This is a genomic window from Candidatus Planktophila sulfonica (genome assembly GCF_002288065.1).
Taxonomy (GTDB): Bacteria; Actinomycetota; Actinomycetes; order Nanopelagicales; family Nanopelagicaceae; genus Planktophila; species Planktophila sulfonica.
Map to the genome: position 1 here is coordinate 57672 of NZ_CP016773.1, position 56546 is coordinate 114217.

Below are 56546 nucleotides of genomic sequence, written 5' to 3' on the forward strand. Positions count from 1 at the left end.
CTTCTGTATCTATCACTGCTCCTGCTACAGCATCTGTTGGTGACAAGGTCACATACACACTTACACTCACAGACAAGAACGGTAAGCCAGTAGCTGACTCAACATACGAAGGTGCAGCTGCGAACCAGTCTGCAGCTCTCGGTCAGTTCGGTGGAATCCTTTGGAACACAACAACAGTTCCTACATACACATCAGCAGTTAAGCCATTCAACGCTGGTGAAACAGTAACTACAGTTTCTGGTGTTGCTACTGTTGACGTTTACGTTCCAGCAGTATCAGGAACAATCACAAACACCTGGGTACTTGCAGGTAAGTCTGGTGCGGCTGTTGGAGCAATTGCAGATGCAATCGCTGGAACAACAATCACAACAACCACTGTTGTAACTAACCCAGGCGTAGATGCAGCTACAGATGCAGCTAACGAAGCGACAGATGCAGCTAACGCAGCTACAGATGCAGCTCTTGCAGCAGCAGATGCAGCAGATGCAGCAACAGCTGCAGCTCAGGATGCATCAGATGCAGTTGCAGCACTTTCAGCAACTGTTGCTAAGTTGGTCGCAAGCCTCAAGGCTCAGATCACATCATTGACTAACCTAGTCATCAAGATCCAGAAGAAGGTCAAGGCTTAATTAGCCCCCTTTGACTGAAAAGATCACAAGCCGTAGCCCGGCTCTCTTCGCGGAGAGTCGGGCTACGGCCTTTCTATGGATATGAATTTCATTAGTTAGGATTAGGGCATGTTGAAGAGCCAATACGAAAGCACGATGGCAAAACTCCTTTTTACTGGAGTGCCATTCACGTCTATGTTCTTGATAACTGGCTCTGTCACAGATCCTGTGAATGTAACGAAATTCTTTGCTCTGGGCGGTGTTGGATTTTCCGCTCTTTCCTTATTCCTAATTCGCGGATTTAAGAGTGGGTTTTCGGTAAGTCGCCCAGTTGTGATTCTGGCTGGTTTGTTCGTTTCATTATCTTTCATATCAATTCTTACGAGTGATTCACCACTTCCCCAAAATTTATACGGAGTATTTGGAAGAAACACCGGTTTTCTTACTTACCTTTTCCTTTCAGGCTTACTTCTCGGCGCGCTAACCTTGCAAAAAACAGAAAGTTTCAAAAAGTTGTATTTAGGGCTCTTCTTTACCGGCGTGATTAATGTTTTGTACTGTGGATGGGCCGCTTTCTTTGGTGATTTTATTGGTTGGGATAACCCATATGGAAACATTCTTGGCCTATTCGGTAACCCAAACTTTATTGGGGCATTCTTAGGGATTTGGATTTCAGCAACTATTGGATACTTGCTGGGAGCGGGTTTGCCGTTGTGGCAGCGAATTTCCGTAGTGGCGCTTTTGATATTGAGTCTTTATGCGGTCTACGAAACTCATGCAGTTCAAGGGGTCGTAGTTACCGCAGCCGGTACGGCAACCGTCGGATTCTTTTTCATCAGAAGCAAGACAAAAGGATGGCTGCCAGTCAGTCTTTACTCTGGCGCGGTCCTCAGCTTTGGATTTGTCGCACTTGCTGGCGCACTTCAAAAAGGGCCACTCGCGGAGATTGTTTACAAGACTTCGGTTTCTCTTCGTGGAGCGTATTGGAATGCAGGATTGCAATCAGCACTCAGCCACCCCTTTACTGGTGTTGGTATGGACGGATACGGCGATTGGTACCGTAGATCTCGCTCAGTGAATGCTGCGACTGTTTTGCCAGGTCCAAGTACGGTCACAAACTCGGCACACAATGTTGTTTTAGATATTTTTTCATACGGCGGATTCCCGCTAGTAATGAGCTACTTGGGGTTGCTTCTCCTCGGTGCGCTAGCGATTCTTCGTGGAATAAAGCGCACTCGAAATTATGATCCAATTTTCGTTGGATTGTCCGTTGCATGGATTGGTTATCAACTCCAATCTCTGATCAGCATCAATCAAATCGGCTTAGCAGTGTGGGGCTGGGTACTAACAGGCGCCCTCGTTGCTTACGAAGCAAGTCAAAGACGCGCTTCTTCTTCAACAAATAGTGAAGAAGGCTTTAAGCAGAGCGGACGAGCAGTTAAGACCAAGCAGGGTGAGGTAATTTCGAGCCCACTTATTGCAGGCCTAGGTTTGGTAGTTGGCTTAATTCTTGCTGCTCCGCCAATCAGCGCTGATATGGCATGGTTTAAAGCAACTAATTCAGGGAATTTGGTAGAAGTTGAAAAGGTGTTAAAGCCGTCTTATCTTCATCCTCCAAGTTCCGAGAGGCTCGTCAACGTTGTGGCCATTCTAGAAAACAGCAAATTATTTGATAAAGCCCGTGAATATGCTCTTAAAGCTACTGAATACAACCCTGAGAATTTTGACTCATGGAATGCGCTGTACTCAGTAAAGAATTCAACCCCTGTTGAAAAAGAGCTTGCACTCAAGAATATGAAGCGCTTGGATCCCAATAACCCTGAAATAAACAAAAGATAAATGAAAGTTGCAGTAATTGGGCAGGGCTATGTGGGTCTCACGATTTCCGCATTTGCCGGTAAATATTTCGAAGTCATCGGCTTCGACAATAATCAGAGAATCGTCGACCAACTCAATTTGGGAATTTCGCACATTGAGGGAGTAGACAGCGATTTATTAAGTAAATGGATTAAGGCTGGCCGATATCGCGCGACCACCAAGGGCTCTGACATTGAAGATGCAGCGATAGTAGTGATTGCAGTTCCAACACCGCTGACTAAAGACCGTCAACCCGATTTAGCTTTTATCGATGCTGCATGTAAGTCAATTGGCGAAAATGTCAAAAAACCAGTCCTTGTAATTAATGAATCCACGTCATTCCCTGGCACACTTCGCAATTACATTAAGCCTGCAATTCAGAAGTATTCCAAGAGTCCAGTTGAGCATTTATATGCCATTTCTCCAGAGCGAGTAGACCCAGGTCGTGGCGATTACAATCAAAAGAACACTCCACGTCTTTATGCAGGATTAACGCCTGAAGCATCCGAGAAGACCCGAAGCTTCTATTCAAAGTTCTGTGATGAGTTAGTTGAAGTCTCTTCACCAGAGGTAGCAGAAGCTGCAAAGCTCTTTGAAAATACATTCCGCCAGGTAAACATTGCACTAGTTAATGAATTTGCCCAAATTGCGCACTCTTTAGGGATAAGTGTCTATGAGACTTTGGAAGCAGCAAACACGAAGCCATACGGCTTTATGAAGTTCACCCCAAGTGCTGGTGTTGGTGGGCACTGTATTCCCGTGGATCCAACTTACTTAGCAGCAGTAGCTGAGAAGCACGGCGCACCGGCAACATTTATTCGTCGAGCTAATGAAGTCAACCTTGAAATGTCTAAGTATGTAGTAGACCGCGTTCAGGCCGATAACGGTGGATCTCTCCAAGGCAAGAGTGTTCTTGTTGTTGGTGTTGCCTATAAGCCAAACGTCGCTGATGTCCGAGAAACAGCCGCAGAACTTGTCATTGAGCACTTGCGTGAACGGGGTGCCGTAGTTTCTTGGCATGATGATGTTGTCGGAAGTTGGAATGGCGAGAAATCATCGCCGTTATCGGGGGCTGATATTGCTGTGGTGATTACGAAGCATGAGGAAGTTCAAGTCAGAGATATTTTGGCAAGTGCACCGTACGTCTTCGATACGACTGGAAAAGTTGTAGGAGCGCATGGCCTCTAGCCCTATTCAAGGATTCTGGCCTAGCGTAATCTGAAACCATGAGGCGAATGGTTGCTCGAGCATTAATCACTTGCCTGGCTGGAGTTTTAACTGCTTTTCCTGCACAAGCTGCCGTGAAGGCAGGAGCGGTCTGCTCTAAAGCTGGCACAACCGCAACTTTGGGTGGGTATAAATACACATGTGCAAAGACCGGCAAGAAACTCATTTGGAAAAAGGGTTCAAAAGTCACGGTACCGAAACCTTCACCTAGCCCAAGTCCTGTTAACTTGCCATCAAGTACTCCGTCTCCAATTCTCTCTCCGGCACCAACAGTTTCAATAAGTGCTCTTCCGAGCCCGATTGCAAGCGTAAGCATTGCTCCTCCCTTTGCAGATCCAACCCCTACACAACTGATACCCAAACTTATTTTGGTAGCATCTACTTTTAATAGCTACACATTCACGATCAGTAACTACAGCTCACAATTCTCTTGGAGAGTCTCCACAACTGCTGGCTATCATTCGATTTCAAATTTAGGGAAAGTGGTCATTTCGGGTCTAAAACCTGGAGAGATATCTGCAGCGACAGTTATTGCATCAAGGCCACAGTACAAAGATGGGTCAGCGACTATTTATGGTGAGGCAACACTCCTAAGTGAAGGTTTCTTACCCAAGTTAAAACTTGAAAACGAACAGTCCAATGAATTCTATGTAAGAGTTGAAAACTATGACGCAAGCTTTATCTGGACACCCGAGGTAACCAGAGGCTTCGTCACGCAGCCAATGCCAGGGCTCTTCCGCGTCTATGGGTTCTCATGGTCAGAAGGATCCATATTCTTAAAAGTTACCTCAACCAAGCTAGGTTTTAAGCCAGGTTTTAGTACATTCATAAAAACACCACCCGCACCATCACCAAGCCCATCACCAAGCCCATCACCAAGCCCATCACCGGCATATTTCGTCTCTATAATCGCGGTTGATAAAGCTGCAATCACAACAGGACAATCTGTAACCGTAAATTTCAGTCTTACAACAACTAGTATCTCTAGGTTTGATCAACCGCTCACAGTGCTTTTTGGCATTGAATATGATGAGTATTTTCCTGGCACTCCAGCGAGATTAGTCTCTGGCAATATCTCAAGTGGAAGCTATACGGCTACCGTCAGCCTTCCAAAGCTTGCCCCCGGTGGTATCTATCCAGTCTATATTTTTAGCCAAGGCTTTATAAGCGTCAAGGGACCATCGGTGAACTTCACACCAAGCCCAACACCAAGCCCAACACCAAGCCCAACACCAAGCCCAACACCAAGCCCAACACCAAGCCCAACACCAAGCCCAACACCAAGCCCAACACCAAGCCCAACACCAAGCCCAACACCAACAGTTTCGACACCGCCAGTTGCTCCGATAACTGTCGTTGACTATGCAAAACCAGTCATACGAGAGAACTCAGGCTATTTCACTCCATACTCAGACGGCGTGATCAATCCACAAAATCCAAGCATAGTTAAATACATAACCTGGCCAGGTTTCCAAATAACCGCATCAGCTCAATCGGATGATGGACTTTCCGCTATGTACCTTCGTATGTTTTATCCAGATTCCACATCGAATTTGGTCCCCATAACTGTTGATATGAGCTCAACTTTGCCTTGTGGTCCTTGGCCTGCCTCGGAATCCTCAAAAAAAGGTTGTGGAAATTTCTTCAACTACGGTCAAGCCACTCGAACAATTAGCATTGACGCAGGAGTCCTAAAGGCGCTCCCTAATGGTAAATATAGGTTTCAAGCTCAAGTTAGAGGATGGGTTTCGAATAAGTATTCAGAATGGACAGACATCGCAGTCCTTACAATTCAAAATAACTAATGATTTTATCCGTTTTTCCTTAGAAATCCCTAGAGATTGAACACTTGATTATTGATTCAAGATTATGCACAGGCGCCCAACCAATAGCATTCCTAATCTTTGAAATATCAGGCACGCGGCGTTGCATATCCTCAAAGCCTTCAGGGTAGGCGTCTGCATAGGGAACGTACTTAATCTCCGACTTAGATTCGGTGAGATTGATTATCTTCTCTGCTAGCTGCTTGATGGTCGTTTCACCTGTACCACCGACGTTGAAGTAATCGCCAATGGTGGCTTCTGTGTCGACTAGGGTCAAAACAGCTCTTACTGCGTCCTCAACGTGGCAGAAGACGCGAGACTGACTACCGTCGTCATAGATGACAATGTCTTCATTTTTGAGGGCGGCTTGAATAAAACGGGGAACAACCATGCCGTATTGACCGGTTTGCCGTGGGCCGACGGTATTAAAGAAGCGAACTGTGGTGACTCTGAGGCCATGGGTCTTGTGAAGTGTATGTGCCACAGCTTCCTCAAGCGCTTTTGCGTCAGAGTATGTCCAGCGAATCTTCTGCGGCGCGCCAACGACACGATCTGATTCCTCGTGAAGTGGTTGGTTGGGATTCTTGCCGTAGATCTCTGAGGTAGATGCGATGAGAAGGCGCTTGTTATGTTTTGTGGCTGCGTTGAGAACTACTTCAGAACCAGAGAAGTTGCGGTCAATGGATTCAATGGTGTGTTCCATGATGTTCTTAACGCCTAGGGCTGCGGCCATGTGAAAGACAAGGTCTGATTCAGCGACTAGTTTGTCGACGAGTTCTTTATCGCGGATGTCGCCCTCGTGAACGATGATCTTGCCTTCCAGGTGAGCGATGTTCTTCTTTGAGCCAGTCGATAGGTTGTCGAGGATTGTGACACTATCGCCACGGGCGATGAGGGCATCTGCAAGGTGTGAACCGATGAAACCGGCACCACCGGTGATGAAAGCGCGCATGGGTGTGAGTCTATCTTTTATGGCTGATTGTTAAGTGGTGGCTCGGGTTACATGCAGGTGGTTCTCAGGAAAGTAGGAGAGAGTTTGGCTATGAAAAGCACTGGGGCCACGTATAAGAAGTACTCATCGGCTGGGGTTGATTGGGCTTCGTGGTTCTTAGGGATTGGGTTGGGGCTGACGTTGGCTCTGCAGGTGACGACGATGAGAAAGAGCGGTATCTCATCGGTCTATGCGGTGGTGGCATCTGTATCGCGTTTGGCGGCCCTTACAGGGACTTTCTTTGCGGTGGTGGGCATCTTCCTGATTGCGCGTATTCCGTGGGTTGAACGCGGGGTTGGGCACGATCGATTGGTGACCTGGCATCGAAAGCTGGGGCCGTGGAGTTTGTATCTCATTGGGGCGCATGTGCTCTTTATCGTGGTGTCATCGGCTGGGCAGGATGGCGTGATGCTGGCTGTTGAGATGTGGCGGATGGTTAATTCGATGGCGTGGATGTGGCCAGCACTGGCTGGATTTATTTTAATGGTGATGGCGGGAGTGACTTCATATAAGAAGGCGCGAGCAAAGATGAGTTATGAGACATGGTGGATTATCCATATCTATACCTACATCGCTATCGCAGTTTCATTTATGCACCAAGTGCTTAATGGTCAGATGTTTGTAGGGCATCCACTTAATCGTTTGTACTGGACTTCACTTTATGTGTTGATGGCTGTCTGTGTTATCTACTACCGATTTGGTATTCCTTTGTGGCGCTCGCTGCAACTTAATTTAGTTGTGGACAAAGTTGTTGTTGAGGGACCAGGGGTTATCTCGGTAATTATGAAGGGTCGCAACCTGCATAAGTTGGCGGCTGAAGGCGGACAGTTCTTTGGGTGGCGCTTCTTAACTCGCGGTCACTTCTTGATGTCACATCCTTATTCTCTGTCGGCTGCGCCGACTGAGAATTTCTTGCGTGTGACTGTAAAGGATTTAGGTGATCACTCTCGCTCACTTGCATTCTTGAAGCGTGGAACACGAGTATTTGTAGAAGGGCCTTATGGTGCCTTTACTGCAGGGCGTGCAACCAGACCGCATGTGGTGATGGTTGGTGGCGGTGTTGGCATTACGCCCATTCGTGCGCTGATGGATGAGTTTAAGAATGGCGTGCAATTAGAAGTTATCTATCGAGTATCGCGCAAAGAAGATTTGGTGCTAAAGGAAGAACTTGATTACCTACAGGCTAATTCGGGGGGCACGATTCGGGTTCATTACTTGGTGGGCTCTCGTAAGAATCATCCGATGGATGCGAAGGCGCTTGAAGAACTGGTTCCACGTATTGCTGACTCAGATATCTACATCTGTGGCCCTGGGCCGCTTGTAGAGACCGTAAAAAAGGCTGCTGAGGACCTCGGAGTGCCTAAGAACCGCTTCCATGATGAAGCTTTTGCTTTTCACTCCGAGTAAAAGTCGGTTGGTATTCGTAGACTGACCAGAGAGCTGGCTCAGTTACTTCTCAGGTTAGGAAGAGATAGTTTCGGTATGAAACGTGGACTATTAATAGCAGGTGGCACTGTCGGTGGGCTTGGTGCTGTCTTGGCCATAACACCGCCGCAATTGGGATCTACAGATAGCGTTGCATCACTTTCGGGTTCGATGGGTACGACAACTACTGTCGCTACTACACAAGCACCTGTTGCGAATTCGCCAACACCTGTTGCGACCAAGGTTGTGGCAAGTGCCAAGCCAAGTGCAGCAGCAACTCAAGCTTCGGCTACGCCGACTGCTACGAAATCTGCAGTGGCAACGCCAGCGCCAACCAAGTCTGCAGCTGCTGTAAGCAGTGGTGGATATTCAGGAACTGTGACAGGTGCTTCATTTAGTGCGCGTAATTATGGAACACTTTCTGCAACAGTGACTTTTAGCAATGGCAAGATTACAAATGTTTCAGCATCACAGTCTCCTGTTTCCTGGGCGCAGCGTGCGCTATCTGCAGTGGTTCCATTTGTGAATGCTGGATCAATTACCGTGGAACAGATTAAGCAGTACTCTGCTGCGCAGCTTCCATGTTCTACACAAAACAGTTGTCGTTCACAGGCATCATTTACTGCTGAAGCTTTCTGGTCATCTGTGAAGTCAGCAATTACAAAGGCCGGTGTGTGAGCGTAAAACGACTCGTTGAAACCTGGGGAACGGTTGTTGTTATTGAGGCAACCTCGTCAGGGTTAGATGATGTTGCTGTAAGTGCTGCAGTTGATGCAGTCGAAGAATTCTTTTATCAAGTAGATCGAGATTTTTCGACATATAAATCAGATTCGCAGGTTTCGCTAATTCGCCGAAGTGAGTTATCGATTGACGATGCAAGTGAATATGTGCAGCAAGTCTGGGCGCTATGCGAAATTTCTCGAGAGTTAACTCTGGGTGCCTTTGATCCCTGGAAAGCCGAAGGCGGTTTTGATCCGTCGGGGCTTGTTAAAGGGTGGGCAGCTGAAGTCGGCGCGCAGATGCTGGTTGAGGCAGGGGTTGAAAAGGTATTGATTAATGCCTCTGGGGACATAGTTCTGCGGGGTGGGAAGCCTGAAGGTGGGCCGTGGAATATAGGTATTGCTAGCCCTGATGATGTTGAGAAATTTGTGAAGTTCTTTGATGTTGTTGATGGATCAGTTGCTACTAGTGGAGATTATGAAAAGGGTGCACACATCGTTGATCCGCATACGGGGTTGATTGCTATTGGTGCGCGCTCAGCAAGCGTTATTGGCCCTGATGGGGCAATCTGTGATGCGCTGGCAACAGCGTTGATGGTTGATGGAGTGGACGCGCAGAAGTGGATTGGCCGACCAGAGTTAAGCGATTACTCTTTTTGGACAATCAATCGCCACGATGGAACAGCGTGGTCGTACGGACCTAATAAAGGATATTAAGCGCTTGCTGAGTTGAGCTTCATTATTTCATACTCAGAAAGGTGAACAACCTCGATGATTTCAATCAGTTGCTCGACTGTGCGAGCAGATGCGATTGGCGTGCTGACTTGTGGGTTAGAACGAAGCCAAGCAAGTGCAATTGCTGAAACTGATGAGTTGTGTGCTTTGGCAATTTCATCAAGGGCCGCAACTACTGCCCAACCTTTATCGGTTTGATATTCCTTGACGCCATCTGCGCGGACTGAATCCACGGTTACGCCGGGGCGGTACTTACCTGAAAGGAATCCGCGGGCGAGTGAGTAGAAAGGAAGAGCGCTGAGGTTGTTGGTTGCTAGAACGTCTTGTTGCTCTGATTCAAATGGATTGCGCTCCATGAGGTTGTAATGATCTTGAAGAGCGATGTATTGAGGCAAGCCTTGCTCTTTAGAAATATTGAGAGCTTCTTGAAGACGTGCACCTGTGTGTTGAGATGCTGCGATGTGGCGAACTTTTCCTTCGCTAATTAGCTGTGCGTATGCGCCCAAGGTTTCTGCCATAGGCACTTCGGCATCGTCGTGATGTGAATAGTAGATATCGATGTAATCGGTTTGTAGGCGGCGAAGTGAGTCATTGCAGGCGGCGATGATGTTCTCGGGGCGAAGGCCTGGGCGGGTGGAAAGCTTGGCGACCTTTGTGGCAATGACGAATTTGCTGCGATCTTGTGACTTAAGCCAGGTGCCGATGATGGTCTCGGATTCGCCGCCCTTGTTGCCGGGTTTCCATTCGCTATAGACATCAGCGGTATCGATGAAATTGCCACCGTGGGATGCATAGGCGTTTAAGACATCGTGAGACTGCTTTTCGTCTGCGGTCCAGCCAAATACGTTTCCGCCGAGGCAGAGTGGGTGAACAACGAGGTCAGTTTCTGGAATTGTCAGCATTGAGCCATGATACTTGCGTGGTGGCGACGACTGGTGGGTTTACAAGTGAAGGTTTGGCTCTCGAGGCCAAGGCTTTGCAGTTGTCATCGTTGACGCAGGCGGAGGCACTTGAAATCGGTGCGATTGCACAGGCGATTGGTTTAGAGCGAAAGCTCCCGATTGCTGTTGAAGTACGAATGAAAGATTGGATCGTCTTTCACGCATCACTGCCGGGATCGTCACCAGAAAATGATTGGTGGATTGGTCGCAAGGCGCGCGTTGTGAATTTAACGGGGCGTTCAACAATTCATGAGCGAGTGATTGCTGAAGAACAAGGAATTGATTGGCATGCAGAAAAAGGTTTAGAGGAAGAGTTGTATGCAATTCATGGTGGTGGACTTGCACTCAACGTTGTTGGTTTAGGGTTGACCGGTATTTTAATTGTTAGCGGGTTGCCACAAGTGGAAGATCACTTGTTGGGTGTTGAAGTAATTACCGAATATTTGGCACGTAAAGGAGAACAGCAGTGAGCATCTGGGTCTGTGGTGAGGTGCTTATTGATTTAATTCCTGGCGCTGATGGTGTGCGCGTTCCACATGTGGGTGGAGGGCCAGCAAATACCGCAAAGGCGCTTGCGCGCTTGGGCCATGATGTGCAATTTATTGATGGCATTTCTAGTGATCAGTACGGTGAGATGTCTCGTAAAGAGTTGCTTGATGACGAAGTGAAGTTAGATCTAGCTTTGAAGAGTGATAAGCCAACATGTTTAGCGATTGTGTCACTTGCTGAAAATGGTGGGGCATCGTATGAATTTGAAATTGATGGAACAGCGACCTTTGATTTCTCACTTGACTGGTTGCCAGACTCATCACGTTATAAGCCAAATGTGCTTCATATAGGCACATTGGTCACTGTTATTCAGCCAGGTGCTGATGTTCTCTATGACTGGGCTATTCGGGTGGCTGAGTTTGCACCCATTGTCTTTGATCCCAACATTCGCCCTGCTGTAATGGGAGACCGCGAGAAGTATCAGATGGCAGTTGAAAAGTGGGCTGCTATCTCATCTGTCATCAAGGTCAGCGATGACGATATGGCTTGGTTATATCCAGATCAGAAGTACCAAGACGTTGCACAGCGCTGGATTAGCGATGGTGCTGCTCTTGTGGTGATTACTCGTGGTGCTGACGGCCTTCTTGGAATTACTGCTGATGGTTCTGTTGAAGTGCCGGGTGTGAAGATTGAAGTCGCAGATACCGTTGGTGCAGGAGACACGGTGGGTGCAATCATTGTTGAAGCGATGATTGAAAAGGGAATCCTTAATCTCAACGATGAAATTTTGAAGGCAACTCTGCACCGCGCAGCAGTGGCTGCAGGGATTACATGTTCACGTAAGGGTGCACAGCCTCCTCACAAACATGAGTTGAAGGGTATTTAATGCAATTTATTGATGATGCTGAATTCCAGGTCGCTATAGATCTCGATGGCGGAGGAAAGATCACATCGATTAAATGGCGTGAGATGGAATTTACTGTTCCGTTTCGCGGAAACATTCTTTCCAATGGTTGGTATCCAATGGCTCCGTGGGCGGGGCGTATTCGCGATGGCTTGATTACATCTGGTGCTGGTGTTGAACATCAGCTTCCTACAAATATCGATCCACCGAATGCGATTCATGGTTTCGGAATTACGTCATCATGGCAAGAGATTGGTCCGGGGCGTTCTTTATTGCATCTGCCAAAGCCATATATGGGTGCAACTGTTGAACAGACGATTGAAGTTCTCGATGATGCAATTCGTTGGTCACTTGAATACGACGATAACGGTTGCGATATTCCTGTCTGGCTCGGAATGCATCCATGGTTTGCGCGTGATCTCGAACGAGGTGGAGCTGCTGAAATCGAATTTAGCGCTGCCAAGATGTTAAAGAGGGGTTCTGATGGCCTGCCTACAGGTGAACTCATTTCACCAACGCCAGAGCCTTGGGATGATGCCTTTACTGAAGTTCGCGGAACTCCATCAGTTATTTGGGAAGATGTAGCGCGTATCGATATCGAATCTGATGCGCCATGGTGGGTTGTTTATAACGAAGATCCAGATGGGGTTTGTATCGAGCCTCAGACCGCGCCACCGGACGCGGCTAATTTGGGTATTAGTGGTGAGAACTACATCGAAGCCCTATTCGTTTTCTCTCAAGGGTAAATAGAATCGGCTCTTATGAGCACACAGATAAATCGCCAGCACCTGAAAGAACTTCGCGCAAAGGAAGAACAGCGCTTTCTTGATACCCACAAAAAGTCAGCTGCAGCCTTTGAAGATTCGAAGAAGGTCATGCATGAAGGTGTGCCGATGTCATGGATGGCTAAATGGCCAGGTTCGCACCCAGTCTTTGTGAAAGAGGCGAAGGGTGCGCGCTTTACCGATGTTGATGGCCATACCTATGTTGATTTCTGTTTGGGCGATACCGGTTCGATGACAGGTCACTCACCGGATGCGACTGTTGCTGCAATCCGTGAGCAGGTGGGCAAAGGCATTACTGCGATGTTGCCTACAGAAGACGCTGCGATTGTCTCTGGGCTATTGAAGGAACGATTTGGTCTTCCGCTGTGGCAATTTACAGTGTCAGCCACAGATGCCAACCGCCACGTTATCCGTTACTCACGCATGATTACAGGGCGCAGCAAGATTGTTGTGATTGATCGGTGTTATCACGGCTCTGTCGATGAAACCTTCGCAACTATTGATGATGCAGGATTTACAGTTAAGCGCGAAGGAAATATCGGCGCGCCGGTTGATCTCGCTGAGACAACTCGCGTTGTTGAATTTAATGATTTAGCTGCCATGGAGAAGGCGCTTGCACACGGTGATGTTGCGGCAATCTTGATGGAACCTGCAATGACCAACATTGGAATTGTTCTTCCACAAGATGGTTATTTGGTGGGTGTGCAGGAACTTGCGAAGAAGTACGGCACATATTTGATTATCGATGAGACTCACACAATCTCTGTGGGTCCTGGTGGAATGACAAAGGCACTTGGTTTGAAGCCTGATTTCCTTACTATCGGTAAAGCACTTGCTGCCGGTATTCCAACAGGAACATTTGGAATGACTCAAGAGATTGCGGATGCAATCAAGAAGATGGTTGAACTTGAAATCATCGACCTTGGTGGCATCGGTGGAACTCTTGCTGGAAACGCGTTGTCACTTGCTGCGATGAAGGCGACGTTGACCGAGGTTCTTACTGAAGCAAACTTCGAGCGGATGATTGCACTTGGTAATCTTTGGTGCGATGGCATTGATGCTGCGATTAAGGAATTTGATCTTGATTGGCACTGCAACCGTTTAGGTGCACGTGGTGAGTACATCTTTAAGGGCAAGCAGCCAGTAACAGGTAAAGAAGCAGCTGATTCAGGTGACTTCGAACTCGAGCAGTACATTCACTTACGTCTGCTTAATGATGGCTACTTGATTACGCCATTCCACAACATGGCTCTGATGTGCCCAGATACAACTGAGGCAGATGTTGATGGCCACACTGCAGCATTTAGAACTATGTGCGCAGAGCTTGTAAACGGTTAATTAAAACCAAGCGTTCTATATAAACCTTTGCCAGCTTCGTTATCGTCGTCTACGTACAGCATTGCTTGCTTAATGCCCTTTTCCTTGAGGTATATCAGACCCTCTGTGCAGACCGCTTTGCCGATTCCCATGCCTGATTCACCTGGGTCGACGCCGATGACATAGAGCTCACCGATGGGATCTTGGTTTACGAAGTCTTGGTGGATCTTGGTCCAGCAGAATCCTGCGATCTTGCCGTTGTGAACACAGAGGAAGAATCCTTTTGGATCAAACCAAGGTTCTTGCATTCTGTTTTCAAGATCCGCCATCGCCCAATTACCTTGGTCGGGGTGGGCGGCGAAGATGAGATTGTTGAGATCGAGCCAGGCTTGGTCGTGAATTTCTGGGTCAAAGGTAATGAATTGATAGTTGTGTGGAATATGTGCGATGGGTTCTTCGAGTGATCGATGGAGCTTAAGGATGTGGCGCATGGTTAAACGAGTTCAGGGATAGAAGTTTCCTTGCCACCGTTTTGTACGGTGAAGCGGTATCCGACGTTGCGGACAGTGCCGATGATTGATTCAAATTCAGGGCCGAGCTTTGAGCGAAGGCGACGGATATGAACGTCGACTGTGCGAGTTCCACCGAAGTAGTCATAGCCCCAAATTTCTTGAAGAAGCTGTGCGCGAGTAAAGACGCGACCTGGGTGTTGTGCGAGGTACTTCAGCAATTCAAATTCTTTGAAAGTGAGATCGAGTGAGGTGCCCTTGATCTTGGCTGTGTAAGTATTTTCATCGATGACGACATCGCCTTGGCGGATTTCAGATGAAGTTGGGTCAAGGGACTCAAGTTGGGCGGCATGTGCGCCAACTGCGATGCGGATACGTGCATCTACTTCTGCAGGTCCTGCTGTATCGAGGATGACATCGTTAACGCCCCAGTCTGCTGTGAATGCAGAGAGGCCACCTTCAGTGGTGATTGCAATGATGGGTGCACCGACTCCGGTTGTTGAAAGAAGTCGTGTGAGTGATTTTGCTGTTGGGAAATCGCGACGAGCATCGACGAAGACAACATCCATTAAAGGTGTATCAACGAGAACTGATGCTTCAAGTGGCATCACTTTGCAAGTGTGTTGCAACAGCGCGAGTGCAGGCAGAACTTCTGCGCTCGCTCCTTGCGAATTTGTCAGTAGCAACACCTTGGCCATTGTGTGAGAATACTCTTGTGAAAACGTATCTACCACTCGCGATTGTGCTGGTCCTTGCATCGGCATATGGCTTCTGGTGGAAGCGTAAAGAGGGCGCGATTCGCTCGAATAAAGCTATTCCGGGCCATCGCTTGAGCGCTGATGTCTTGGGCGAGGCTCTGGGATCAAGGGCCACCATGGTGCAGTTCTCATCAGCTTTCTGTACTCCGTGCAGAGCAACCCATTCCTTGTTGTCTCAGATGGTCATTCCTATGAACGATGTGAAGCATGTGCAGATCGATGCCGAGTCACATCTTGCGTTGGTCCGTGAATTAGATATTCGTTCAACCCCAACGACTTTGTTCATCAACAAGGACGGCATTGAAGTAGGACGTGCCGCGGGTACACCTAAGCGTGAGCAAGTTCTAGCTGCGCTGGCTGCTATCAAGTAATTACTGCGAATTGTTCGCAACTCGCTTATGTCGGGGCGGTTCTCTACCCTTCAACCATGTCTGAAGTCCTTGATAACAAAGATGTGCAGAAGATCTATATCGATGCACGAGGTCCACGTTTCTCAGCAAGCATCACAACAGTTGTTCTTGCGATTGCACTAGTAACGCAGAATAAGTGGGTTCTTGTCGCACAAGGTCTTGTCTTCTTGATTGGCGCAACACGTGGTCCGCAGTTCACTCCATACGGGTTGATTTTTAAGAACGTCATTCGTCCGCGCCTTAACAAGGTTGCACCAACTGAAGATGTACGCCCACCAAAGTTTGCGCAAGCTGTTGGTTTTGGTTTTGCATTGGTTGGTTCTATCGGAGCATTTGCTGGCGTGGATGCGGTCTTCACTGTGGCCGTTGGGTTTGCGCTAGCCGCCGCGTTTCTTAACGCTGCATTTAATTACTGTCTTGGTTGTGAGATGTACCTACTGCTCGTTCGCTTTACTAAGAAATAGGAGAAATAAATGTCACGTGAAACTTCACTTGTTACCGCTGATTGGGTAGCTCAGAATCTCAATGATCCAAAGGTGGTTATCGTTGAAGTTGACGAAGATACGACTTTGTACGCACAGGGCCATATCGAGAATGCGATTACTTTCCACTGGCGCGAAGATCTTCAAGATGGCTTGATCCGCGACCTTATTTCTAAGGATAAGTTCGAAGCACTTCTTTCAAAGAGTGGTATCTCAAATGACACCACAGTTGTTCTCTACGGAGGCAATAACAACTGGTTTGCAACATACGCGTTCTGGTACTTCAAGGTCTATGGCCACGCAGATGTTCGCCTTCTTGATGGCGGACGTAAGCGCTGGGAGCTCGATGCTCGCCCATTCGTAACTGAGGTTCCTGTTCGCACAGCAACTACATATGTTGCTAAGGAGCGCGACAGCTCAATCCGCGCATACCGCGATGAAGTTATTGCAGCTATTGGGGCTAAGAACATCGTTGATGTGCGCTCCCCTGCTGAATTTTCAGGAGAGCTTGCTGCCCCTGCTCACCTTCCACAAGAAGGCGGACAGATCAAGGGACATATTCCAACAGCGAAGAACATTCCTTGGTCAAAGGCTGCAAATGAAGATGGAACATTCAAGTCAGATGCAGAACTGAAGGAGATTTACCAGGGAGCTGGCGTAGATCTTTCAGTAGACACAATCGCGTACTGCCGAATCGGTGAGCGCTCTGCTTTCTCATGGTTCGTTCTTCACGAACTTCTTGGCGTTAACAATGTAAAGAACTACGACGGATCATGGACTGAATACGGTTCACTCGTTGGTGTTCCTGTTGCAGTTGGGGCGTAATTGGTAATGCGTACATGCGGTGCAACACCGGGTGGTCCTTCCCTTGATGGAATCGATCTAACGAAGCAGACTGTCATACAGGGAGTTATTCTCAAAGAGGGTGAGAATGATTCAGTACCTAACGGTGCACCTGTCACTAACGGCCACGTTCGTTTACTTGATGCATCAGGTGAATTCACCGCAGAGGTCCCGACCAATCTTGAAGGTCAGTTCCGTTTCTTCGCAGCTCCTGGGGCTTGGACTCTTGTCGTTCAAGCACCGGGTGCTCGCGTAGAGCAGAAGCTGATTGCGGCGCAGGGAACTCCTACTGATCTCGTTATCCATATTTAGAAAGTAGACTTATCGCATGGCTGAAAAACACGAACTCCACGAAAAAGGCTTACGCCTTACTCCGCAGCGCGAACTCGTTTTGTCTGCTGTTCGTGCGTTGGGACATGCAACACCTGAAGAAGTTGCCGAGAAGGTGCGCCAGACACATCCTGGTATCAACCTCTCAACTGTCTATCGCAATCTTGAAACACTTGAAAACGTTGGCCTTGTTCAGCACACACACTTAGGACATGGTGGAGCGACCTATCACGCAGCTGAAGAGCTCACTCACTTGCACCTTGTCTGCGGTACTTGCGGATCAGTAGGAGACGCGCCAATTGATGTTGCAGCGAACTTTGTACAGAACCTTTCTGACGATTACGGCTTTAAGACCGATGTCACACACTTTGCCATCTATGGCACTTGTGCTGCCTGCGTTAAATAGCAGTTATCCCATTGCGCTCGTAGACTTACGAGCATGACAGCCGTATTTGTTGAAGAGGGCCCCGATAAGGGCGCTATCTGGCATTTCGGTGAACCCAATAAAGAACAACGCGCATTAGCTGAAGGCAAAGCGTGGGCGGATTTATCTCATCTTTCGGTAATTGCAATATCAGGTGAAGATCGACTGAAGTGGTTACATGATTTAACAACACAGTACTTAGTTGATTTCGGTGCCGGTACCTGGACATCAGCAATGGTCTTGGACCCACAGGGACATGTCGAGTATCAATTCAATGTTGTCGATGATGGAACTGATTCTTATCTTGTAATGGACCAACACTTTGTTGAAGGTTTATCTGCTTATTTGAACAAGATGCGATTTATGTTGCGTGTTGAAGTTCGCGATGCCACTGAAGATTTTGCGGTGATGCGAGCTCCTGGTGTTGCTAATGAAATCGGTGGGCCATTTGCTTTGGTACCGCGTGCAGAACTTGAAGAGATGAAATCGGCATTTGATTCAACTGCAATGCAGGTCGGAACATGGGCACTGGACGCAGAACGAGTAGCTGCAGGACGCCCACGACATGGGATTGATACTGACTTTAAGACAATTCCTAATGAGCTCGGTGTTCTTAATGGCGCTGTCCATATGAATAAGGGTTGCTATCGTGGACAAGAGACTGTGGCGAAGATCTATAACTTAGGAAAACCACCTCGTCGTTTAGTGATGCTGCATCTTGATGGCCATGCGGTTGTGATGCCACCATCAGGCACTCCTGTGATGAATGGTGAAGTACAGGTTGGTTTCTTGGGCACTGTGGCTCGTCATCATGAATTAGGTCCGATTGCTCTTGCGATTGTTAAGCGAAATACGCCCGTTGATGCGCAGCTCACCGTTGAAGGTGTGGCTGCAGCACAGCAGATCATCGTGGAGGCGTAAGTGAAATTTCTTGGCCAACTCTTTGTCGTCTCACTGGCATGCCTTGCAATCATGTGGGCTGTTCGTAAGTTCTAGCCGTTACTCTTAGCCCATGGAGCTCTTCACAACGGTGGTGCTGGCGTTAGTCGCACTAGTTGTGGGTGTTGGGTTCGTTATTTATGGGATCCGCGGTACTCGCGAATCTCAGGCACGCGATGGACGTACGTATAAGAGAGGCAGGCTCTAATGGCCTTCACAATTCCCGAAGGGTTACATCCTGATCTCAATCCGCTTGCGTGGATGATTGGTACCTGGCGCGGTAAGGGTCGTGGTGAATATCCAACGATTGAAACCTTTGAATATGCGCACGAAGTGGTCTTTAACCACGATGGTCGCCCATTTATGAATTACTACTCACGTTCCTGGATCATCGATGCAGATGGCGAAATCATTCGTCCGGCAGCATCTGAAGCTGGTTTCTGGCGCGTGAAAGAGAATAAAGTTTTAGAAGTTGTTATTTCACATAACACTGGCATTACTGAAGGATGGGTCGGACAGTTTGATGGTCCAAAGATTCAGTTGGTGATGGATCAAGGTTATTCAGCGCCGTCAGCAAAGATTGTTACTGCGGGCGTGCGTTTATACGGGCTTGTTGAAGGTGAACTCTTCTTTGCTTATGACATGGCTGCTGAAGGGCAAGAACTTCAGGCACATATCTGGTCAACCCTCGAGCGTCAGAGCGAGTAAATGAACGACTCAGTATTAGCTGAATACGTACGCGATGGCGTTGTTGAATCTGTTCACCGCGGTTATTTAGTTGCGTTGAATTCAGATGGTTCAGTGAATTTGGCACTGGGCGATATCGAACATTTATTCTTTCCACGTTCCACAGTGAAATCTATTCAGGGCGCAGCAATGGTGCGCGCTGGTTTGAAGTTAGAGCCACGATTGTTGGCACTGGGTTGTTCCAGCCATTCAGGTTCAGAAGAACATTTATCTGCTGTTCGCGAGATTTTGGCAATGGCGTCACTGGATGAAAGCGCTCTGCAGTGCATGCTTGATAAGCCACTGGGCGAACCGGAACGACGTGCGTGGGGCGATAAGCCAGCTACTCGCATCTCAATGAACTGCAGCGGAAAGCATGCAGCGATGTTGCTTACCTGCGTTACTAATGGTTGGCCGATTGAAAATTACTTAGACCCAGCACATCCTCTGCAGGTTGCGATTAAGGCTGAGTTAGAAGCACTTGCAGGAGAGACAGTCACGCTGACTTCAACCGATGGTTGTGGTGCCCCGCTATTTTTGATTTCAGTAATTGGTTTGGCTCGTGCGATACGTGCAATCACAATTTCAGTTGATCCGATTCATCAATCCGTCTTGGAAGCATCCCGAAAGTTTCCTGAAATGGTTGCAGGTAAAGGTCGCCTAACAACGCAGATGATTGAGGCGGTCCCTGGTTTGTATATGAAGGATGGCGCAGAAGCAGTTGAGATTGCATCGATGCCTGATGGACGCACGCTGGTATTTAAGGTTGCAGATGGTTCGCTACGACCATTCCGCGTATTGGTACATGCTGGTTTGAAGCGTCTGGGTATTGATAGCCCATACGAAGCTGAAAACGTGCTTGGTGGTGACCGAATCATCGGCACCATTCGCGCTACTTTTTAAACGCGCGTACGCTTGTAGGTATGACTTCCCGCCGTATCGCCACCTTGATGGTGCATACCTCACCGCTTGATCAAGCGGGTACTGGCGATGCTGGTGGAATGAATATCTACGTCTGTGAAGCTGCGCAGAACATGGCGGCGATGGGTGTGCAGGTAGATATCTTTACGCGTCGAACAAATAACGAAGTTGCTGATGTTGTTGAAGTGGCACCAGGCGTGCGCGTTATTCAACTCAATGTTGGGCCAGTATCTGGCGTAACAAAAGAATTATTGCCGAAGTTGATTCCCGACTTACCTGCAGCATTCAAAGAAGCGTTGCTTGCTACTCGTTACGACATCATTCATTCGCATTATTGGATTAGCGGCAAGGTCGCGATGCCAGTTGCGAAAGAGCTCAATATTCCTTTGGTGCACACGATGCACACGATGGCGCGAGTAAAGAATTTAAATTTGGCTGAAGGGGAAGTTCCTGAGCCAATGATTCGCGTGCAAGGTGAAACCCAGGTGGTTGCTGCAGCTGATGCGCTGGTTGCCAATACAGATGCTGAAGCTGCCAGCTTGGTATCTCTCTACGAAGCATGCCCAGATAATGTTTTAGTTGTAAGCCCTGGTGTGAACCTGAAGGTATTTACACCGGGTGCGGGTCGTATGGCTGCTCGTGAGGTTGTGGGCCTTGATAAAGATTCACACATCATCACCTTTGTGGGCCGTATTCAGCCACATAAGGGCCCCGAGGTATTGATTAGATCGATTGCTGAACTTGTTTCGCACTCACCGCATCTGCGTACCAAGTTGATTACCAACATCATTGGTGGCGCATCAGGTGCGAACCAATCAGAAGTTGAACGATTGAAAGAGTTAACAACCTGGCTTGGTATTGATGATGTTGTTCGCTTCGCACCACCTGTTCCTCGTGAAGAACTTCCTCAGTGGTATCGCGCATCAGATTTGGTCTGCGTGCCAAGTTATTCAGAAAGCTTTGGTCTTGTAGCTCTTGAAGCACAGGCATGTGGCACACCTGTTGTAGCTACTGCCGTGGGTGGGCTTCGTACAGCAGTTGCTGACGGTATTTCAGGCGTACTTGTTGATGGACATGATCCACGTGCGTGGTCATCTGTTTTGGCTCGTTTGCTGCAAGAACCACAGCGCCGGGTGCTGCTTTCCATGGGTGCAATCGAACATGCATCGCACTTTGGTTGGGATGCAACATCGCGCGGAACTCTAGACATTTATGACCGTGTTTTAACTGCACGTGCAGAACAAGCGAAGAACATCGGCTAAATGGCACTTGATGCCCGCGAGGTGATTGAGGATTTCCTTCAATCCCATGATTTAGATTTCGACCGCTCAGATGCAAATACCTTCATGGTGACGTTGCCTGGTGAGAATAAGTTGCAGACTCATTGCGCGCTGATTGTCGGCGATCACTCTTTGAGTATTAACGCTTTTGTGATTCGCAAACCAGATACCCATGAAGACGCAGTGCATAAGTGGTGCATGGCAAAGAATGCTGCGATGTATGGGGTTGCCTTTGCGATTAATGAATTAGGCGATATCTACTTGGTGGGGCGCTTGCCACTGGATGCCGTGAATGCGAAAGAGATTGACCGCTTGATTGGTTCGGTTCTGCAGTATTCGGATTCATCATTTAATCCGCTTTTGGAATTGGGATTTGCAGATGCAATTCGCCGTGAATGGGCTTGGCGAGTAAGTCGTGGTGAATCTCTGGCGAATCTTGAGGCATTCAAGCACCTCGTGTAATTCTGTTTGCTGATGTGAGAGAATTCGCCTTATGTCGAACTTCAAACTAATCCTCCTGCGCCATGGCGAATCCGAATGGAATGCCCTCAATCTCTTTACTGGTTGGGTCGATGTCAGACTCTCTGAAAAAGGCATCGCTGAAGCTGCACGCGGTGGAAAGTTATTGGCAGAGCGCGGGTTGCTGCCCGATGTAGTTCACACATCTTTGTTGCGCCGTGCGATCCACACATCGCAGTTGGCTCTTGATTCATGCGATCGCCACTGGATCCCAGTGAAGCGTTCATGGCGTCTTAACGAGCGTCACTACGGCGCTCTTCAGGGCAAGGACAAGGCGCAGACCTTGGCTGAATACGGCGAAGAGCAATTTATGTTGTGGCGTCGCTCGTATGACACCCCACCACCGCTGATTGAAAAGGGTTCTGAGTTCTCGCAAGATGCCGATCCACGTTACGCAGATCTAGGTGCAGATCTGCCACTGACTGAGTGCCTGAAAGATGTTGTGGTTCGCATGGTTCCGTACTGGACCGAATCAATCATTCCTGACCTCAAGAGCGGCAAGACAGTGCTTGTGACTGCTCACGGCAACTCATTGCGTGCATTGGTAAAGCACCTTGAGGGTATCTCTGATGAAGATATTGCAGGTTTGAATATTCCTACAGGAATTCCACTGCTCTATGAATTAGATGCAGATTTCAAGCCGGTAAAAGCTGGCGGCGAATACTTAGATCCTGCAGCTGCTGCTGAAGCAATTACAGCTGTTGCGAATCAGGGTAAGAAGTAAAAGTTACTTTGTAACGTTTGCATAATCATCGCGCTTGTCGCGGATGATTGCATTGACGGTGACTACGCCAGCGCGAGCAAAGGCAAGCTGCAGTTGAACATTGCGTCCAGCTTGTGCGCCAACTCCTGCAAAGACAGCCTTTGATGTTGCTTGTTCGCCTTCAAAGCGAAGTGGCTGGTTCTTCACAAGGTTCTGCTCGCCAGAAATTGTTGCTGAAGTTCCGCCTGCTGAAATTCCAAGGAGCGCATCGTTCTCGTCCATGTAGTTAACGATTGTTCCGACAACTACTGCTGAACCATCTTCAGTTGCGACGAGCAAGAGGTTTGTAATGGAGAGGTCGTTTCCATCTGTCTTCACCATTGCTTCAGCACCATCTGTTACCTGCTTGATCAAACGTGTTGAAGCGTTTGGACCAGCACCTGAACATGCTGTCAATGAGAGAGCAAGTGCAGATGTAATGAGTGCAATTGAGAAGTTCTTAATATGTGGACGACGCATGGGGCAAATTATCGCATGTCAAATAAGCGTTATTTGACGCTGGTTTAGGGCAGATAACTGGGGTTTTCGATGTCAGTGATGGCTGGTAGAATTGGACGTCTAACGAAGGGCAATACATGACATTCAAGGTCGGCGAAACCGTTGTTTATCCCCATCACGGAGCAGCTCTTATCGAGGCAATCGAAACTCGAGTAATTAAGGGCGAAGAGAAGACCTACCTAGTTCTCAAGGTTGCTCAGGGCGACCTCACTGTGCGCGTACCTGCAGATAATGTAGATCTCGTCGGTGTCCGCGATGTCGTCGATTCAGCTGGCCTCGATCGTGTATTTAACGTACTTCGTCAGCCATATACCGAAGAGCCAACAAACTGGTCACGTCGCTATAAGGCAAACCTCGAAAAGCTTGCATCCGGAGATGTCATTAAGGTCGCAGAAGTTGTGCGCGATCTCTACCGTCGCGATCTCGATCGTGGACTCTCTGCCGGTGAAAAGCGCATGCTCGCCAAGGCGAAGCAGATTCTCGTCTCTGAGCTCGCACTTGCCGAGCGCACAGATGAAGAGAAGGCTGCAACTCTCCTTGACGAGGTTCTCGCTTCGTAATTTAGTAACACTGTCATCATGATCGCCGCAATCGTCGCTGCTGCAGGTAGTGGCGAACGCTTCGGTGCGCCAATTCCTAAAGCGCTCATTCAACTTGGCGATCGCACACTCCTTGAACATGCAGTCTCTTCACTTTCGGCTGTGGTTGATCAGATTGTTGTTACGGCTCCTGCTGGTTTCGAAGATCAAATTCGCTCACTCGTTGGTGATGCAGTCACTGTTGTTACTGGTGGTGCTACTCGCTCTGATTCAGTGCGCGCAGGTCTTGCGGCAATTAGCGATGCAGAGTTTGTTTTGGTTCACGATGCAGCGCGTGCGCTGGCAACGCGCGAATTAGCTGCTTCAGTTGTTGCAGCTTTGAAGTCTGGGGATGTAGCTGTGGTTCCAGCACTTCCTGTTGTCGATACTCTGCAGAACGTTGGCGCAGATGGTTATGTTGTTAACGCAGTTGATAGAGCACCGCTTCGTCGAATTCAAACACCACAAGGTTTTTCATATTCAGTGCTGAACGCAATTCATCAGGGTGCGCAAGATGCGACAGATGATTCAACTCTGGCGCTCAATGCGGGCCACAAGGTGCGCGTTATTGCTGGTGAAGAACGAGCCCTGAAAATTACAACTCCTTCAGACTTAGCAACAGCTCTTACATTCTTAGGAGATGCCACAACATTTAGTACTGGTGTTGGCGTTGATGCACATGCATTTGGCGAAGGACGCGAGCTCTGGCTTGCAGGTCTTCATTGGCCTGATGAAGTTGGCGTTGATGGTCACTCTGATGGCGATGTGGCTGCTCATGCAATCTGCGATGCGCTCTTTGCAGCAACTGGCCTTGGCGATTTAGGTAGCAACTTCGGAACATCGCGTCCTGAATATGCGGGCGCATCTGGCGTTACTTTGCTGAAAGAGACCTTGTCGATTATTTCTAAGGGTCGATATTCGATCTCGCATGTATCTGTGCAGATCATCGGCAACCGTCCGCGCATCGGTGCTCGTCGAGCCGAAGCTATCGCGACGCTTTCGCAGGCACTGGGTGGGGCAGAGGTTGCCATCCTTGCAACAACTACCGATGGAATGGGCCTTACCGGTGAAGGCAAGGGCATTGCAGCGATTGCATCTGCGCTAGTTATTAAGAACGCTTAAGTAAAGATAGAATTGCCTAATGAGTTCGCTATCTTTATATGACACGCTAACGCGAACCACCTCTGAATTTGTTCCCCTGAAAAAGGGCGAAGTTGGTATCTATCTCTGCGGTGCAACTGTTCAAGCGCCTCCCCATATCGGCCATGTGCGCTCTGGCGTTAACTTCGACATCTTGCGTCGCTGGTTAACAAAGTCTGGTTACAACGTCACATTTATCCGTAACGTCACAGATATCGATGACAAGATTTTGCATAAGGCAGTGCATGAAGAGATGCCTTGGTGGGCAGTTGCAATGAAGTACGAGCGTGCATTTACCGATGCATATGCAGCCCTTAACGTTTTGCCGCCAACATATGAACCACGCGCTACAGGACACGTCACTCAGATGATCGAACTCATGCAGTTGCTCATTGAAAAGGGCGCTGCATACGCACCTGGTAATGGCGATGTCTATCTCGAAGTCCGCAAGCTTTCGTCTTACCTAACTCTTTCTCGTCAGAAGCTTGATGATCTACAACCAGCAGCTGATGCTGATGAGACTTATAAGAAAGATCCACGCGACTTTGCTTTATGGAAAGCTGCAAAACCCGGAGATCCGTCATGGCCAACTCCGTGGGGACCAGGTCGTCCTGGATGGCACCTCGAATGTTCTGCGATGGCACATCAGTATTTAGGTGAAGCATTTGATATCCACGGTGGTGGACTCGATTTGATCTTCCCTCACCACGAGAACGAGATTGCACAATCTGAAGCAGCTGGCTTTGCCTTTGCTAAGCGCTGGTTACATAACGCGTGGGTGACCGCGTCCGGTGAAAAGATGTCGAAGTCATTGGGTAACTCGCTTCAGGTTCATGAATTGCTGAAGAGCGTTCGCGGAATCGAACTTCGTTGGTATTTGGGCTCTGCTCACTACCGTTCGATGCTCGAGTTCTCACATGAAGCACTTGCAGAATCTGCAACAGCGTTTCGTCGCATCGAAGGTTTCTTAACTCGTTCAGTTGAAATTCTTGGTACTCAGCCAACACCGGTTATTAGCCAGGCATTTACCGATGCGATGAATGATGATTTAGCCGTGCCAACAGCACTTGCTTCAATATCTGAAGCGCTGCGCACAGGAAATAGCGCGATTACTGCAGGAGATCAGGCTGTTATTGCATCGGCTGCCAATGAAATCCGCGGTGCTCTAGAAGTCCTTGGCTGCGACCCATTTGATCCAGCTTTTGCAACTGCAGCTGCTGGTGAAGATATGACTGCAGCCCTTGATGGCGTTATTCAGTTGGCACTTGCTCAGCGCACAGCAGCGCGCGAGCGTAAAGATTTTGCGGCATCGGATTCAATTCGCGATGGCTTAGCTGCACTTGGAATTACTATTGAAGACACTGCACAAGGGCCACGTTGGTCAATCTCTAGAGATGGAAAATAACAATGGCCGGTAATGCAAAACCTCGCGGTGCAGTTCGTAAATCTAAGAAGGGCCCATCTGCTGGTACTGGCGGAAACAATAAGCGCCGTCTTGAAGGTAAGGGACCAACACCTAAGGCTGAAGACCGTCCTTATCACGCAGCTGCCAAGCGTAAGAAGGCTGCAGAAAAGTCTGCTGCAAAGAAGCCAGCGACAACTCGTAAGTTTTCAAAGGGCGATGCACCACGTGGTGAAATCGTTGCAGGTCGTAACGCAGTTCTAGAAGCGCTTCGTGAATCTGTTCCAGCAACTGAACTCTTGGTTGCACGCAGCATCGATGTCGATGATCGCGTTGCTGAATCGCTGCAGATTGCTTTGAACCACGGACTTTCGATCCGTGAAGCACACCGTGCCGAAGTCGAAGGAATTTCACCAAACAGCCAAGGAATCATCCTTGCAATTAAGCCTTACCAATATTCCTCATTTGAAGAGATTGTTCAGCGCGCAAAGAATCCAATGTTGCTCGTTGCACTCGATGGCGTAACAGATCCACGTAACTTGGGAGCGATTGTTCGCTCTGCGGCTGCTTTCGGTGCATCAGGTGTATTGATGACAGAACGTCGCGCTGCTGGAATGACTGCGTCCGCTTGGAAATCTTCTGCCGGAGCTGCTGCTCGTCTACCAATCGCTCAGGTAACAAACCTTGCTCGCACAATCGATGAAGCGAAGAAGCTGGGCTGCTTTATTGTCGGTCTTGATGGCGAATCAGATGTCGCTATCGCAGATATGAAGGTTGCTACTGAAAAACTCATGATTATCGTGGGTTCTGAAGGCAAGGGGCTTGCTCGCCTTACCCGCGAAAAGTGCGACCTGATTGTCTCTATTCCAATCAGCGCATCAACTGAATCACTTAACGCATCTGTTGCAACATCAATTGCTTTGTACGCAGTAGATGAGGCTCGCCGTAAGGGCTAAGGCGTAGGTAGATAACAATGGCATTTCAACGTTTCATCGTCTGCGGAGATTCATACTCTGAAGGAATGACTGATGAAGTCGTAGATGGCAAATACCGCGGATGGGCAGATCGCGTAGCTGATGTCATGGCAGAAGCTCATGCTGATTTCACTTATATGAACTTGGCTGTGCGCGGAAAACTTATCGGCCAAGTTGTAGAAGATCAGGTGCCAACTGCACTTGCCTTTGTTACAGGCTCTGACACCTTGGTTTCATTCCACGCAGGAGCTAATGATGCGCTCCGTCCTGGATATCAGGCATCGATTGCTATTCCGTTGTATCAAGAAGCAGTGCGCTTGATTGCAAAATCGGGTGCAACTCTGATGCTCTTTACCGTTCTCGAAAACACAGGCAATAAAGGTAAAGGTTCTGAAATTTGGGAGAAGCGATTCTCTGAATTTAATAAAGGTGTTCGCGCTGTGGGCGCTGAAGTTGGTGCGATTGTTGTTGATGCCAACCAAGAGAAGTTCTTTAGTGATCGCCGCTTCTTAGCTTTTGATCGCCTGCACTTAAATGCTGAAGGTCATAAGCGATGCGCCGATGCAGTTCTTGAGCGGCTTGATCTTCCATTTGATCCAGGTTGGCGCACACCGTTGCCACCAGAGAAGAAAACTCCGTGGATTATTGAAAAGGGCGTCACCGTTGCATGGTTCTTTGTCTTTGCTTTGCCGTGGATCTTCAGACGTATCCGCGGCAAATCATCTGGCGATGGGCGTAGTGCTAAATACCCAACGCCGGTTAAATGGAGCGAACGGTCCAGGTAAAGCTATAGGTACCGCCAGATACTAGGTATGCAGGCAGGGTATCTGGACCACAGGAAGCTGTTCCAACACCGCGGTGTGCAGCATCGATATGAACAATGGTGTTTCCTGTTGGAACTAGCTCAACATCGTGCGTTGCATCAGCAAGCTGTGCGGCTCTAAAAGGTGTTGCAGATACCTGACGTGGTTTATCTAGATCAATACGAACGCCGTGGCCTTCGTTATTGGTGAGTGCAAACCAACGAACTCCGGCATGGCCGCCATTTTCTTGTGGGCGAACATATGGAACATATTGGTCTGCAACTGTTGAAACCCACTGGTGGATGCGTCCAATCTTGCGATCTGGGTAGGTTTCATTAGCGCCAGTACCGAAGTAGGTGTAGTTGCTCAGTGCGCCATCGATTTCGAAGTTGATACCAACACGTGCCAAGTCTTCGAATTGCTTTGGAACCGTGATGGTCTCCTTAACTGAATATCCGCCAGCAACTGGTGTGACAAGTTGTACCTGCTTGATCTTGAAGCCGGTGCTTGTCTTCCATTCACTCGTTACCTTGTATGACTTAGCACTTTCAGTGATGGTGCAATCTGTGCGCTCGAGATCGCGAACTCCGTAACGCTCCCACTTAGATGCAATCTGTGCGATGCGATCGTTATCTGTTGGTGCGCGCCACAATGAAAGTTCTGGGGCGAATACTCCGTAAGGAATCTGAATCTCGCCAGCATCATCAACTGCATTTTCAAATAGCTCTGATGTCTTGGCAGTTCCAATTGTTTCCTTACGTGAAGGAAGCGCGAATTGGTTCCAGCCGACTTCATGTCCTGCTGGTGCCCAATCGGTGCGGTTCTTCTGCACGATTGTGAAGTTGATGAATCGTTCGCCAGTTCCATCTGGCTTAAGAAGCGCCTTTGATTTGATTGCAATCTTGGCACTCTTCTGCGGAGCAATCTGTGGCAGTACAACTTTGCCGCTATCGATTACTTCTCCGTTGCGGTTGATGCTCCAAAAGGCTTCAAAATCAGCTAAATCTTTGAAGTATTGGCGGTTGGTAACAGTGAAAGATCCAGTTGATGCCTTGGTTGTTGAGATAACAACGGGAGATGCAATCGCTTTCATCTCATGCATTGCAGGCTTTGGTGTTCGATCAGGGAAGACCATTCCATCGCAGACAAAGTTTCCATCGTGGCGAGTTTCGCCGAAGTCCCCGCCGTATGCAGAACGCTTAGAACCGTCAGCGAGCGTCTGTTCGATTCCGTGGTCCCAGAATTCCCAGATGAATCCACCTTGCAAGCCAGGAGTTGAATGGATCGCATCCCAATATTCCTTGAGATTTCCATTGGAGTTACCCATTGCATGTGAGTACTCGCACATAATCAATGGTCGATCTTGGCGACCTGATTTAGCGTAAGAAAGAATTGCCTTGATTGATGGATACATCGGGCTAACGACATCAGTCATTGAGTGACCGCCGCGCCAATCTCCGTTGATGCCACCTTCGTAGTGAAGTGGGCGTGAAGGATCGAGCGCGCGAGCAAATGCTGCAGCTGCTTCATGGTTCTTGCCGCGACCTGATTCATTTCCGAGTGACCAGAAGATGACGCATGGGTGGTGCATATCGCGCTGGACCATACGGCCTACGCGCTCGACGAAAGCAGATGCGTAACGTGGATCATTTGAGATTGAATCGTAGAAAGCGTGGGATTCAATGTTTGCTTCGTCGATTACGTAAAAACCGAGTTCATCGCAGAGATCGTAGAATGCTGGATCATTTGGATAGTGCGATGTGCGCACTGCGTTGAAGTTCCAACGCTTCATTTCGAGCAAGTCCTGGCGCATATCTTCACGGCTTAGAACACGACCTGTGTGGCGGTTGAAGTCGTGGCGGTTAACTCCGTAGATGTAAATCAATTTGCCGTTGACCAAGAGTTCGCGACCCTTGATTACAACCGAGCGGAAACCGATGCGTTGTTGTGAAACTTCAACGACGGTGCCGTTAGGGCTCACGAGCTCGATGCGAAGTGTGTATAAATTAGGGGTTTCAGCAGACCAGGCAGCGACCTTTGGAATCGTAGTTTCGAGCACGATTCGGCCAGGCCATGGCTGCTTAATTGCTTCAAGGGCCAAACGATCGCTTTCCGGCATATTGCCATCCCAGAATTCGCCAGCAAAGTGCTTACGGTTGGCGTTGATCATCTCTGCTGTCATCTCGGTCCAGATAGGAGCGACATGCTTCTTGAGCGTCTGCGAAAGCTGAGCGCTCTTTACCTTAGGCAACTCTTCAATCGATGTGCGAAGTGTGTAGCCATCTGTCGCCTTGCCATTGATGGAACCGATGATTGCTTCAACTTTCAAAGTACCGGTTGTGCCATCTGCCTTAAGCCCTGCAGTTGTTGCAAACTTTTCAATGAAGACGTGTTCTGTTGCATAGAGCTTTACTGAACGAGTGATGCCACCGTGCCACCACTGATCTTGATCTTCAATGTATGTGGCATCAGACCACTTGGTCACGGCAATACGCATCACGTTGCGATCACGCTTTACAACAGAAGTAATGTCGAATTCTGCGGCAAGACGTGAATCCTTGGTCATACCAACTTCAACGCCGTTGACTGTAATGACTGCAACAGATTCAAATCCGCCTAAGTGCAAAACAACGCGCTTGTTATCCCATGAAAGAGGTAAGTCGAAGTCGCGCTCGTAAATTCCTGTTGGGTTCTCTTGCGGAACTTCTGGTGCAATGTGATCCCATGGCATCTGCACGTTTGTGTAAATAGGCTTATCAAAAAATACATCGCTCGTTGGTTGCATCGTCCACAATCCAGGAACCGGAATCTTGCTCCAACGCTTGCGCACGTTCTCGGTTGGTGAGTGCAGTAGCTGGAAGCGCCAAGTGCCATCTAGTGAAAGAGTTTCGAAGTGCTCGATATGAAGCATTCCAAGTCGGTTGATTGAATTTGTCTCGGGGCTCATCCAGTAGTTAGGCAACATGTCGGCAATCCTCTCACCCCACTGCGCTTAAATGAATGTAAAAAAAGGTCACGAAAAGGTTGCTTTTTAGGGTGAAAATCTACGATTTTTACAATCTGCCAATAACTGCCATAATTACGCCCGCAGTACGCCTCCCTAGCTCAGTGGTAGAGCAGCTCACTTGTAATGAGCAGGTCATCCGTTCAATCCGGATGGGGGGCTCCAGTATTACTCCATCGATTACGGAAGGAGTCACAATGTCTAATAACTCATTTCCTCACGAATCTTTCGATGATCTCTTGGCAGCAAATGCTGAATACCAGAAGACATTTAAATACTCCGGACTTACAGGTTCAGCTGCAAAAGGCTTAGCAATCGTCACCTGTATGGACTCACGTATCAATCCATTGTCAGTCATTGGATTGCGATCAGGAGATGCCAAGATTCTTCGCAACGCAGGAGCTCGAGTCACAGAAGACGTAATTCGTACCTTGGTTCTTGCTACCTATCTTCTCAACGTCAATCGCATCTTGGTGATGCCACATACTGATTGCAAGATGGCTGAAAATGATGAAGCTGATTTCCATAAGCTGATTGATGAGCAATATGGCGTCAACACATCAAGTCTTGAATTTCGCACATCGCGCGATCAGCGTGGATCTCTTGCAAGCGATTTAAACCGTATTCGTTCTTACCCATTGTTGCGCGAAGGCGTTGTTGTTGCTGGCGCTATTTACGATGTAAAGACAGGAACAATCGAACCTTTTGAAGGTTAATTAATTTGCAGGGTTAGTTCTGCGAATTGGCATTTTGGTAATTGGATAACTTAAATCTTCCAAGAACTCTCTAATCAATAGCTGAACCAGAGCTGGTTTTTCCTTCACTAGGCCATGTGAAGTTCCAGGAAGAATCGCCAGCTGGCCAAGTGGAATATTCTCAAAGAGTTCGATGGTGTGGGTATGTGCGATGACATCGTCATCACCTGCCATAACCAGTACTGGGCACTCGATATTGTGCAGATCCTTGCTTGTTAAATTCGGTTCGCTGTGCCAAATTGCCATCATGCGCACAATCTTTTCGGCCAGAGTCTCTGGTGCATCTGGCGAGGTTTGGTTGTATTCAGCTTGATCTTCAGCTGAAACAACGCCATCAAAGTCAGGTAGCGGCAAGGTACCGCTGTGGTGAAAGTTTGCTCCCAGTGTGACAACAGAACGAACTAAGTCAGGGCGTCTAATTGCAACAAGGAGCGCGATGATGCCACCGTCGCTATACCCGATGAGATGTGCTGGTTCTGTTACAACAGTTTCCAAATAAGCGATTGCTTCTTTAACTTGGTAATCAAAGTGCAAGCTACCTTCGCGATCACCGGTGAAACCATGTGCGGTGCGGTCGTATCCAAAGACATGGAATTGATCTTCGATGGCAGGAAGCATGTTCTGATCCCAATGCGATGTCTGGCTTAAACCACCGTGGAGCAATAAGACTGCTTCGCCATTGTTATCCCATTCGTATGAATAGACCTGATGGCCATCAACGTTTAGGTATTGCGGCATTGTTAGAGCGTATCCATGATGTGGCGGTTGCCGCGATCGAATGTGAGGTAGTTCCAAGTCCAGTCAGCGATAGTGCCGATCTTGTTACGTCCACCTAAGAGATAGAACAAGTGAAGCCATAACCATGCGTACCAAGCGAGTGGGCCTGACATTCTAAATTTACCGACTTCAACAACTGCTTTGTGGCGACCGATAGTGGCCATCGAGCCCTTATCAATATATTTAAATGGCTTCAGAGCAACACCAGCATGCTTGCGCAGGATCTGCTTTGCAACCCACTTACCTTGCTGCATCGCAACCGGTGCAACCATTGGATAGAAGCGTCCATCAGCGTTCTTGGAACCGTTGATATCACCAATCGCCCAGATATTTGGATAGTGATTTACTTCCAAGTTTTCATCGGTATCAATACGTGAACCGACGATGGGAAGATTCAAGAGCCCTGCAGTTGGTTCACCTTTAACGCCAGCCGCCCAGATTGTTACTTCAGCTGGAATCGGTTCGCCTTCTTTAAGAATGATTTTGCGCGATTGAATTTCGCGCACTGCCGTATTGGTCTTAACGAAGACGCCCAACTTATGAAGATCTGATTCTGCGCGAGCAGATAACTTCTCGCTAAACATTGGAAGGATGCGCGGGCCAGCTTCAATCAAGTAGATATCGATGTGGTTGGCAGCGTGTGCGAGATCGTTCTTCAGTGGTCCGCGCTTTAGCTCGGCAAGAGCGCCAGCCATCTCAACACCTGTGGGTCCGCCACCAACGACAGCAATTGATAGGCGAGTGTCATCTTCGAAGCGGGCCAAGTCTTCAAAGCGGCGCATTACTTCTGCGCGAATAGTGATTGCCTCGTTCACACTCTTCATACCAAGGCCATGTTCGACAACACCGGGAACTCCGAAGTCAGCAGTTGCTGAACCGAGTGCAACGATCAAGTGATCGAATTCGAGAGTTTCAGATGAATCAAGTTTGACGGTCTTGTTCTTGTGATCAACTGAGATAGGTGAACCCATACGGAATTTGATTCCGGTCTTGCGAAGGGCTCCGCGTACTGGGTGAACTACGTGATCGGCAGCAAGGCCAGCAGTTGATACCTGATACAAAAGAGGTAAGAAAGTTTGGAAGTTATGGCGGTCGACGACGGTGACATCGGCCTCTTTAGATAGCGCTTTTGCTGCTCCAAGCCCACCGAAGCCGGCTCCGAGAATGACAACGCGCGGTCGAGTAGAAGAAGGCATGGGGTAAGTCTAGGCTGACTTACATGGATACGCAGAACCGACTCTTTCTCGTTACCGGTGCATCCGGTTATGTAGGCGGGCGTCTGGTGCGCGATTTATTGGGCGATGGCAAGAAAGTGCGCGTGCTCGTGCGCGATGCAAAGAAGATTCAAGGCCAAAGTTGGGCCAATGCAGTTGAAATTATCGAGGGCAATGCAAGTAATTCGCAAGACCTCGATCGCGCGCTCGCTGGTGTGCACACTGCTTATTACTTGCTGCACTCAATTAACGTTGCAACAGATTTCGGAGATATCGAAGCTGCGATGGCAAAAGGTTTTGCAGAGTCCGCGCAACGTCAAAACGTTGCCCAAATTATTTATCTTGGTGGAATCGCAAATGATGAAAATCGCAGCCGCCATTTAACTTCTCGCATGAATACCGGAACACAGTTGGCATCAACATCTGTTCCAGTTCTTGAACTTCGCGCTGGAATCATTATTGGTTCGGGTTCTGCATCCTTTGAAATGTTGCGCCACTTGACGCACCGCTTACCTATTATGACAACCCCAAAATGGGTATCAAATCGCACGCAGCCAATCGCTATTCGCGATGTTCTGTACTACCTGCGCAACGTAGCTAACCTTGAAAAACCCGTAAGCCGCATCTGCGATATCGGGGGACCCGAGGTCGTTACCTATGCAGTCATGATGCAGAAGTTTGCTGAGATTTCAGGACTTCGTAAGCGCAAGATTATTCAAGTGCCAGTGCTTACTCCCAAGCTATCTAGTTTGTGGATTGGCTTTGTAACCCCAGTGCCAACATCACTTGCGCGCCCTTTGGTTGAATCACTGATTAGCGAAGTTGTTGTTGATTCGCGTAAGACAATTACCGATTTAATCCCGCTTCCATCAGAAGGTCTGCTCACTGTTTCGCAAGCGATTCAATTGGCTCTTACTCGTACTGCCGAAAACTCAGTAGATACACGTTGGTCTGATGCTGCATTTCCAACAGCTCCTTGGCAGAAAGCGCAGAGCGATCCTGATTGGGCAGGCGAACTCACTTTGAAAGACCATCGCGAAATTACAACGGAAGCATCGATTGCAAAAGTCTGGGAACAGATTGAAGGAATCGGCGGAGAACGCGGATGGTTCGGTTCTGGTTGGTTGTGGTACTTGCGTGGCGTTCTCGATCGCATTGTTGGTGGAGTTGGTCTTCGTCGCGGTCGACGCGATCCGCAACATTTACGTATCGGTGACAGTTTAGATTTCTGGCGCGTTGAAGGTTTGGAACATGGAAAACATCTGCGCCTCTATGCCGAAATGATTCTGCCTGGAAAAGCGTGGCTCGAATTTAATCTCACCGAAAAAGATGGCCAGACTGTTGTTACTCAAGATGCTCTCTTTGAACCTCGCGGATTAGGTGGCCAGATTTATTGGTATGTGGTCTCGCCATTTCACTTCTTCATCTTTCCGACGATGCTTCGCAATATTGTGAAGGCCGCCCGAAAATCATAAGTGCGCGCTAAATCCCACACTTTTTAGAAACTCCAATCTAAGATTGCCCACATGTCAGCGCTCGAGAACCCAGGAACTACAGGTTCGACTTTGACTGACCTCGAAACTCGTATCCTCGACTTCGAACGTAACTGGTGGCGTTTTGCCGGCGCGAAAGAGACTGCAATCAAAGAGCTCTTCGACCTCACAGCCCCTCGTTACTACCAACTGCTCAACGACCTCATCGATCGTGATGATGCCCTCGAGGCCTCTCCGATGCTGGTGAAGCGCCTTCGCCGCCTGCGTGAAGCCCGCATGCAGGCCCGTTCAGCCCGCTAAAGCCCCTCACTCCACCCTCTCGTTTTGCTAGGGGGAATAAACCCGTCTAGATTTGGCGTTAGCACTCGAGGGTCGAGAGTGATAATTCGGCCCAGTTTCAATCGATACATAGGAGCTAACAACTATGGCAAAGATGATTGCCTTTAATGAAGAAGCCCGCCGCGGTCTAGAGCGCGGAATGAACGTACTCGCTGATGCAGTCAAGGTAACCCTTGGACCCCGCGGACGTAACGTCGTACTTGAAAAGAAGTGGGGATCACCAACAATTACTAACGATGGCGTATCCATCGCTAAAGATATTGAACTTGATGATCCATGGGAAAAGATCGGCGCAGAGCTCGTTAAGGAAGTTGCTAAGAAGACAGATGATGTCGCAGGCGATGGAACAACGACAGCAACCGTTCTTGCTCAGGCGCTCGTTCGCGAAGGTCTTCGCAACGTTGCAGCTGGATCAAACCCAATGGCGCTTAAGCGCGGAATCGAGAAGGCAGTAGCTGCCATCGTGACCGAGCTCGGTGCAATGTCGAAGAGCGTTGATTCAAAGGAACAGATCGCAGCAACTGCATCAATTTCTGCAGCGGATGCGACTATCGGCGAGATGATCGCTGAAGCGATGGATAAGGTCGGCAAGGAAGGCGTTATCACTGTTGAAGAGTCAAATACTTTTGGACTCGAACTCGAACTCACCGAAGGTATGCGTTTCGATAAGGGTTACGTTTCACCATATTTCGTAACAGATACAGATCGCATGGAAGCAGTTCTTGAAGATGCTTACATCTTGATCACAAGCAACAAGATTGCAAATATCAAGGAGCTCGTACCTGTACTTGAGAAGGTCATGCAATCTGGTAAGCCACTTGCAATCCTCGCTGAAGATATTGAAGGCGAAGCACTTGCAACTCTCGTTGTTAACAAGATCAAGGGAACATTTAAGTCAGCAGCTGTTAAGGCTCCAGGCTTTGGAGATCGTCGTAAGGCGATGCTTCAGGACATTGCAATCCTTACAGGTGCAACAGTGATCTCTGACGAAGTTGGTCTCAAGCTAGAAACAGCTGGACTTGAACTTCTAGGTCGCGCTCGCAAGGTTGTTATTTCTAAGGATGAAACAACAATCATCGAAGGTCTCGGAGATGAAGCGCAGCTCAAGGGCCGCGTTACACAGATCCGTACTGAAATCGAAAACTCAGATTCAGATTACGACAAGGAAAAGCTTCAAGAGCGCCTTGCAAAGCTCGCTGGTGGAGTTGCTGTCATCAAGGCAGGAGCTGCAACAGAAGTTGAACTCAAGGAGCGCAAGCACCGCATCGAAGATGCTGTTCGTAACGCAAAGGCTGCAGTAGAAGAAGGAATTGTCGCCGGTGGTGGCGTTGCACTTCTTCAGGCAGCAACTGCAGCATTTAAGAAGCTCAAGCTTGAAGGCGATGAAGCAACTGGTGCAAAGATCGTCGAACTTTCAATCGAAGCTCCACTCAAGCAGATTGCGGTTAACGCAGGTCTTGAAGGCGGAGTTATCGTTGAGAAGGTTCGTAACCTCGAAGCAGGTTTCGGTCTCAACGCAGCAACTGGAGAATATGTAGACATGATCAAGGCTGGCATCATCGATCCAGCTAAGGTCACACGTTCTGCACTTCAGAATGCAGCATCAATCGCAGCTCTCTTTATTACAACAGAGGCAGTGATTACAGATAAGCCAGAACCAAAGTCAGCGAACGCAATGCCACAAGGTGGCGGGGACATGGACTTCTAAGTTCACGCGTAATTAGTTACAGAAGGCCCTCGAGATTAACGTCTCGGGGGCCTTCTGCTTTACGATTAGAACATGAAGACATTTGATGCAGAACTCGTTGCACGCAACGCCGCCTTGGCTGAAGCGGAATTTGCAACACAGGTTGGCGACTTTGTCTCAGTTGAATTCGATGATGAAAATCGCGTAGCTACATATTTATTCGTTGCAGATATCGCCGGATACCGCGGATGGCGCTGGTGCGTCACCGTTGCAAAGGTTGATGAAGAAGCAGCTCCAACTATCTGCGATCTCGTTGTTATTCCTGGTCCTGATTCACTCATGGCACCAGATCATGTTCCTTATATGGATCGCATCCTTCCTGAAGATATTCAGCCAGGTGTCATCGTTCCAAGCGTTCTTGAAGATACTCGTCTTGTTCCTGGTGTTAACGCACTTGTCCAAGATGAAGGACTTGATGCAACAGAAGTATTTGATCTTGGTCTTATGCGTCCACGTGTTCTATCTATCGAAGGTCGCGATCAAGCAAGTAAGCGTTGGTACACAGGCGATCGCGGACCGAATACTCCGTTGGCACAAGGTGCACCAAAGCCATGTGCTTCATGTGGTTTCTTCTTGCCGATTGCAGGTTCACTTCGATCATCATTCGGTGTCTGCGCCAATGCGATTGCACCAGATGATGCACGCGTAGTTTCAGTCGACCACGGCTGCGGCGCTCATAGCGAAGCGACCTTGTGAAGCCGAGCAAATAGGAATAGCGAAGCGACTTTGTAAGCCCACTTACGCGTAAAACCCAGTAGCAAGGCCTTCGCTAAGTGCGATAAATTAGCCCCCTGTCCGAATCCCCCCGGCTCGCATGATTAAACGAGTACCGCAAATTTAAGGAGTAAGTGCAATGCCTACAGGAAAAGTTAAATGGTTTTCCCTTGAAAAAGGTTTTGGCTTCATTGCATCCGATGAAGGCGAAGATGTTTATCTCGCGTCATCAGCACTTCCTGAAGGCGTTTCAACAGTAAAGCCAGGCACCAAGCTTGAGTTCTCTGTGATTGATTCACGTAAGGGACCACAGGCAATGTCTGTGCACATCATCGATGCACCAGTTTCTCTTGCAGAAAATTCACGTGTTAACAACGATGATTTGGCTGCGATGATTGAAGACACCATCAAGATTCTTGATCGCGTTGGAAATGGTCTCCGTAATGGACGTCATCCATCAGGTCCTGAAGCTGAACGTCTTGGCCGCGTATTGCGCGGAATTGCTTCTCAGTTAGAAGCTTAAATACCGGTACGGCGTGAACGTCGTATTGAGTAACGAATTCCTGTTGTACCTAAAACTGCGCCAACGACGCATGTCCAAATAATCTTCGATTCAGCACCAACTGCAATCGCAACAACTCCTGCGGCAAGCCAGCAGATAACGCCGATAGCGATTAGAGTTACAACAGCTTTGATATTTGAGCCTTGTTGGTCCAATGACATAAGAGAAGAGTAATGCGAATTAAGGTCAATGAGAACGGAAACTGGCGCTCATTTCGCCATCGCAATTTCCGCATCCTCTTTCCTGCAAATGCTCTCTCCAATATCGGCACATGGGCGCAGCGCGTTGCGCAAGATTGGTTAGTCCTCGAACTCACCGATAACAATGGCTTCTATCTTGGTCTCGTTACTGCAATTCAATTCGCACCTGTGCTGCTCTTTAGCTTGCAAGGTGGAGCGATGGCAGATCGCGTCGATAAGCGAAAGTTATTGATCTGGACAAATATCGTTGCAGCCCTTGCTTGTTATGCGCTCGGAATCCTTGTTGTCGCCGAAGTAATTCAGCTCTGGCATGTATTTGCATGTGCGGCCATCTTAGGTATTTCATCAGCGCTCGACGCACCTATTCGCCAGAGCTTTACCTCAGAAATCGTGGGGCATTCTGATGTTGCAAACGCTGTAAGCCTGAATTCAGCTAACTTCAATGCAGGCCGCCTTGTTGGCCCTGCGTTATCTGGCTTCCTTATTGCGCGATTCAGCACTGGTCCTTCATTTCTGATTAATGCGACCACCTATCTCTTTGTAATTCTTTCGCTGCTCTTTATGCGCTCATCTGATTTCTTTATTCAGAAGAAGGAAGAGACACTCGGAACAATTCGCGAAGGTCTTCGCTATGCCAAAGCACGACCAGATTTATATGTCGTTATGGCGTTGGTTTTCTTTGCAGCCACCTTCGGCCTTAACTTTCAAATCTTTAATGCGCTGATGGCTTCAAAAGAATTCGGTAAGGGCCCTGCAGAATTTGGTCTGCTTGGCACATATATTGCGGTGGGCTCGTTATCAGGTGCGCTACTCAGTGCCCGTCTTGAACGATTTAGAAATGCCAAGTTGGTCATTAAGTTAGGTGTTTGGTTCTCAATCGTCGTCATCGTCCTATCAGTTATGCCGACCTACACCTGGTACTCACTCTGGTTACCTATCTGCGGAATTTCTGCACTGACAATGTTGATTAGCGCTAACTCATATGTACAGGTCAATAGCGATCCCGCTGTGCGTGGACGCGTGATGGGAATTTATCTCTTGGTCTTTATGGGCGGAACACCGCTTGGCTCAATGCTCATTGGCTATCTCACCGAGGCGCTTGGAACTCGCGAAACAATTGCGATGTGTGGTGGCTTCTCGTTATTGATGTGCGCACTTATCTGGTTCTTCTTCAACGATAAAGTTGAACGTCCAGATGATCTACGTGTTTCTAGCGTCCTACGACAATAAGAAGAACGAGGCCAACCAGAGTTAGCGCTGTGATCAAACGGCGGCTCTTATAGTTCAACTTCTTCCTCCACATGTGAAGGCACAAACTGCACTGTTAAGTACGCGATAAGAATCAGTACCGGAACCATGATGTAAGCGCGTGAAATACCGAAAGCATCGCCCAATACGCCGAGCAAGAATGGCGCTCCACCGATTGCAAGGCCCGCACCCAAAGATGCTTTACCAATAGCTAAATCAGGGCGGTGTTCGCTTAAACCAATCATGCGAAGTGAACCCAGTGCGAATTGGCTTGAAATACCAAGGCCTGCAGCAAGTAGTGCGATGAAGCTGAGCAATAGATTATGTGAGAACCAGAGAACTGCGAAACCAATAAATTGCACGCCAATGATGATGATCAACTGTTGATCAGGGTGCCAACGCTTAAGGATGCGACCCCAGAACCAGCGACCGAGTCCCATACCGGTACCGAGCGCTGCAATTACAAGAGTTGAGATAGCAGGAGATGAATCGGTGCGATCGATAACGAGTGCTGCAGCCCAGAACGATGTGGCGAATTCGCTAGAGATCATGGCGACGAAACCGATCCATGAGATCCAGAACTTCAGTGAGAGTTTTCCTGATTGAGGACCATGTTCACTTGGTACATGCTCTTCTGGGCTCTTATCTCGCATGACAAAGTAGAGGAAAGCAGCAAGTGGTAAAGCTAGCAATAGACCGAAGCGCCACAGGTCGCGATACGCAGTTGCAATACTTCCAACAATGAGAGTTCCGGTGACGTAACCAGCGGACGCGATTGCATTTGCCTGCATGATTGCCACAGATGAAATTTTCTTGTCATAGTGAGCATTAAGAGATGTAACAAAGTTATTAATGACTATTGAAATTCCAATGCCCGTGATCAACGCTGCAGTAATTGTTACTGGAACTGCCGTTGACGATACAAAGGTAATTAGTCCTACGGAGAAGACGCCGATTCCAATCCAGCCTGTTTGTCCGCGACCAAAGCGGTGAACAAGATGAGGATTAGCAAAGCCGGCAATGATTGAAGCTAAGCCAAGTGCGGTTCCATGAAGCCCAGCAATTGTGAGCGATGTGCCTTGATCTGCGCGCAGCAATGGCTGAGAAGGGCCGAAGCCACCTAAGAAGATATTTACAACGACAGTCTGTAAAGCGATTGTCCAGAAGTACCTATCGCGTTTGATGAGGTGCGGCATTAGAGATTTGAAACGACGAAGTCGATAGATGCTGTCAAAGCATCGATATCAGCTGGGTCGATTGCAGGAAACATTCCGATGCGAAGCTGGTTCTTACCAAGCTTGCGATATGGCTCTGTATCCACAATTCCATTTGCACGAAGCGCTGCTGCAACCTTTGTTGCATCAATTGCATCGTCGAAGTTAATTGTTCCAACAACCTTTGAACGCTGTGCAGGATCAACTACGAATGGTGTTGTGTAGCTGGTCTTCTCAGCCCATCCATAAAGGCGTGATGCTGAATCTGCGCTACGACCTGCTGCGAACTTAAGTCCACCGTTAGCGTTCATCCACTTGATCTGCTCGTCGAGCAACATCAAAGTAACAAGAGCTGGTGTGTTGTAAGTCTGATCAAGGCGTGAGTTTTCGATTGCTGTTCCCAGATCGAAGAATGCTGGGATCCAGCGGCCTGATGCCTTGATCTTCTCTGCGCGTGCAATTGCAGCTGGGCTCATAAGTGCAAGCCACAATCCTCCATCGGAAGCGAATGACTTCTGTGGCGCGAAGTAATAGGTATCGAATTCTTTTGCATCCACTTCAAGTCCGCCTGCAGCAGAAGTTGCATCGACGAGAACGAGTGCGCCATCTGTTCCTGCTGGGCGCTTGATAGGCATTGCAACACCAGTTGATGTTTCGTTATGAGTAAGTGCGTAAACATCGATACCCGCTTCAGCAACTGCTGCTGGGTGAGTGCCTGGCTCTGACTTTATAACTGTTGGCTCGCCAAGGAATGGTGCTTCCTTTGCAGCTGATGCGAACTTTGAAGAGAATTCGCCGAAAACTAAGTGCTGTGAGCGATCTTCAATGAGACCAAATGTTGCGATATCCCAGAACGCTGTTGATCCACCGTTGCCGAGAATTACTTCATAACCTTCAGGCAATGAGAAGAGTGAGTTAAGTCCTTCACGAACGCTCTTCACCACATTCTTTACCGGCTTCTGTCGGTGTGATGTTCCGAGAATGTAATTGCTTCCTGGCGCAGTCAACGAAGCAAGTGCTTCGGGACGAATCTTTGATGGACCACAACCAAAACGACCATCTTTTGGCTTGAGATTATCTGGAATAACGATGTCTGCGCTCATGAGCTAAGACTACGGGTAGTACCTATGTACCGCCCAATCCGAATTGATGTTAGCCCGCTCATAGCGCAAGCGATCATGCAGGCGTGAGTAACGGCCCTGCCAGAATTCAATATTGACCGGCGTCACACGATATCCGCCCCACTGCGGTGGGCATGGAACCGTTGTTCCTTCGGGCCACTTCTCTGCTGCGCCTTTGAAACGTTGTTCAAGTTCTTCGCGAGATGCAAGGGGCGCAGATTGCGCAGATGCCCATGCACCAATCTGTGAAGACCATGGACGGGTTGCAAAGTAATCTTCAGATTCTTCACGTTCAATCTTTTCTGCAAATCCACTAATCGAAACTTGGCGCTCCATTGCATACCAAGGAAAGAGCAGAGTGACGTGCGAATTCAATTCAATCGCTTGTCCTTTGCGAGATCCATAATTAGTGAAGAATGTAAATCCGCCTTGCGAAACATCTTTCAATAAAACTGTGCGAGTTGTGATTGCATCCGCGCCGCTTGCATCGGTGCCAAGAGTTGAGAGCACCATCGCATTTGCTTCGACGATAAAGGCGTTGGCGGCAGCTTCAGTCAGCCAAGAGTGGAAGGCGGCAAAGGGATCGTCAGGCAGAGATTCGAGGCCGACCTCGCCATAAGAGCGGCGCATTGCGCGGATGGCATCGCGTTGAAGTTGTGGCTCGTTTTCGCTCATGGATGTATCGAACCTCACTTTCGTCATGAGTGCATCCCCGCTTCCTTTGGTGGAAAGCACCCCTGCGGGAGGTGCAGAATTGCCCACAGGATTACCAGAGGGAGCTCACCGTGTCAGATGATTTCAAGCCAGGTCTTGAAGGCGTAATTGCATTCGAATCAGAGATTGCAGAGCCAGATAAAGAAGGTAGCGCGCTTCGTTACCGTGGCGTTGATATCGATGATCTCGTAGGTCGCGTCTCATTCGGAAACGTATGGGGACTTCTCGTTGATGACATCTTCAATCCAGGTCTTCCTAATGCTGAACCATTCCCACTTCCTGTTCACTCAGGCGATGTTCGCGTAGATATTCAATCCGCGATTGCAATGCTTGCTCCAGCATGGGGCTTTAAGCCACTTCTCGATATTTCAGATGAAGAAGCACGTAGCAATCTTGCACGTACTTCAGTCATGGTTCTTTCATACCTGGCACAAGCTGCTCGCGGAATTGTTTCTCCAATGGTTCCTGAATCAGAAGTTGATAAGGCACACACAGTTGTCGAGCGCATGATGATTCGTTGGCGTGGAGAGCCAGATCCACTTCACGTTCGTGCAATCGATGCGTACTTCGTATCTGCTGCAGAACACGGAATGAATGCATCAACATTTACAGGTCGCGTTATTGCATCAACTGGTGCAGATGTTTGCGCAGCACTTTCTGGTGCAATCGGTGCAATGTCAGGTCCACTTCACGGTGGCGCACCATCACGTGTATTGCACATGATTGAAGAAGTAGAAAAGACTGGCAATGCCGAGGCATACGTCAAGGGACTTCTTGATCGTAAGGAACGTCTTATGGGATTCGGTCACCGCGTATACCGCGCTGAAGATCCACGTGCACGCACACTTCGTCGTACAGCTAAAGAACTTAACGCTCCACGTTACGCAGTTGCTGAAGCACTCGAGCAAGCAGCACTTAAGGAACTTCGCGAGCGTCAACCAGATCGCGTTCTTGAAACAAACGTTGAATTCTGGGCTGCAATCATCTTGGACTTCGCACAAGTTCCAGCGCCACTCTTTACTTCAATGTTTACCGCTGCACGTACTGCTGGATGGTCTGCACACATCCTCGAGCAGAAGCGCACTGGTCGCTTGATTCGTCCATCAGCTCGCTACGTCGGAAAGGCTCCTCGTAAGCCTGAAGATGTAACTGGCTGGGATGCTTCTGTCGAGCAACTTCACAAGTAACTAAGTAGTCTCGCACCATGCGAAATATCGTCTGGTTCCGTCGAGACTTACGAATCGGTGATCATCCAGCGCTCGTTGCTGCCCTCGAAGGCGCCGACGAAATCGTTCCGGTATTTATCCTCGATAAAGAACAGATCAGCGAAGCCGGTAGCAAGTTACTTGCTTACATGAGTAATTCTCTGCGCGCACTCGATGAATCTTTGGGCAATCGCTTACACATCATCGAAGGTGATCAAGTTGAAGTTCTCAAAGAACTTATTGCTCTCTATGACGTTAAAGAAGTTCATATCTCAACCGAATACGAACGTTATGGCGCAGAACGCGATGCCCGCGTTGAAGCTGCAGGTATCCCACTCGTTCGCACTGGAAGTCCTTACGCAGTAGCTCCGGGACGTGTTGTTAAGCCAAGTGATGCGACGCCATACAAGGTCTACACACCTTTCTATAAAGCATGGTGCGCACATGGTTGGCGTGCACCTGCAAAGACTCCGAAAGAGATTAAAGCTCCAAAGCCTTCAGATAAGTACCGCGCATTCCCTGACTTTCCTGTTCCTGCAGGAACGACAATCATTGAAGCAGGCGAAGCTGCAGCACTCAAGCGCTTTAAGGAATTTACTAAAGATGGTCTCGATAGCTATGACGAGAACCGTAATTTTGCCGGCATTGATGGCACTTCAAAGATGAGTAGCTACCTAAAATTCGGCGAGATCCACCCGCGCACGCTTCTTGCTAATTTAGGCGAAAGCAAAGCGCACGACACTTTCCGCAAAGAGATTGCTTGGCGCGAGTTTTATGCCGATGTTCTCTTTAACAATCCGCATACAGATACCGATTACTACGCACCCAAGTTTAAAGAGATGCGTTATGACAAGCCGGGTGCACAGTTCAAAGCTTGGTGTGAAGGCAAGACTGGCTATCCATTTGTTGATGCTGCAATGCGCCAATTAGTTGTCGAGGGGTGGATGCATAACCGCACTCGCATGGTCGTTGCCTCATTCTTAGTAAAAGATCTCCACCTCGAATGGCAGTTAGGTGAACGTTTCTTTGCAGAGCACCTCACCGATTACGACCCAGCATCAAATGCTCACGGTTGGCAATGGACCGCAGGCACTGGCACCGATGCATCTCCGTATTACCGCGTCTTCAACCCCATCGAACAAGGTCGTCGTTTCGATGAAAATGGCGATTACATTCGCAAATATGTTGCAGAACTGGCTCACTTATGTGCTGCAGAAATTCACGAACCTTGGCTTTTCTTAGATGGTTATTCACATGGATACCCAGAACGCATCGTTGATCACGCGGTAGAACGCATTGAATCTCTCGAAAGGCTAAAAGAGATTAAGGCTGATAAGCCAGAACAACCAGAACGTAAATAGTAGAAATTACTATTTGCAAGTTATTTGCAATTTTACAATCACGATTGGCTTCTCTATCTTTCTCACTAATTAGTTTCTAGCGAGAGGTGGTCACGATGTTCTTCATTAAGCGTCGCGTTATTGACTACTGCCGCATCACCAGCACCAGCTGCTGTCTCTAAGTTTCACCTTCAAACTTTTCTGTTCTTTTTCTTTCCAATTTAAATCTAATTACTAACAAAGGGATAACTATGTTTACATCGAAGAAAGTATTTGCAGGAGCAGTCGTTGCTGCCCTGATTTCAACTGTTGGAATTTTTCCAGCAGAAGCAGCTCCAAAGAACCAGGCACGTGCTGTTGCGCAGCCTGATTGGCTAGAGCAGAACCTTGATAACCCAAAGGTTCGCATTATTGAAGTAAGCACCGAGCCAGGAATCTACGAGCGCGGTCACATCAAGAATGCTGTGAAGTTTGTTTGGCACACCGATCTTGTTGACACTGTTAATCGCGACATCATCAACGCTAAGAACTTCAGCAAGCTAGTTCAGAAGGCTGGAATCAGCGATGACACAACTGTCGTTCTCTACGGCGATAAGAACAACTGGTTCGCTGCATGGGGCGCATGGATCTTTAACATCTACGGTCAGAAGGATGTTCGCGTCCTCGACGGTGGTCGCGTTAAGTGGGAGAAAGATGGACGTGCACTTACAACTGCAGTTCCAACATTTGCTGCAGGAAACTTCGCAGTCTCTAAGGGTGACAAGTCACTTCGCGCAACGCTGATCAACGATGTTCTTCCAATCGCAAAGAAGCGCGTTAAAGCAGATCTAATTGATATCCGTTCAGCTGATGAATACAACGGCAAGGTCTTTGCGCCAGCTGGTTTCCAGGAACTTGCAGTGCGTGCCGGACATATCCCAGGTGCAATCAACGTCCCATGGGGTCTTAACGTAAATTCAGATGGAACATTTAAGACAGTTGCAGAGCTCAAGAAGCTATACGCAGATAAGGGCGTTGATGGAAAGCAGAACATCATCACGTACTGCCGTATCGGTGAGCGTTCATCACTTACTTGGTTCGTTCTTAGCGAAATCCTTGGATATAACGTGAAGAACTACGACGGTTCATGGACTGAATACGGAAACTCTGTAGGCGTTCCAATCGTCAACAATGCAGGAACTATTTGGGGAGCTGCATAATTTCTTCTCTTCATACACAGGGCAGCAACTCCGGTAACCCCGGGGTTGCTGCTTCTGCATGGACTCGCGTAGAAAAGATTCGTACAGCAATCTCTTTTGCCGTTATCGCAGCCTTACTTCTGACTGCATTTATTCTCTCTTCCAATGTCAGTAATTCAACTGCGCCAATCTCTCTTCTGATTGGGATGAGCCTTGGTCTATTGCTCGAACGTGGCCGTTTCTGTTTCTTCTGTATCTTCCGCGATGGAATCGAAGATAAGAACACCACCCCATTTATTTCAGTCCTTGTTGCAATCGCAACAGGTTCAATCGGTTATGCGCTGATCTTCGGTCAGTTCTTGCCTGATACCAGCACAGATCGTCTGCCTCCGGTGGCTCACATTGGGCCTGTTAGTTGGGTACTAGCAGTAGCTGCATTCGCTTTTGGAATTGGTATGGCGTTATCGGGAGCATGTATCAGCGGCCATCTATATCGACTTGGTCAGGGTTACCTTCGCGCAATTCCTGCGCTGATTGGAACTCTTATTGGTTTTGTCATTGCCTTTCTAACGTGGAACTGGCTCTATCTCAATGCAATCTCTGATGCACCAACAATTTGGCTGCCACATTACGTCGGATATTCAGGTGCGCTACTTATTACTTTGGCAGCCCTGCTTGGCCTTGCCTTCTTCGCTATTCGTAAGGGTGTTAACTCCGATCCAATCCGTAAAGCGCCAGTTGCAACACTTTCACTTTCAGCAACGTTGAAATCGCTGATTACAGATCGCTGGAGCCCGATTGCAACAGGTGCAATCGTTGGCGTAGTCGGAACAATCGCCTACCTTCGCGTTGAACCACTGGGTGTTACGCGTCAGCTCAGCACAACAGCTCGCACATTTATGGATGCCCAAGGCATTGGCACTGACACTCTTGTTGGTCTTGATCGCATGGCTGGATGTATTGCAGTTGTCGCCGAGACAATTACCAATAACGGCTGGCTTGTTATCGGACTTGTTGCAACATCATTTGCTGCAGCCTTTGCAGGTGGTCGATTCAAATTCTCAAAGCTCACCGCTAAGAATTCATCCACTGCTTTGATCGGAGGAATTCTTCTTGGTTGGGGCTCAATGACTTCACTGGGTTGCACCATCGGTGTTCTTCTCTCAGGAACTCAAGCTTTTGCGCTCTCTGGTTGGCTCTTCTTCGCCTTTGTATTCCTCGGTAGTTACGTTGGAATCAAGCTGAAGTTTCATACAACTGGCTGAGAACGAACAACGCCTACACCACTGCGCTTTGCTTCATACATAGCAGCATCTGCACGTTCAAGAAGCGCGCCTTTGCCATCATTATAGACGTGACCAATCGCAACGCCCACTGTGATCAGATGCCCTTCGATAGTAAATGGATAGCTCACCGTTGCTTGTAGCGCTTGTGCAGCTTCAAGTGTCTCTTCATAACTCCCTGTAATCAGAACCCCGAATTCATCGCCGCCTAATCTGGCAAGAATTGCGCCAGTGGGAAGCGATCTACTAAAACGTGCGGCAACTTGTTGGAGCAAAACATTTCCGAGTTCATGCCCGTAGGTGTCATTGACTGGCTTAAATTCATTTAAGTCTAGAAGCAGTAGGGCACCTTCTGTCTTTGAGAAATTATCTAGCTCGGCAATCAGTCTGCGTCGATTAGGTAAGCCAGTCATATCGTCGGTGCGGGCCATCACTTTCTCTTCACCCAAATTCTTCGCTTGCCGAATCACGATTGTCATGCGCGTGAATGCAAGAAAGAGAGTTCCGATTGCTGGGGCGACAATAAACATCGGAAAGATGCCAGGGCGCAGAGCGATGAGTGCCAACAAAGTTGGACTCATAAAGATCGAGAGTGCGATAAATACCGGATGAATGGTTACATCATGCCCATCTTTGCTCTGCTGCAACCAGAGCGATGATGCAATCAGAACTATTCCAACAAGCCAGCCATCATCTGTTAGCTGTCCAAATCGATAGTTGTTACTGACAGCGAGCCAGAGAAAGAGCAGATCTGATGCGGAGAAAATCGCGATACCAAGAAATAGAAACGCTGCTCGAGCTTGAAGTCGGTGCGTCACAAGTGCAACGGATGCAATGACCAGAAGCAGTAAATCGCAGACGGGATAGAGAAGTGAGAAGAATTGATCTTGCAGATTGATCAGAGATTGTGGAAAGACGCGCGATAGAAAGAGCGCAGTAGCAATTGATGAAATACCAAGGCCAAAGATTGCAGAGTCCAATAGTTCAAGTGGATTAAGTCGTCGCCCGCGCACCAATGAACGCGGAATCGCGATAAGAGCGCATGGGTAAAAGAGTGCGTAACTGGCTTGCGCAAATAGCTGCGCGCTAGAGGGAAGCAGATAGAACTCGCCATAGCTGTTGAGCAGTGACCCAACTCCCCAGAATGTGATTGCAAGGCAAGCGCTTGCAACTGCGACAGGGTCGTTACTTAAAGGCGACTGGGCGATTGCGATGACTGCAGCAATCCAAATTACGTTGTAGAGAATCAGATCAAGGAAGATAGAACGTTCTTGCGTGAAGAGTTTAAAGAAGAGATGTGAACCCAGAAGAGCATGGGGGAGCCATCGGAGAACGCGGTACACCTAGAGAATTAAATAAGTAAGGCTTCCACCTATAAATAGGGGAAGCCTTACTTTCGGGGCTGGTTAAAACTTGGCTAAATTAGAAGCCCTTTGCGCAGAGGAGATTCGCTGAAGCCTTCGCATCTGCTGCGTTGGTCTTGAGCTGTCCTGGAGCGCTAAGAAGAAGTGCCTTCTTAGCTTCGAGGTCCTTCACCTGTGCTGAAAGCTTTGTCTTTGAACCGCTAAGAACGAGAACAGCATTTGCAAGCTTTGAGATTGCAGTCGCAAGCTTCTGCTTATCTGCAGAGTTTGTTGATGCATTCATCGTTGCCTGGAACTGCGTTACCTGTGCTCGCGCTTTATCGAGTGCCGCAGTTGTGCTTGCTAGCGCCGCTGATGCTGATGCGAATTCAGCATCAAGTGCTGCGGTTTGATCTGAGACATTTGCAAGATCTGCCTGAGCCTTCACTGCTGCTTGGTACTGACCAACTGCGGTAAGGCACTCAGCTGAAAGCCAGGTGAGCTTTGAATTCTTAACCAATGGATTCTTCGCGCACTTGTACTTGTAACCAGAAACGGTAGTTGTCGCATTCACCTTCTTGCAGGCGACACCGTTGCTAATTTTTGTAGCAGCAGATGCTGGCGCTGCAGAGATGCCGCTTGCCATAAGGACTGCAGCTACGAGTGAGACTGAAACTTTGCGAAACATAATTTCCTCCATTAGATACGTCGCTATGGTATCTAGCCAATATTGATTTTTACGCGTGACTGGGCGGTATGACCATGGAATTTCATGTGAATTAGCACCGTCATACGTCCTGTATGATTAAGCCATCGAAGCATCCCGCATCGATGTACTTCCCCCCAAAGTGCGCCAAATGGCCACTTACTTGCGAGTCTTATCAAGACCCTGATGGCGCTGGTTTTAAACCAGATCTGACCATCTAACCGAGACGCGCTTGTCGTCTCGATTGGTGTCTATTTTCATGTCTCTACAAACACGTACCGCTGCTCCCGGAAAAGCTCGTCGCGCAGCCAAAGGTAAGCCCCGCCATACATCAGCTCAGAAGGCAGCCCGTAAGACTGTGGTTGCAAAGCCAGCTGCTCGCGGAACTGCAAAGCGAAGCGCTCCTGTAAAGGAAGCGGCATCAACTGCAGCACGCACAACCGCGCAAACATCACGTTATTCAGATCGCGAGACCGTCACTAAGAAGGACGTACGTCTTGCAGATCGTTCAAAGCTACGCGCACAGCGTTTCCAGGAGCGCACAGCTTCTAAGTCAAAGAACATCGAGGGTGCTCCAAAGGGCAATCCAAAGCAGTCACGCGAAGAGCGCACATTTGAAAAGCCAAAGAAAGCTTTCAAATCTGCAGGAGATCGTCCAGCAAAAACTTTCAAACCAGCAGGAGAACGTCCAGCAACTAAGCCACAGTCACGCGCTGCAAAGTTCATTGCAGATCGCACAGAACGTGCAGAGCGTCCATTCCGTCCAGAGCGTTTAGAACGTCCGGCAAAGTCTGACGTTCGTCCAACAACGCGTCGCGAAGCAGTAAAGGCGAAGGTTGCTCACTCTGATGACGGCCGTCCAAACTTCGTTCCACAGAAGCGCGAAAAATATAATCCTTCAGCGCCACAGTCAGCTGCGCAGCGTCGTGGAGATTCACCACGCACACCTGCAAAGCCACCACGCGATCGTCGCAATGATTCACGCAATGATTCACCTGCGTATGCACGCGATGATTTCCGCGCATCAAAGACTCATAACAAGGCAGCAGTCGATTTCGGCGCTGACGATAATTACATTTCAGTCAACCTTGCTGATGCGAACCTCGTAGAAGCAACGCCACTTACTGAAGTAACAACATCATTCCGCGATCTCGGTATTGCACCGGCGCTCGCAAATGCACTTAATGCGCAAGGAATTACGCATCCATTCCCAATCCAGATTGCAACACTTCCAGATGCTCTTGCAGGCCATGACATCTTGGGACGCGGTCAGACTGGTTCAGGAAAAACTCTTGCATTCAGCCTTGCGCTGCTTACAAATATTTCAAATAAGGTCGCGCGCCCTCACAAGCCATTGGCACTTATCTTGACCCCTACTCGCGAACTCGCGCAGCAGATCGACGAAGTTCTTCGTCCACTTGCACGCGCTGTCGGCCACGAATCAGTAGTTATCGCAGGCGGAATGCCATATGCAAAGCAGATCACTGCAATGCGTAAGGCGACAGCAATCTTGGTTGCAACTCCTGGTCGTTTGATTGACCTTCTTAACAAGAATGAAGTTCAGCTCGATCAACTTCAGATCACAGTTCTTGATGAAGCAGATCAGATGGCAGATATGGGCTTCCTTCCTGTCGTTAAGGAAATTCTTGATCAGGCACAACTCGATGGACAGCGTCTCTTGTTCTCAGCAACTCTCGATCGCGGTGTTGATTCACTCGTTCGTCAGTACCTCAAGAACCCAAAGACTCACTCATTGCAGAATGACCGTGCTTCAGTTTCAACAATGGAACACCACGTTCTTCAGATGCACCCTGGCGATAAAGATGACATCACATCGCAGATTGCAGCTCGTAACGGAAAGACAATTCTCTTCGTAAAGACTCAGCGCGGTGCAGATCGTCTTGCTGACAAGCTTGCTAACGCAGGTGTTCCAGTTGGTGCGCTGCACGGTGGAAAGTCACAGGCAGTTCGTACTCGCACACTTGCACTCTTTAAGGAACAAGAGAACTCAGCTCTCGTTGCAACAGATGTTGCAGCACGCGGAATCCACGTTGATGGAATCTCACTCGTTGTTCACGTTGATCTTCCACAAGATCACAAGGATTACCTGCACCGTTCAGGTCGTACAGCTCGCGCTGGCGAATCAGGAACTGTTGTGACTTTGTCTTCATCAAAGAATCAACGCGCAGTATCTGGTCTTCTCTCACGCGCAGGTGTGACACCGAAGTTCCACGATGTGCGCCCGCTCGATGAGAAGCTGATGGTTATCACCGGTGCTCAAGAGCCTTCAGGTGTTCCTTACGTACCGCCAGTGATGGAGCGCAAGGCTCCAGCAGGTGGATCACGTTCAGGCGGCGCTCGTCGCGGTGGTTCAGGTAAGTCTGGCGGATACCGTGGTGGCAACAGCCGCCGTGGACGCTAATTACTTTTTCTTGTAACCAGAAGGACAAGCTGGTTTTAGAGCTGTAATTTTCTTCGTCAATTTTCCTTTGACGCAAGTAATTGAAGTCTTCTTTTGAACCGCACTTGGTGTTGCAAGCTGCATTTTCACCGAAGAAAATGCTTCTTGAACCATTTCTAAATTGGCAGCTGGCAGACCTTGAGTCGCCACGCAATTAATTTCACAGGTTGGAGTACATCCAGCACCGTTACTCGAACTTTGCGCACCGATATAAATCCAACTCCCTGCCTGACTCTTCAACACCGGGGAACCTGAATCGCCGCCACAAATTGTCTTCTGGACGGAAATTTTCGTCATTGAGAAAGTCTGAGGTTTAAGAGTCAAAAATTGTGGAGGAGTGACCTTTTCAAATGTTGTTGTAAATTCATTTGGCGTTGGACTCGTAGGTTTGCATGGTGGTTTATCAACCATGCTGGTGCATCCATATCCAACATGGATAACAGAATCGCCGGCGGTCGCCCATTGCGTGATATCCGACAGCGATGCAAATAAAAGTGGCGTGTAGCCATCAAATGCTGTCTTCAGCGTGATCACACCAAAGTCATTCTGGTAAGGGAAAGTTTTTACAGAAAAATCTACTGGTGTAAAAAATCTTTCTGCTTGAATGCGGACCTTAGATAAATCTCGCAAATCGCTTCCAGGTTGCGCGACCCATAATTGGGAAGGGTCTCCAGTTAGGCAATGAGCTGCGGTGAAGATGATTCGTGGTGCTACAAGTGCCCCGCTGCAGCCTGCCTGCGTGGCGCTCTGTGCTGGCAAAATACCCACGACTATTGGGTTATTTGTCGCGTCGCTACCTCCATAAACCGCTTGCGCTGGAGTGGAGGTACCAAGAAGAAAAAGCAGCATTAAAATTCGGATTAAAACTTTTGGAGATCTTAAGTTCATCGCCACGTACCTTTCTTTCCTTGACTTTTAACGCTGCTTCTTACGAACATTCATTCCGATCTGGCGTACAAATTTCCTTGGAACAGTTGAGATAACTGCAACGAGAAGTTTGTATTGCCAGCCAGGAATGCTCACTGGCTTATTTGCCACCGCATCAATCCATGATTGCTCAACTAATTTATCTGAGTTAAGCCACATAAATTTCGGTAGCCCGCCCATCTTCATGCGGCCGCGCTCATGAAATTCAGTACGAGTAAATCCAGGGCAGAGCGCTGAAACTTTCACTCCGCTGCTGGCAAGTTCGGTATTGAGCGATTCAGAGAGAACAGTTAAATACGATTTAGATGCGCTATATGTTCCGCCTGCAATAAAGCCTGCAACGGAAGAGACATTAATGATTGTCCCTGAATTACGTTGCTTCATTCCTGGAATAGCTGTGTGCATCAGGCGCATCGGTGTGCGCACAAGAACATCGAACATCTGTTGCTCAGCGTTTATATCGCTAGCGCTAAATGCCTTGTTAATTCCAAAGCCTGCATTATTAATCAGAACATCAATTTCATATGTCTTGATGTAATCCTCAACGGATGCACATCCTTCATTTGTTGAAAGATCTGCCGGCAGAACAAAAGTCTGCACTCCGAATTTTTCACGTAGACCCGCTGCGCGCTCATGAAGACGTGCTTCATCGCGCGCAACGAGTGCGACGTTATAACCCTTAGACGCTAGTAACCGAGTAAAACTTTCGCCGATTCCAGCTGTTGCTCCAGTTACTAGCGCCCATTGAGCCATTTAGATCTCGATTCCCTTAGGTTCCTCTTCGCGGATATGCCACGAAGATCCATATTCGGCAATTAAATCAAGGAAGGGTTGTGCTGGGAACCATTCAGGGCCAGCTATTCCTGCTGGTTTCCAGCTTCCATTTGCGATGAGCTCCATTGCAATAAGCGGATTGATAGCGGTCTGCCATACAACTGCTTGATTGCCATAGTTCTTCATCGACCATTCATTATCAACAACGTTGTAGATATAGACAGCCTTTGGCTTGCCATCCTTACCTAAACCTTTAACAAGAGTTCCTGCACAGGTCTTTCCGTGCATCTTGTAACCAATTGTTGCTGGGTCTGGCAGAAGAGCTGCAAGAAGTTCGCGCGGTGAAACTTCAACGCCTTGCACGGAAACTTTCTCTTTCTTATCCAGACCAAGTGTGTGAATAGTCTTCAAGGTCTCAATGAATTGAGCGCCAAGTCCATATTTAAAGCGAACTTCTTTCGCCTTCACCTTCATTGGAATCAGAACAGCTTCTTCATGTTCAACGTTGACACATTCGACTGGTCCGATGCCTTCAGGGAAGTCATAGGTTTCAAGTTCGCTAAATGGTTCAGTCGTATACCAACCACGACCCTCTTCGAAGATCAATGGCGGGTTAAGGCACTCTTCGATTGTTGTCCAGATTGAAAATGATGGTGCGAAGTCATAACCATCAACAGTTAGGTTTGAACCATCCATCACTGCCAAGTAATCGATACGAGAGAAGAGTTCATCTTCGGCATAACGCGCGAAGACATCGCTCATTCCTGGTTCGATACCCATACCAACAACTGCGTAGTTGCCATTCTTGTTCCAGGTACCTGCGCGAGCGAATTGTTCGTCGCCAAGTTTTACCCCTGGCTTATTAAATGGATCGTCGGGATGCGCTTTTGAAAGTGACATCGCCATATCCATGTAATTAACTTTCTCTTCTTCACATGCTAAAAAGATTGGCATTACAAAACGCGGATCTACCGCGTTCACGACAATATCGGGAGCTGCTTTACGAATGAGAGCGCGAATATCGTTCACATCAGAGGCATCCACCTCCTCCGCAGAGAATCGTGGGTCATTTACCTTTGTTACGGCTGCTTGAGCTCTGGACAGACTGCGATCTGCAACGACCATGGAAGTAATAAATGGTCTACGTGATGCGATATTTGCGATTGCACTGCCAACTCCGCCTGCGCCGATAACGAGCGCTTTCATGGGTGGCCTTTCATTCTTAGTTCTACGCGCTTCGAATTAAGCGCGTTAAGGGAAGGCTAGCCGTACCGATAACCTTTGCCAAGCATCTTCACTGTTGAAGGCGCCACGTCCCCGTAGCTCAGTGGATAGAGCAACCGCCTCCTAAGCGGTAGGTCGCAGGTTCAACTCCCGCCGGGGACACACGAGAAGAGAGTTAAAGAATAAAGTTACGCATAAGAAGGATCCACGATTGCTTCTCTTTTAAGGCAATTCCACGAGCCTTGGTGGATTCCATCTTAAGCTTGAGATTCTTGAGTTTTGCGGCACGTTCTGCAGCTCTTTGGGCCGCGGCTAATTTTTTCGCCAACTTTGCTGCGAGCTTCTGCTTCTCCAACTCTTTTTCCAATTCAGAAACGAGATTATCTCGAGCAGATAATCTGTTAATAATCGTATCTTGTTGTCGGCTGAGATTTTCTTGATTCTCTAAATTGTTAGTGGGGGCGTCATTGTCTTGCACAAGATTCATGGCAATTTGAACGGCTCCTGGTGTCCACAATAATGAAGAGGATCGGTTCATTTGTTCACTATCAATTGGAAGATTCTCTGAGAGAAATGTCCCAGCATCGCCAACTAAATCAAATAGATTTTCAATATTGAGCGCATCCGTTGTTGCTTCCGAAAAAGTTGCCTGAAGTCCCCGCGTCTCGCTATTAAGATCTGACCAACATTGATTGTAGAAATTATTGAGATCAGGACAAAAAGCGAAATCAGGATCATGGTCCGTCTGCGGATCAAAGGTGTTCAGGTATGAAATCGCATCCGCTAGGGCTTGCAACTCTTCGGATTTCTCTCGAAATATTGGCGTAGATTGATAATCTCCAAGCCGGGCCTGAGCAAATATTCTGAGTGCGTTGTTTGAAAG

Annotated in this window: 57 protein-coding genes and 2 tRNA genes (2 of these 59 cut by a window edge); 41 read left to right on the top strand and 18 right to left on the bottom strand. The window is 48.4% G+C overall.

Translation table 11 applies throughout. The annotated features are described in order from the left end of the window. From A1sIA56_RS00255 to A1sIA56_RS00270, 4 genes are all read left to right on the top strand, one after another. Window positions 1-629, top strand: partial view of a hypothetical protein gene (locus tag A1sIA56_RS00255; protein ID WP_095672975.1) — the 3' end only. 1276 nt of this gene lie to the left of the window's left edge; only the last 629 of its 1905 coding nucleotides appear in the window; its start codon lies off the left edge, out of view; its stop codon occupies window positions 627-629. A gap of 108 nt (window positions 630-737) precedes the next feature. Next, window positions 738-2447 carry an O-antigen ligase family protein gene (locus A1sIA56_RS00260; RefSeq protein ID WP_095672976.1) on the top strand — a complete coding sequence of 570 codons (1710 nt, stop codon included), beginning with the start codon at window positions 738-740 and terminating at the stop codon, window positions 2445-2447. Continuing rightward, window positions 2448-3653 carry a nucleotide sugar dehydrogenase gene (locus A1sIA56_RS00265; protein WP_095672977.1) on the top strand — a complete coding sequence of 402 codons (1206 nt, stop codon included), beginning with the start codon at window positions 2448-2450 and terminating at the stop codon, window positions 3651-3653. Window positions 3654-3691: 38 nt separating this feature from the next. Next, window positions 3692-5497: a hypothetical protein gene (locus tag A1sIA56_RS00270; RefSeq protein WP_150121983.1), complete on the top strand. Its 1806-nt coding sequence runs from the start codon at window positions 3692-3694 to the stop codon at window positions 5495-5497. Window positions 5498-5516: 19 nt separating this feature from the next. Here the strand turns inward: A1sIA56_RS00270 and A1sIA56_RS00275 are convergent, their stop codons facing one another. After that, entirely contained in the window at window positions 5517-6467 is a 951-nt protein-coding gene (locus A1sIA56_RS00275) for an NAD-dependent epimerase/dehydratase family protein (protein WP_095672979.1), read from the bottom strand. A gap of 90 nt (window positions 6468-6557) precedes the next feature. Between A1sIA56_RS00275 and A1sIA56_RS00280 the strand changes: the two genes are divergently transcribed. The 3 genes from A1sIA56_RS00280 (at window position 6558) to A1sIA56_RS00290 (ending at window position 9367) form a co-directional block, all read left to right on the top strand. After that, window positions 6558-7913, top strand: a complete 1356-nt coding sequence (locus A1sIA56_RS00280; RefSeq protein ID WP_223298436.1) for a ferredoxin reductase family protein — start codon at window positions 6558-6560, stop codon at window positions 7911-7913. Window positions 7914-7988: 75 nt separating this feature from the next. After that, a complete protein-coding gene (locus tag A1sIA56_RS00285; protein ID WP_095672980.1) occupies window positions 7989-8609 on the top strand; it encodes a hypothetical protein in 621 nt (206 codons plus the stop codon). After that, a complete protein-coding gene (locus A1sIA56_RS00290) occupies window positions 8606-9367 on the top strand; it encodes an FAD:protein FMN transferase (protein WP_095672981.1) in 762 nt (253 codons plus the stop codon). The genes A1sIA56_RS00285 and A1sIA56_RS00290 overlap by 4 nt, the downstream gene beginning before the upstream one ends. Here the strand turns inward: A1sIA56_RS00290 and A1sIA56_RS00295 are convergent. Next, window positions 9364-10287: an aldo/keto reductase gene (locus A1sIA56_RS00295; RefSeq protein ID WP_095672982.1), complete on the bottom strand. Its 924-nt coding sequence runs from the start codon at window positions 10285-10287 to the stop codon at window positions 9364-9366. The genes A1sIA56_RS00290 and A1sIA56_RS00295 overlap by 4 nt on opposite strands. 17 nt (window positions 10288-10304) lie before the next feature. On the opposite strand from A1sIA56_RS00295, the gene A1sIA56_RS00300 reads away from it, so the two are divergent. Genes A1sIA56_RS00300 through A1sIA56_RS00315 form a run of 4 tightly spaced genes read left to right on the top strand, consistent with a single transcriptional unit; the run spans window position 10305 to window position 13842 of the window. After that, complete coding sequence (locus tag A1sIA56_RS00300; RefSeq protein ID WP_095672983.1) at window positions 10305-10796, top strand: heme-degrading domain-containing protein; 492 nt, start codon at window positions 10305-10307, stop codon at window positions 10794-10796. Next, window positions 10793-11701, top strand: a complete 909-nt coding sequence (locus A1sIA56_RS00305) for a carbohydrate kinase family protein (protein WP_095672984.1) — start codon at window positions 10793-10795, stop codon at window positions 11699-11701. The genes A1sIA56_RS00300 and A1sIA56_RS00305 overlap by 4 nt, the downstream gene beginning before the upstream one ends. After that, window positions 11701-12465: an aldose epimerase family protein gene (locus tag A1sIA56_RS00310; protein WP_095672985.1), complete on the top strand. Its 765-nt coding sequence runs from the start codon at window positions 11701-11703 to the stop codon at window positions 12463-12465. Before A1sIA56_RS00305 ends, A1sIA56_RS00310 begins: the two co-directional genes overlap by 1 nt. 15 nt (window positions 12466-12480) lie before the next feature. Continuing rightward, a complete protein-coding gene (locus A1sIA56_RS00315) occupies window positions 12481-13842 on the top strand; it encodes a transaminase (RefSeq protein ID WP_095672986.1) in 1362 nt (453 codons plus the stop codon). On the opposite strand, the gene A1sIA56_RS00320 is transcribed toward A1sIA56_RS00315, so the two are convergent. Further along, entirely contained in the window at window positions 13839-14312 is a 474-nt protein-coding gene (locus A1sIA56_RS00320) for a GNAT family N-acetyltransferase (RefSeq protein WP_095672987.1), read from the bottom strand. The genes A1sIA56_RS00315 and A1sIA56_RS00320 overlap by 4 nt on opposite strands. A 2-nt stretch (window positions 14313-14314) precedes the next feature. Then, complete coding sequence (locus A1sIA56_RS00325; RefSeq protein ID WP_095672988.1) at window positions 14315-15028, bottom strand: response regulator transcription factor; 714 nt, start codon at window positions 15026-15028, stop codon at window positions 14315-14317. 17 nt (window positions 15029-15045) lie between these two features. On the opposite strand from A1sIA56_RS00325, the gene A1sIA56_RS00330 reads away from it, so the two are divergent. The 11 genes from A1sIA56_RS00330 to A1sIA56_RS00380 all read left to right on the top strand — a co-directional run bounded on the left by A1sIA56_RS00330 (window position 15046) and on the right by A1sIA56_RS00380 (window position 22686). After that, complete coding sequence (locus A1sIA56_RS00330) at window positions 15046-15459, top strand: thioredoxin family protein (protein WP_190277009.1); 414 nt, start codon at window positions 15046-15048, stop codon at window positions 15457-15459. 56 nt (window positions 15460-15515) lie between these two features. Beyond that, a complete protein-coding gene (locus tag A1sIA56_RS00335) occupies window positions 15516-15962 on the top strand; it encodes a DUF4395 domain-containing protein (protein ID WP_223298438.1) in 447 nt (148 codons plus the stop codon). 9 nt (window positions 15963-15971) lie between these two features. Next, window positions 15972-16805 (top strand): sulfurtransferase, encoded by an 834-nt coding sequence (locus A1sIA56_RS00340; protein ID WP_095672990.1) that lies wholly within the window; start codon window positions 15972-15974, stop codon window positions 16803-16805. 6 nt (window positions 16806-16811) lie between these two features. Continuing rightward, window positions 16812-17135 carry a DUF1416 domain-containing protein gene (locus A1sIA56_RS00345; RefSeq protein WP_095672991.1) on the top strand — a complete coding sequence of 108 codons (324 nt, stop codon included), beginning with the start codon at window positions 16812-16814 and terminating at the stop codon, window positions 17133-17135. A 16-nt stretch (window positions 17136-17151) separates the two neighbouring features. Further along, window positions 17152-17559, top strand: a complete 408-nt coding sequence (locus A1sIA56_RS00350) for a Fur family transcriptional regulator (RefSeq protein WP_095530744.1) — start codon at window positions 17152-17154, stop codon at window positions 17557-17559. Window positions 17560-17592: 33 nt separating this feature from the next. Next, window positions 17593-18498 (top strand): CAF17-like 4Fe-4S cluster assembly/insertion protein YgfZ, encoded by a 906-nt coding sequence (ygfZ, locus tag A1sIA56_RS00355; RefSeq protein ID WP_095672992.1) that lies wholly within the window; start codon window positions 17593-17595, stop codon window positions 18496-18498. Between the two features lie 225 nt (window positions 18499-18723). After that, window positions 18724-19224, top strand: coding sequence for a heme-binding beta-barrel domain-containing protein (locus A1sIA56_RS00360; protein WP_095672993.1), 501 nt, complete (start codon window positions 18724-18726; stop codon window positions 19222-19224). After that, window positions 19225-20145: an asparaginase gene (locus tag A1sIA56_RS00365; RefSeq protein WP_095672994.1), complete on the top strand. Its 921-nt coding sequence runs from the start codon at window positions 19225-19227 to the stop codon at window positions 20143-20145. Window positions 20146-20165: 20 nt separating this feature from the next. Further along, window positions 20166-21425: a D-inositol-3-phosphate glycosyltransferase gene (gene mshA / locus A1sIA56_RS00370; protein ID WP_223298439.1), complete on the top strand. Its 1260-nt coding sequence runs from the start codon at window positions 20166-20168 to the stop codon at window positions 21423-21425. Next, a complete protein-coding gene (locus tag A1sIA56_RS00375; protein ID WP_095672995.1) occupies window positions 21426-21905 on the top strand; it encodes a type III secretion system chaperone family protein in 480 nt (159 codons plus the stop codon). It abuts the gene before it with no gap. Window positions 21906-21936: 31 nt separating this feature from the next. Continuing rightward, entirely contained in the window at window positions 21937-22686 is a 750-nt protein-coding gene (locus A1sIA56_RS00380) for a phosphoglyceromutase (protein ID WP_095672996.1), read from the top strand. A 3-nt stretch (window positions 22687-22689) separates the two neighbouring features. Here the strand turns inward: A1sIA56_RS00380 and A1sIA56_RS00385 are convergent, their stop codons facing one another. Further along, window positions 22690-23184 (bottom strand): hypothetical protein, encoded by a 495-nt coding sequence (locus A1sIA56_RS00385; protein WP_095672997.1) that lies wholly within the window; start codon window positions 23182-23184, stop codon window positions 22690-22692. A gap of 116 nt (window positions 23185-23300) precedes the next feature. Here A1sIA56_RS00385 and A1sIA56_RS00390 point away from each other — a divergent pair, with 116 nt between their 5' ends. The 5 genes from A1sIA56_RS00390 to A1sIA56_RS00410 are packed head-to-tail and all read left to right on the top strand — an operon-like array spanning window position 23301 to window position 28102. Next, window positions 23301-23783 (top strand): CarD family transcriptional regulator, encoded by a 483-nt coding sequence (locus A1sIA56_RS00390; protein ID WP_095530736.1) that lies wholly within the window; start codon window positions 23301-23303, stop codon window positions 23781-23783. A gap of 18 nt (window positions 23784-23801) precedes the next feature. After that, window positions 23802-24923 (top strand): 2-C-methyl-D-erythritol 4-phosphate cytidylyltransferase, encoded by a 1122-nt coding sequence (gene ispD / locus A1sIA56_RS00395; RefSeq protein WP_095672998.1) that lies wholly within the window; start codon window positions 23802-23804, stop codon window positions 24921-24923. A gap of 19 nt (window positions 24924-24942) precedes the next feature. Next, on the top strand, window positions 24943-26346 hold the full coding sequence (gene cysS, locus A1sIA56_RS00400; protein WP_095672999.1) for a cysteine--tRNA ligase: 1404 nt from the start codon (window positions 24943-24945) through the stop codon (window positions 26344-26346). A gap of 2 nt (window positions 26347-26348) precedes the next feature. Continuing rightward, complete coding sequence (gene rlmB, locus A1sIA56_RS00405; protein WP_095673000.1) at window positions 26349-27299, top strand: 23S rRNA (guanosine(2251)-2'-O)-methyltransferase RlmB; 951 nt, start codon at window positions 26349-26351, stop codon at window positions 27297-27299. Between the two features lie 17 nt (window positions 27300-27316). Further along, window positions 27317-28102 carry an SGNH/GDSL hydrolase family protein gene (locus A1sIA56_RS00410; protein ID WP_095673001.1) on the top strand — a complete coding sequence of 262 codons (786 nt, stop codon included), beginning with the start codon at window positions 27317-27319 and terminating at the stop codon, window positions 28100-28102. Here A1sIA56_RS00410 and A1sIA56_RS00415 read toward each other — a convergent pair. After that, the gene (locus A1sIA56_RS00415) at window positions 28077-31085 is read right to left on the bottom strand and encodes a glycoside hydrolase family 2 TIM barrel-domain containing protein (RefSeq protein WP_095673002.1); all 3009 of its coding nucleotides are present in this window, start codon (window positions 31083-31085) and stop codon (window positions 28077-28079) included. The two genes, A1sIA56_RS00410 and A1sIA56_RS00415, sit on opposite strands and share 26 nt — an antisense overlap. Window positions 31086-31214: 129 nt before the next feature. Between A1sIA56_RS00415 and A1sIA56_RS00420 the strand changes: the two genes are divergently transcribed. Both A1sIA56_RS00420 and A1sIA56_RS00425 read left to right on the top strand, forming a co-directional pair. Beyond that, window positions 31215-31289 (top strand) — tRNA-Thr (locus A1sIA56_RS00420). Between the two features lie 32 nt (window positions 31290-31321). Continuing rightward, window positions 31322-31840, top strand: a complete 519-nt coding sequence (locus A1sIA56_RS00425) for a beta-class carbonic anhydrase (protein WP_095673003.1) — start codon at window positions 31322-31324, stop codon at window positions 31838-31840. Here A1sIA56_RS00425 and A1sIA56_RS00430 read toward each other — a convergent pair whose 3' ends face one another. Beyond that, complete coding sequence (locus A1sIA56_RS00430; RefSeq protein WP_095673004.1) at window positions 31841-32617, bottom strand: alpha/beta fold hydrolase; 777 nt, start codon at window positions 32615-32617, stop codon at window positions 31841-31843. It abuts the gene before it with no gap. A 2-nt stretch (window positions 32618-32619) separates the two neighbouring features. Then, complete coding sequence (locus tag A1sIA56_RS00435) at window positions 32620-33852, bottom strand: NAD(P)/FAD-dependent oxidoreductase (RefSeq protein WP_095673005.1); 1233 nt, start codon at window positions 33850-33852, stop codon at window positions 32620-32622. A gap of 23 nt (window positions 33853-33875) precedes the next feature. Here A1sIA56_RS00435 and A1sIA56_RS00440 point away from each other — a divergent pair, with 23 nt between their 5' ends. The 5 genes from A1sIA56_RS00440 to A1sIA56_RS00460 all read left to right on the top strand — a co-directional run bounded on the left by A1sIA56_RS00440 (window position 33876) and on the right by A1sIA56_RS00460 (window position 38686). After that, window positions 33876-35345 (top strand): SDR family oxidoreductase, encoded by a 1470-nt coding sequence (locus A1sIA56_RS00440; protein WP_095673006.1) that lies wholly within the window; start codon window positions 33876-33878, stop codon window positions 35343-35345. A 51-nt stretch (window positions 35346-35396) separates the two neighbouring features. Next, on the top strand, window positions 35397-35663 hold the full coding sequence (locus A1sIA56_RS00445; protein ID WP_095673007.1) for a DUF3263 domain-containing protein: 267 nt from the start codon (window positions 35397-35399) through the stop codon (window positions 35661-35663). Between the two features lie 124 nt (window positions 35664-35787). Continuing rightward, window positions 35788-37410 (top strand): chaperonin GroEL, encoded by a 1623-nt coding sequence (gene groL / locus A1sIA56_RS00450; RefSeq protein WP_095673008.1) that lies wholly within the window; start codon window positions 35788-35790, stop codon window positions 37408-37410. A gap of 72 nt (window positions 37411-37482) precedes the next feature. Next, window positions 37483-38145 carry a DUF3027 domain-containing protein gene (locus tag A1sIA56_RS00455; protein WP_095673009.1) on the top strand — a complete coding sequence of 221 codons (663 nt, stop codon included), beginning with the start codon at window positions 37483-37485 and terminating at the stop codon, window positions 38143-38145. Window positions 38146-38302: 157 nt separating this feature from the next. Continuing rightward, window positions 38303-38686: a cold-shock protein gene (locus A1sIA56_RS00460; protein ID WP_095673010.1), complete on the top strand. Its 384-nt coding sequence runs from the start codon at window positions 38303-38305 to the stop codon at window positions 38684-38686. On the opposite strand, the gene A1sIA56_RS00465 is transcribed toward A1sIA56_RS00460, so the two are convergent. Continuing rightward, window positions 38683-38886 carry a DUF2530 domain-containing protein gene (locus A1sIA56_RS00465; RefSeq protein ID WP_095673011.1) on the bottom strand — a complete coding sequence of 68 codons (204 nt, stop codon included), beginning with the start codon at window positions 38884-38886 and terminating at the stop codon, window positions 38683-38685. The two genes, A1sIA56_RS00460 and A1sIA56_RS00465, sit on opposite strands and share 4 nt — an antisense overlap. Window positions 38887-38898: 12 nt before the next feature. On the opposite strand from A1sIA56_RS00465, the gene A1sIA56_RS00470 reads away from it, so the two are divergent. Further along, window positions 38899-40155 carry an MFS transporter gene (locus tag A1sIA56_RS00470; protein WP_095673012.1) on the top strand — a complete coding sequence of 419 codons (1257 nt, stop codon included), beginning with the start codon at window positions 38899-38901 and terminating at the stop codon, window positions 40153-40155. Between the two features lie 47 nt (window positions 40156-40202). On the opposite strand, the gene A1sIA56_RS00475 is transcribed toward A1sIA56_RS00470, so the two are convergent. From A1sIA56_RS00475 to pdxH, 3 genes are read right to left on the bottom strand one after another with little or no spacing between them, the layout of a single operon-like run. Continuing rightward, window positions 40203-41369, bottom strand: coding sequence for an MFS transporter (locus A1sIA56_RS00475; protein ID WP_095673013.1), 1167 nt, complete (start codon window positions 41367-41369; stop codon window positions 40203-40205). Further along, window positions 41369-42490 (bottom strand): phosphoserine transaminase, encoded by a 1122-nt coding sequence (serC, locus tag A1sIA56_RS00480; RefSeq protein WP_095673014.1) that lies wholly within the window; start codon window positions 42488-42490, stop codon window positions 41369-41371. The genes A1sIA56_RS00475 and serC overlap by 1 nt, the downstream gene beginning before the upstream one ends. A 9-nt stretch (window positions 42491-42499) precedes the next feature. After that, the gene (gene pdxH, locus A1sIA56_RS00485; RefSeq protein ID WP_095673015.1) at window positions 42500-43183 is read right to left on the bottom strand and encodes a pyridoxamine 5'-phosphate oxidase; all 684 of its coding nucleotides are present in this window, start codon (window positions 43181-43183) and stop codon (window positions 42500-42502) included. Window positions 43184-43293: 110 nt separating this feature from the next. Here pdxH and A1sIA56_RS00490 point away from each other — a divergent pair, with 110 nt between their 5' ends. The 4 genes from A1sIA56_RS00490 to A1sIA56_RS00505 all read left to right on the top strand — a co-directional run bounded on the left by A1sIA56_RS00490 (window position 43294) and on the right by A1sIA56_RS00505 (window position 48210). After that, window positions 43294-44409: a citrate synthase 2 gene (locus A1sIA56_RS00490; RefSeq protein WP_095673016.1), complete on the top strand. Its 1116-nt coding sequence runs from the start codon at window positions 43294-43296 to the stop codon at window positions 44407-44409. Between the two features lie 17 nt (window positions 44410-44426). Then, complete coding sequence (locus A1sIA56_RS00495) at window positions 44427-45788, top strand: cryptochrome/photolyase family protein (protein ID WP_095673017.1); 1362 nt, start codon at window positions 44427-44429, stop codon at window positions 45786-45788. A 230-nt stretch (window positions 45789-46018) separates the two neighbouring features. Then, complete coding sequence (locus A1sIA56_RS00500; RefSeq protein WP_095673018.1) at window positions 46019-46966, top strand: sulfurtransferase; 948 nt, start codon at window positions 46019-46021, stop codon at window positions 46964-46966. Beyond that, window positions 46951-48210 (top strand): YeeE/YedE family protein, encoded by a 1260-nt coding sequence (locus tag A1sIA56_RS00505; protein WP_095673019.1) that lies wholly within the window; start codon window positions 46951-46953, stop codon window positions 48208-48210. The genes A1sIA56_RS00500 and A1sIA56_RS00505 overlap by 16 nt, the downstream gene beginning before the upstream one ends. Here the strand turns inward: A1sIA56_RS00505 and A1sIA56_RS00510 are convergent. Together A1sIA56_RS00510 and A1sIA56_RS00515 are read right to left on the bottom strand one after the other, a co-directional pair. After that, window positions 48195-49571, bottom strand: coding sequence for a GGDEF domain-containing protein (locus A1sIA56_RS00510; RefSeq protein WP_095673020.1), 1377 nt, complete (start codon window positions 49569-49571; stop codon window positions 48195-48197). The genes A1sIA56_RS00505 and A1sIA56_RS00510 overlap by 16 nt on opposite strands. A gap of 79 nt (window positions 49572-49650) precedes the next feature. Further along, complete coding sequence (locus A1sIA56_RS00515; protein ID WP_095673021.1) at window positions 49651-50259, bottom strand: hypothetical protein; 609 nt, start codon at window positions 50257-50259, stop codon at window positions 49651-49653. 277 nt (window positions 50260-50536) lie between these two features. On the opposite strand from A1sIA56_RS00515, the gene A1sIA56_RS06930 reads away from it, so the two are divergent. Next, window positions 50537-52699, top strand: coding sequence for a DEAD/DEAH box helicase (locus tag A1sIA56_RS06930; RefSeq protein ID WP_190277010.1), 2163 nt, complete (start codon window positions 50537-50539; stop codon window positions 52697-52699). On the opposite strand, the gene A1sIA56_RS00525 is transcribed toward A1sIA56_RS06930, so the two are convergent. Genes A1sIA56_RS00525 through A1sIA56_RS00535 form a run of 3 tightly spaced genes read right to left on the bottom strand, consistent with a single transcriptional unit; the run spans window position 52700 to window position 55645 of the window. Beyond that, window positions 52700-53626, bottom strand: a complete 927-nt coding sequence (locus A1sIA56_RS00525) for a S1 family peptidase (RefSeq protein ID WP_095673022.1) — start codon at window positions 53624-53626, stop codon at window positions 52700-52702. A 27-nt stretch (window positions 53627-53653) separates the two neighbouring features. Continuing rightward, a complete protein-coding gene (locus A1sIA56_RS00530; RefSeq protein WP_095673023.1) occupies window positions 53654-54418 on the bottom strand; it encodes an SDR family NAD(P)-dependent oxidoreductase in 765 nt (254 codons plus the stop codon). Further along, window positions 54419-55645, bottom strand: coding sequence for a saccharopine dehydrogenase family protein (locus A1sIA56_RS00535; protein WP_095673024.1), 1227 nt, complete (start codon window positions 55643-55645; stop codon window positions 54419-54421). A gap of 107 nt (window positions 55646-55752) precedes the next feature. Between A1sIA56_RS00535 and A1sIA56_RS00540 the strand changes: the two genes are divergently transcribed. Beyond that, a tRNA-Arg gene (locus tag A1sIA56_RS00540) sits at window positions 55753-55825 on the top strand. Window positions 55826-55838: 13 nt separating this feature from the next. On the opposite strand, the gene A1sIA56_RS00545 is transcribed toward A1sIA56_RS00540, so the two are convergent. Next, on the bottom strand, window positions 55839-56546 hold the end of the coding sequence (locus A1sIA56_RS00545) for a hypothetical protein (RefSeq protein WP_190277011.1). Its footprint extends 2814 nt past the window's final position; the window shows 708 of its 3522 coding nt (coding positions 2815-3522); the start codon falls outside the window, past its right edge — the gene reads right to left on this strand; the stop codon is at window positions 55839-55841.

Excerpts from the sequence above, each read along its gene's own strand:
- A1sIA56_RS00280 (WP_223298436.1), top strand. The coding sequence starts at position 6,558 with ATGAAAAGCACTGGGGCCACGTATAAGAAGTACTCATCGGCTGGGGTT.
- A1sIA56_RS00425 (WP_095673003.1), top strand. The coding sequence starts at position 31,322 with ATGTCTAATAACTCATTTCCTCACGAATCTTTCGATGATCTCTTGGCA.
- pdxH (WP_095673015.1), bottom strand. The coding sequence starts at position 43,183 with ATGAGCGAAAACGAGCCACAACTTCAACGCGATGCCATCCGCGCAATG.
- A1sIA56_RS00415 (WP_095673002.1), bottom strand. The coding sequence starts at position 31,085 with ATGTTGCCTAACTACTGGATGAGCCCCGAGACAAATTCAATCAACCGA.
- A1sIA56_RS00270 (WP_150121983.1), top strand. The coding sequence starts at position 3,692 with ATGAGGCGAATGGTTGCTCGAGCATTAATCACTTGCCTGGCTGGAGTT.
- A1sIA56_RS00390 (WP_095530736.1), top strand. The coding sequence starts at position 23,301 with ATGACATTCAAGGTCGGCGAAACCGTTGTTTATCCCCATCACGGAGCA.
- A1sIA56_RS00260 (WP_095672976.1), top strand. The coding sequence starts at position 738 with ATGTTGAAGAGCCAATACGAAAGCACGATGGCAAAACTCCTTTTTACT.
- A1sIA56_RS00475 (WP_095673013.1), bottom strand. The coding sequence starts at position 41,369 with ATGCCGCACCTCATCAAACGCGATAGGTACTTCTGGACAATCGCTTTA.
- ygfZ (WP_095672992.1), top strand. The coding sequence starts at position 17,593 with ATGACAGCCGTATTTGTTGAAGAGGGCCCCGATAAGGGCGCTATCTGG.
- cysS (WP_095672999.1), top strand. The coding sequence starts at position 24,943 with ATGAGTTCGCTATCTTTATATGACACGCTAACGCGAACCACCTCTGAA.
- A1sIA56_RS00295 (WP_095672982.1), bottom strand. The coding sequence starts at position 10,287 with ATGCTGACAATTCCAGAAACTGACCTCGTTGTTCACCCACTCTGCCTC.
- A1sIA56_RS00285 (WP_095672980.1), top strand. The coding sequence starts at position 7,989 with ATGAAACGTGGACTATTAATAGCAGGTGGCACTGTCGGTGGGCTTGGT.
- rlmB (WP_095673000.1), top strand. The coding sequence starts at position 26,349 with ATGGCCGGTAATGCAAAACCTCGCGGTGCAGTTCGTAAATCTAAGAAG.
- A1sIA56_RS00500 (WP_095673018.1), top strand. The coding sequence starts at position 46,019 with ATGTTTACATCGAAGAAAGTATTTGCAGGAGCAGTCGTTGCTGCCCTG.
- A1sIA56_RS00465 (WP_095673011.1), bottom strand. The coding sequence starts at position 38,886 with ATGTCATTGGACCAACAAGGCTCAAATATCAAAGCTGTTGTAACTCTA.
- ispD (WP_095672998.1), top strand. The coding sequence starts at position 23,802 with ATGATCGCCGCAATCGTCGCTGCTGCAGGTAGTGGCGAACGCTTCGGT.
- A1sIA56_RS00385 (WP_095672997.1), bottom strand. The coding sequence starts at position 23,184 with ATGCGTCGTCCACATATTAAGAACTTCTCAATTGCACTCATTACATCT.
- A1sIA56_RS00265 (WP_095672977.1), top strand. The coding sequence starts at position 2,448 with ATGAAAGTTGCAGTAATTGGGCAGGGCTATGTGGGTCTCACGATTTCC.
- A1sIA56_RS00410 (WP_095673001.1), top strand. The coding sequence starts at position 27,317 with ATGGCATTTCAACGTTTCATCGTCTGCGGAGATTCATACTCTGAAGGA.
- A1sIA56_RS00275 (WP_095672979.1), bottom strand. The coding sequence starts at position 6,467 with ATGCGCGCTTTCATCACCGGTGGTGCCGGTTTCATCGGTTCACACCTT.
- A1sIA56_RS00345 (WP_095672991.1), top strand. The coding sequence starts at position 16,812 with ATGCGTACATGCGGTGCAACACCGGGTGGTCCTTCCCTTGATGGAATC.
- A1sIA56_RS00535 (WP_095673024.1), bottom strand. The coding sequence starts at position 55,645 with ATGAAAGCGCTCGTTATCGGCGCAGGCGGAGTTGGCAGTGCAATCGCA.
- serC (WP_095673014.1), bottom strand. The coding sequence starts at position 42,490 with ATGAGCGCAGACATCGTTATTCCAGATAATCTCAAGCCAAAAGATGGT.
- A1sIA56_RS00375 (WP_095672995.1), top strand. The coding sequence starts at position 21,426 with ATGGCACTTGATGCCCGCGAGGTGATTGAGGATTTCCTTCAATCCCAT.
- groL (WP_095673008.1), top strand. The coding sequence starts at position 35,788 with ATGGCAAAGATGATTGCCTTTAATGAAGAAGCCCGCCGCGGTCTAGAG.
- A1sIA56_RS00350 (WP_095530744.1), top strand. The coding sequence starts at position 17,152 with ATGGCTGAAAAACACGAACTCCACGAAAAAGGCTTACGCCTTACTCCG.
- A1sIA56_RS00515 (WP_095673021.1), bottom strand. The coding sequence starts at position 50,259 with ATGTTTCGCAAAGTTTCAGTCTCACTCGTAGCTGCAGTCCTTATGGCA.
- A1sIA56_RS00325 (WP_095672988.1), bottom strand. The coding sequence starts at position 15,028 with ATGGCCAAGGTGTTGCTACTGACAAATTCGCAAGGAGCGAGCGCAGAA.
- A1sIA56_RS00360 (WP_095672993.1), top strand. The coding sequence starts at position 18,724 with ATGGCCTTCACAATTCCCGAAGGGTTACATCCTGATCTCAATCCGCTT.
- A1sIA56_RS00430 (WP_095673004.1), bottom strand. The coding sequence starts at position 32,617 with ATGCCGCAATACCTAAACGTTGATGGCCATCAGGTCTATTCATACGAA.
- A1sIA56_RS00445 (WP_095673007.1), top strand. The coding sequence starts at position 35,397 with ATGTCAGCGCTCGAGAACCCAGGAACTACAGGTTCGACTTTGACTGAC.
- A1sIA56_RS00495 (WP_095673017.1), top strand. The coding sequence starts at position 44,427 with ATGCGAAATATCGTCTGGTTCCGTCGAGACTTACGAATCGGTGATCAT.
- A1sIA56_RS06930 (WP_190277010.1), top strand. The coding sequence starts at position 50,537 with ATGTCTCTACAAACACGTACCGCTGCTCCCGGAAAAGCTCGTCGCGCA.
- A1sIA56_RS00530 (WP_095673023.1), bottom strand. The coding sequence starts at position 54,418 with ATGGCTCAATGGGCGCTAGTAACTGGAGCAACAGCTGGAATCGGCGAA.
- A1sIA56_RS00310 (WP_095672985.1), top strand. The coding sequence starts at position 11,701 with ATGCAATTTATTGATGATGCTGAATTCCAGGTCGCTATAGATCTCGAT.
- mshA (WP_223298439.1), top strand. The coding sequence starts at position 20,166 with ATGACTTCCCGCCGTATCGCCACCTTGATGGTGCATACCTCACCGCTT.
- A1sIA56_RS00365 (WP_095672994.1), top strand. The coding sequence starts at position 19,225 with ATGAACGACTCAGTATTAGCTGAATACGTACGCGATGGCGTTGTTGAA.
- A1sIA56_RS00340 (WP_095672990.1), top strand. The coding sequence starts at position 15,972 with ATGTCACGTGAAACTTCACTTGTTACCGCTGATTGGGTAGCTCAGAAT.
- A1sIA56_RS00440 (WP_095673006.1), top strand. The coding sequence starts at position 33,876 with ATGGATACGCAGAACCGACTCTTTCTCGTTACCGGTGCATCCGGTTAT.
- A1sIA56_RS00380 (WP_095672996.1), top strand. The coding sequence starts at position 21,937 with ATGTCGAACTTCAAACTAATCCTCCTGCGCCATGGCGAATCCGAATGG.
- A1sIA56_RS00335 (WP_223298438.1), top strand. The coding sequence starts at position 15,516 with ATGTCTGAAGTCCTTGATAACAAAGATGTGCAGAAGATCTATATCGAT.
- A1sIA56_RS00525 (WP_095673022.1), bottom strand. The coding sequence starts at position 53,626 with ATGAACTTAAGATCTCCAAAAGTTTTAATCCGAATTTTAATGCTGCTT.
- A1sIA56_RS00320 (WP_095672987.1), bottom strand. The coding sequence starts at position 14,312 with ATGCGCCACATCCTTAAGCTCCATCGATCACTCGAAGAACCCATCGCA.
- A1sIA56_RS00455 (WP_095673009.1), top strand. The coding sequence starts at position 37,483 with ATGAAGACATTTGATGCAGAACTCGTTGCACGCAACGCCGCCTTGGCT.
- A1sIA56_RS00460 (WP_095673010.1), top strand. The coding sequence starts at position 38,303 with ATGCCTACAGGAAAAGTTAAATGGTTTTCCCTTGAAAAAGGTTTTGGC.
- A1sIA56_RS00315 (WP_095672986.1), top strand. The coding sequence starts at position 12,481 with ATGAGCACACAGATAAATCGCCAGCACCTGAAAGAACTTCGCGCAAAG.
- A1sIA56_RS00435 (WP_095673005.1), bottom strand. The coding sequence starts at position 33,852 with ATGCCTTCTTCTACTCGACCGCGCGTTGTCATTCTCGGAGCCGGCTTC.
- A1sIA56_RS00470 (WP_095673012.1), top strand. The coding sequence starts at position 38,899 with ATGCGAATTAAGGTCAATGAGAACGGAAACTGGCGCTCATTTCGCCAT.